This is a genomic window from Cryobacterium cryoconiti, assembly GCF_004403065.1.
GTDB classification, from domain to species: domain Bacteria; phylum Actinomycetota; class Actinomycetes; order Actinomycetales; family Microbacteriaceae; genus Cryobacterium; species Cryobacterium cryoconiti.
Genome location: NZ_SOHA01000015.1, coordinates 1 through 44,302 on the forward strand (window position 1 = coordinate 1; position 44,302 = coordinate 44,302).

The 44,302-nt window shown below is 68.7% G+C and carries 41 protein-coding genes, 1 tRNA gene and 2 pseudogenes; 9 read left to right on the top strand and 35 right to left on the bottom strand.

Annotated features, from left to right (window positions below; translation table 11 throughout):
- Together E3T49_RS06080 and E3T49_RS06085 are read right to left on the bottom strand one after the other, a co-directional pair.
- A pseudogene (locus E3T49_RS06080) lies at positions 1 to 420 on the bottom strand (hypothetical protein); the annotation flags it as partial.
- Between the two features lie 76 nt (positions 421 to 496).
- Positions 497 to 1,168 carry a GNAT family N-acetyltransferase gene (locus E3T49_RS06085; protein ID WP_134424072.1) on the bottom strand — a complete coding sequence of 224 codons (672 nt, stop codon included), beginning with the start codon at positions 1,166 to 1,168 and terminating at the stop codon, positions 497 to 499.
- 638 nt (positions 1,169 to 1,806) lie between these two features.
- Between E3T49_RS06085 and E3T49_RS06090 the strand changes: the two genes are divergently transcribed.
- Together E3T49_RS06090 and E3T49_RS06095 are read left to right on the top strand one after the other, a co-directional pair.
- Positions 1,807 to 2,010 carry a hypothetical protein gene (locus tag E3T49_RS06090; RefSeq protein WP_134424073.1) on the top strand — a complete coding sequence of 68 codons (204 nt, stop codon included), beginning with the start codon at positions 1,807 to 1,809 and terminating at the stop codon, positions 2,008 to 2,010.
- Complete coding sequence (locus tag E3T49_RS06095) at positions 2,007 to 2,585, top strand: DUF4395 domain-containing protein (RefSeq protein WP_134424074.1); 579 nt, start codon at positions 2,007 to 2,009, stop codon at positions 2,583 to 2,585. The genes E3T49_RS06090 and E3T49_RS06095 overlap by 4 nt, the downstream gene beginning before the upstream one ends.
- A 13-nt stretch (positions 2,586 to 2,598) precedes the next feature.
- On the opposite strand, the gene E3T49_RS06100 is transcribed toward E3T49_RS06095, so the two are convergent.
- From E3T49_RS06100 to E3T49_RS16325, 6 genes are all read right to left on the bottom strand, one after another.
- A complete protein-coding gene (locus E3T49_RS06100; protein WP_134424075.1) occupies positions 2,599 to 3,213 on the bottom strand; it encodes a hypothetical protein in 615 nt (204 codons plus the stop codon).
- A 122-nt stretch (positions 3,214 to 3,335) separates the two neighbouring features.
- Positions 3,336 to 3,650, bottom strand: coding sequence for a carboxymuconolactone decarboxylase (locus E3T49_RS06105; protein WP_134424076.1), 315 nt, complete (start codon positions 3,648 to 3,650; stop codon positions 3,336 to 3,338).
- A 279-nt stretch (positions 3,651 to 3,929) separates the two neighbouring features.
- Positions 3,930 to 5,999, bottom strand: coding sequence for a phenylacetic acid degradation bifunctional protein PaaZ (gene paaZ / locus E3T49_RS06110; protein WP_134424077.1), 2,070 nt, complete (start codon positions 5,997 to 5,999; stop codon positions 3,930 to 3,932).
- The gene (locus E3T49_RS06115; protein ID WP_134424078.1) at positions 5,996 to 6,910 is read right to left on the bottom strand and encodes a 3-hydroxyacyl-CoA dehydrogenase family protein; all 915 of its coding nucleotides are present in this window, start codon (positions 6,908 to 6,910) and stop codon (positions 5,996 to 5,998) included. The genes paaZ and E3T49_RS06115 overlap by 4 nt, the downstream gene beginning before the upstream one ends.
- Positions 6,907 to 7,653, bottom strand: coding sequence for an enoyl-CoA hydratase/isomerase family protein (locus E3T49_RS16320; protein ID WP_134424079.1), 747 nt, complete (start codon positions 7,651 to 7,653; stop codon positions 6,907 to 6,909). Before E3T49_RS16320 ends, E3T49_RS06115 begins: the two co-directional genes overlap by 4 nt.
- Positions 7,654 to 8,838 (bottom strand): acetyl-CoA C-acyltransferase, encoded by a 1,185-nt coding sequence (locus E3T49_RS16325; protein WP_134424080.1) that lies wholly within the window; start codon positions 8,836 to 8,838, stop codon positions 7,654 to 7,656. It abuts the gene before it with no gap.
- Positions 8,839 to 8,968: 130 nt separating this feature from the next.
- Here E3T49_RS16325 and E3T49_RS06130 point away from each other — a divergent pair, with 130 nt between their 5' ends.
- Positions 8,969 to 10,219: a low temperature requirement protein A gene (locus tag E3T49_RS06130; protein WP_198414225.1), complete on the top strand. Its 1,251-nt coding sequence runs from the start codon at positions 8,969 to 8,971 to the stop codon at positions 10,217 to 10,219.
- 99 nt (positions 10,220 to 10,318) lie between these two features.
- On the opposite strand, the gene E3T49_RS06135 is transcribed toward E3T49_RS06130, so the two are convergent.
- The 6 genes from E3T49_RS06135 to glgX form a co-directional block, all read right to left on the bottom strand.
- Positions 10,319 to 10,852 carry a hypothetical protein gene (locus tag E3T49_RS06135; protein WP_134424081.1) on the bottom strand — a complete coding sequence of 178 codons (534 nt, stop codon included), beginning with the start codon at positions 10,850 to 10,852 and terminating at the stop codon, positions 10,319 to 10,321.
- 16 nt (positions 10,853 to 10,868) lie between these two features.
- On the bottom strand, positions 10,869 to 11,420 hold the full coding sequence (locus E3T49_RS06140; RefSeq protein WP_134424082.1) for a hypothetical protein: 552 nt from the start codon (positions 11,418 to 11,420) through the stop codon (positions 10,869 to 10,871).
- 16 nt (positions 11,421 to 11,436) lie between these two features.
- The gene (locus E3T49_RS06145; RefSeq protein ID WP_134424083.1) at positions 11,437 to 12,126 is read right to left on the bottom strand and encodes a GntR family transcriptional regulator; all 690 of its coding nucleotides are present in this window, start codon (positions 12,124 to 12,126) and stop codon (positions 11,437 to 11,439) included.
- A gap of 128 nt (positions 12,127 to 12,254) precedes the next feature.
- Positions 12,255 to 14,024, bottom strand: a complete 1,770-nt coding sequence (gene treZ / locus E3T49_RS06150) for a malto-oligosyltrehalose trehalohydrolase (RefSeq protein ID WP_134424084.1) — start codon at positions 14,022 to 14,024, stop codon at positions 12,255 to 12,257.
- Positions 14,014 to 16,416: a malto-oligosyltrehalose synthase gene (gene treY / locus E3T49_RS06155; protein WP_134424085.1), complete on the bottom strand. Its 2,403-nt coding sequence runs from the start codon at positions 16,414 to 16,416 to the stop codon at positions 14,014 to 14,016. Before treY ends, treZ begins: the two co-directional genes overlap by 11 nt.
- On the bottom strand, positions 16,413 to 18,617 hold the full coding sequence (glgX, locus tag E3T49_RS06160) for a glycogen debranching protein GlgX (protein WP_134424086.1): 2,205 nt from the start codon (positions 18,615 to 18,617) through the stop codon (positions 16,413 to 16,415). Before glgX ends, treY begins: the two co-directional genes overlap by 4 nt.
- A 138-nt stretch (positions 18,618 to 18,755) precedes the next feature.
- On the opposite strand from glgX, the gene E3T49_RS06165 reads away from it, so the two are divergent.
- Together E3T49_RS06165 and surE are read left to right on the top strand one after the other, a co-directional pair.
- Positions 18,756 to 19,736: a PfkB family carbohydrate kinase gene (locus E3T49_RS06165; RefSeq protein WP_198414226.1), complete on the top strand. Its 981-nt coding sequence runs from the start codon at positions 18,756 to 18,758 to the stop codon at positions 19,734 to 19,736.
- Complete coding sequence (surE, locus tag E3T49_RS06170) at positions 19,733 to 20,494, top strand: 5'/3'-nucleotidase SurE (RefSeq protein WP_134424087.1); 762 nt, start codon at positions 19,733 to 19,735, stop codon at positions 20,492 to 20,494. Before E3T49_RS06165 ends, surE begins: the two co-directional genes overlap by 4 nt.
- Positions 20,495 to 20,619: 125 nt before the next feature.
- Here the strand turns inward: surE and E3T49_RS06175 are convergent, their stop codons facing one another.
- On the bottom strand, positions 20,620 to 21,681 hold the full coding sequence (locus E3T49_RS06175) for an LLM class flavin-dependent oxidoreductase (RefSeq protein WP_134424088.1): 1,062 nt from the start codon (positions 21,679 to 21,681) through the stop codon (positions 20,620 to 20,622).
- A gap of 279 nt (positions 21,682 to 21,960) precedes the next feature.
- Here E3T49_RS06175 and E3T49_RS06180 point away from each other — a divergent pair, with 279 nt between their 5' ends.
- Positions 21,961 to 22,341, top strand: a complete 381-nt coding sequence (locus tag E3T49_RS06180) for a hypothetical protein (RefSeq protein WP_134424089.1) — start codon at positions 21,961 to 21,963, stop codon at positions 22,339 to 22,341.
- A 27-nt stretch (positions 22,342 to 22,368) separates the two neighbouring features.
- Here E3T49_RS06180 and E3T49_RS06185 read toward each other — a convergent pair whose 3' ends face one another.
- From E3T49_RS06185 to E3T49_RS06195, 3 genes are read right to left on the bottom strand one after another with little or no spacing between them, the layout of a single operon-like run.
- Entirely contained in the window at positions 22,369 to 22,779 is a 411-nt protein-coding gene (locus tag E3T49_RS06185) for a YchJ family protein (RefSeq protein ID WP_241972682.1), read from the bottom strand.
- Positions 22,780 to 22,822: 43 nt separating this feature from the next.
- The gene (locus E3T49_RS06190) at positions 22,823 to 24,145 is read right to left on the bottom strand and encodes an erythromycin esterase family protein (RefSeq protein WP_134424090.1); all 1,323 of its coding nucleotides are present in this window, start codon (positions 24,143 to 24,145) and stop codon (positions 22,823 to 22,825) included.
- A complete protein-coding gene (locus E3T49_RS06195; RefSeq protein ID WP_134424091.1) occupies positions 24,142 to 25,578 on the bottom strand; it encodes a phosphoribosyltransferase family protein in 1,437 nt (478 codons plus the stop codon). The genes E3T49_RS06190 and E3T49_RS06195 overlap by 4 nt, the downstream gene beginning before the upstream one ends.
- Before the next feature lie 136 nt (positions 25,579 to 25,714).
- On the opposite strand from E3T49_RS06195, the gene E3T49_RS06200 reads away from it, so the two are divergent.
- On the top strand, positions 25,715 to 25,930 hold the full coding sequence (locus tag E3T49_RS06200; RefSeq protein ID WP_134424092.1) for a DUF1653 domain-containing protein: 216 nt from the start codon (positions 25,715 to 25,717) through the stop codon (positions 25,928 to 25,930).
- 98 nt (positions 25,931 to 26,028) lie between these two features.
- On the opposite strand, the gene E3T49_RS06205 is transcribed toward E3T49_RS06200, so the two are convergent.
- From E3T49_RS06205 to rplU, 11 genes are all read right to left on the bottom strand, one after another.
- A tRNA-Ala gene (locus tag E3T49_RS06205) sits at positions 26,029 to 26,104 on the bottom strand.
- Positions 26,105 to 26,176: 72 nt separating this feature from the next.
- Positions 26,177 to 26,554, bottom strand: a complete 378-nt coding sequence (gene rsfS, locus E3T49_RS06210; protein WP_134424093.1) for a ribosome silencing factor — start codon at positions 26,552 to 26,554, stop codon at positions 26,177 to 26,179.
- Positions 26,555 to 26,594: 40 nt separating this feature from the next.
- Positions 26,595 to 27,605 (bottom strand): hypothetical protein, encoded by a 1,011-nt coding sequence (locus E3T49_RS06215; protein WP_134424094.1) that lies wholly within the window; start codon positions 27,603 to 27,605, stop codon positions 26,595 to 26,597.
- On the bottom strand, positions 27,602 to 28,204 hold the full coding sequence (gene nadD / locus E3T49_RS06220) for a nicotinate-nucleotide adenylyltransferase (protein WP_277613089.1): 603 nt from the start codon (positions 28,202 to 28,204) through the stop codon (positions 27,602 to 27,604). The genes E3T49_RS06215 and nadD overlap by 4 nt, the downstream gene beginning before the upstream one ends.
- Before the next feature lie 14 nt (positions 28,205 to 28,218).
- Positions 28,219 to 28,419: a hypothetical protein gene (locus E3T49_RS06225; RefSeq protein ID WP_134424096.1), complete on the bottom strand. Its 201-nt coding sequence runs from the start codon at positions 28,417 to 28,419 to the stop codon at positions 28,219 to 28,221.
- 63 nt (positions 28,420 to 28,482) lie between these two features.
- Positions 28,483 to 29,745: a glutamate-5-semialdehyde dehydrogenase gene (locus tag E3T49_RS06230; protein WP_134424097.1), complete on the bottom strand. Its 1,263-nt coding sequence runs from the start codon at positions 29,743 to 29,745 to the stop codon at positions 28,483 to 28,485.
- A gap of 9 nt (positions 29,746 to 29,754) precedes the next feature.
- Positions 29,755 to 30,537 (bottom strand): glutamate 5-kinase, encoded by a 783-nt coding sequence (proB, locus tag E3T49_RS06235; RefSeq protein WP_134424098.1) that lies wholly within the window; start codon positions 30,535 to 30,537, stop codon positions 29,755 to 29,757.
- Positions 30,534 to 31,343 carry a glutamate 5-kinase gene (gene proB, locus E3T49_RS06240; protein ID WP_134424099.1) on the bottom strand — a complete coding sequence of 270 codons (810 nt, stop codon included), beginning with the start codon at positions 31,341 to 31,343 and terminating at the stop codon, positions 30,534 to 30,536. Before proB (E3T49_RS06240) ends, proB (E3T49_RS06235) begins: the two co-directional genes overlap by 4 nt.
- Positions 31,340 to 32,920: a GTPase ObgE gene (gene obgE / locus E3T49_RS06245; RefSeq protein ID WP_134424100.1), complete on the bottom strand. Its 1,581-nt coding sequence runs from the start codon at positions 32,918 to 32,920 to the stop codon at positions 31,340 to 31,342. Before obgE ends, proB (E3T49_RS06240) begins: the two co-directional genes overlap by 4 nt.
- A gap of 143 nt (positions 32,921 to 33,063) precedes the next feature.
- Positions 33,064 to 33,321 carry a 50S ribosomal protein L27 gene (gene rpmA / locus E3T49_RS06250; RefSeq protein ID WP_104169636.1) on the bottom strand — a complete coding sequence of 86 codons (258 nt, stop codon included), beginning with the start codon at positions 33,319 to 33,321 and terminating at the stop codon, positions 33,064 to 33,066.
- 19 nt (positions 33,322 to 33,340) lie between these two features.
- Positions 33,341 to 33,649, bottom strand: a complete 309-nt coding sequence (gene rplU / locus E3T49_RS06255) for a 50S ribosomal protein L21 (protein ID WP_104103412.1) — start codon at positions 33,647 to 33,649, stop codon at positions 33,341 to 33,343.
- Between the two features lie 191 nt (positions 33,650 to 33,840).
- Between rplU and E3T49_RS06260 the strand changes: the two genes are divergently transcribed.
- Positions 33,841 to 34,131 (top strand): DUF4031 domain-containing protein, encoded by a 291-nt coding sequence (locus E3T49_RS06260; RefSeq protein ID WP_134424101.1) that lies wholly within the window; start codon positions 33,841 to 33,843, stop codon positions 34,129 to 34,131.
- Between the two features lie 88 nt (positions 34,132 to 34,219).
- Here E3T49_RS06260 and E3T49_RS06265 read toward each other — a convergent pair whose 3' ends face one another.
- Positions 34,220 to 36,913 (bottom strand): Rne/Rng family ribonuclease, encoded by a 2,694-nt coding sequence (locus tag E3T49_RS06265; RefSeq protein ID WP_420898533.1) that lies wholly within the window; start codon positions 36,911 to 36,913, stop codon positions 34,220 to 34,222.
- 336 nt (positions 36,914 to 37,249) lie between these two features.
- On the opposite strand from E3T49_RS06265, the gene E3T49_RS06270 reads away from it, so the two are divergent.
- Positions 37,250 to 37,852 (top strand): vitamin K epoxide reductase family protein, encoded by a 603-nt coding sequence (locus E3T49_RS06270; RefSeq protein WP_134424102.1) that lies wholly within the window; start codon positions 37,250 to 37,252, stop codon positions 37,850 to 37,852.
- Between the two features lie 288 nt (positions 37,853 to 38,140).
- Here the strand turns inward: E3T49_RS06270 and ndk are convergent, their stop codons facing one another.
- From ndk to E3T49_RS16135, 5 genes and pseudogenes are all read right to left on the bottom strand, one after another.
- Positions 38,141 to 38,563, bottom strand: coding sequence for a nucleoside-diphosphate kinase (gene ndk / locus E3T49_RS06275; protein ID WP_134424103.1), 423 nt, complete (start codon positions 38,561 to 38,563; stop codon positions 38,141 to 38,143).
- Entirely contained in the window at positions 38,560 to 38,958 is a 399-nt protein-coding gene (locus E3T49_RS06280; RefSeq protein WP_166785486.1) for a DUF4233 domain-containing protein, read from the bottom strand. Before E3T49_RS06280 ends, ndk begins: the two co-directional genes overlap by 4 nt.
- Entirely contained in the window at positions 38,955 to 40,367 is a 1,413-nt protein-coding gene (locus E3T49_RS06285; RefSeq protein WP_134424105.1) for a bifunctional folylpolyglutamate synthase/dihydrofolate synthase, read from the bottom strand. Before E3T49_RS06285 ends, E3T49_RS06280 begins: the two co-directional genes overlap by 4 nt.
- Complete coding sequence (gene ileS / locus E3T49_RS06290) at positions 40,360 to 43,824, bottom strand: isoleucine--tRNA ligase (RefSeq protein WP_134424106.1); 3,465 nt, start codon at positions 43,822 to 43,824, stop codon at positions 40,360 to 40,362. The genes E3T49_RS06285 and ileS overlap by 8 nt, the downstream gene beginning before the upstream one ends.
- Positions 43,825 to 44,103: 279 nt before the next feature.
- Positions 44,104 to 44,302, bottom strand: a pseudogene (locus tag E3T49_RS16135) (hypothetical protein); the annotation flags it as partial.

Below are 44,302 nucleotides of genomic sequence, written 5' to 3' on the forward strand. Positions count from 1 at the left end.
CGCACGCAGCACCGCCGCCTCGAACGCCGGCTTCGCCTCCTCGGGCACCGACCAGGCCTGATTGATCACCGCCCGCGCATGCTGATAACTGATCTCCCCCGCCGCCAACGCGACCCGGGTCGCGGGGAGCTCGACGGCCAGGGCCCGGCTCTCCGCGATCAGGTTCTCCGCCGTGCGCCGCGGCACCCGGATCGTGCACGCCAACTCACTCACGAACTCCCGCTCCGCGACCTCCGCCGCATCCCACCGCGACCCCGGCAGCCGCACGGCCGCGTTCGCCCGCGACTGCCCGAACCGCCGGCCCGCCTCGACCAGCTCCGCCCGACGCGCAAAGGCCTGCGCGATGGCCCGCTCAGCCTCCGCGATCGCTTCGAAATGCGCCGCGAGAGCCTCCTGCTCGGCAATGAATGTGGGCTTCATGAGACACACGCTACGGGCACCCACCGACATTCCCCGCGGCATCCGCCCGACCCCGGGCGTCCTGTGGATAACCCGATCAGAGCGACATTGTGGAGGAACCCAGACCGAGGAACTGCCGCAGCTGATCCACACCCTCGACGTGCAGTTCGGTCTCGGACCGGTTCAGGGTTTCGGGATTCAGAACCAGTCTCTGGTTCAGGGCCAGTTCGTCGTTGCGCCTCTTCAACCGGCTGACTCCGTTCTCCCGATAGCCGACCTTTCTCGACACGGCGAGCGACGCCGGGTTGTCCAGAAACGCGGCGGAGGTGACCTCGGCGGCGTCCAGGTGATCGAACATGAAGGTGCAGAGCGCCTGACGCATCACGGTGCCGATCCCCCGGCCGTGGTGCTTCAGCCCGAGCCAGGAGCCCGTCTCCCCCGTTCTCGTGACGAGGTAGTCCCTGGTGGAGATGCTCTGGCAACCCACGACCTCACCGTCGACGCGCACCGTGGTCTCGAGGGTCCAGGCCGTCGGCGTCATCTCTGCTCGTTGCGCCCAGTGGTATTGCAGGAGTCGCAACCGGACCTCGTCCGGGGACCCGGCGGTCCACGGGAAGAAGAACGGCATCTCAGTCGGGGCGTGGATGCCTGCCACGGCGAGGGCTTCGAGTGCGGGCAGGTCAGCGTCTCGAACCGGAGACAAAGTCACAGATCCGCAGGTGATTTTCAACCCGAAGGGCGGCCACAGTTCATCGATCGATTTGGACATGTGACCAACCTATGTGCACCCGTTCCGTCACCGCAGACGGAGCGCTTCGCCTTCAGCTCGGTGCTGCTCCGATGGCGGGAGCCAGCAGCATCCGGCCGACGTCGTTCACCGTTTGGGACAGACCACGAAACGCAATGGTCGAGATGCCCTGGAAGCGTTCTTTGTCTCTGGCGCCGGCCCATCGTCCCGATGCCGCGAATGATTCTCAGCAATTCTTCCCCCAGAATTCGCGGCTCCCGTGACTATCCAGACGCTAGCAGGGAACCATGCAGAGACTGCAACAAAACCGAGGTCCCCCACCGTCGCGTGAATACCCCAGGGGGTATGCTACTCTCGAGGCAACCAACCAAGAAAGAGGACCACCATGTGCTACCGCATCACGTGTTCAAACTGCAAGAAGGCAACCTGGGATGGCTGCGGCCAGCACATCGAGGACGCCCTCTACGGCGTCGCCGAGTCCGATCGCTGCACCTGCAGCAATGGAAGCTAACGGGACAACCGGACCCAGCAGAGCAAACGTTCTGCTTGCCCGGGCCGAGGCCGTGCGCGAGTGGTCACTACTGCTCGGCGACACGACCTCGTGCGCCCTCGCAAAGGACGGCCGCTCACACCCCGCCGCCAAGTTCCAGGAGGGCAAAGTGGCAGCCCTCAGCGAATTGTCACGCCGCATCGACGATGACACGGATGCTGGAACCGTTACCGCCGAGGTCATCGCCGTCACGACCCGCTGGACGGAACAGACCATGCCCGGTGCCCGCCCGAACCAAGACTGGGCGGCATATCGCGCCGGTGGGATTCACGCTCTGACCGAGATCGCAACCGCGCTGGAGACGACCAGATGACCACCCAGGAACAGCCGATCATCGGCGAATTCGTCGACGGGATCGATTTTCCCGTGGTCAACGAGCGTGCGATTCGGGCATCCGCCGGCCTGCTCTTTCTCGGCGGCATCATCGCCTTCATGGTCGCTGCACTCACGGATGACTATCAACCGTTGCGCATGTTCGGCGCCATCTTCATGTTCGATATGACCTTTCGTCTCTTCGTCGGCACCAAATACACGCCGAGCCTCATCGTGGGCTCGCTGCTGGTCCGGGCGCAACGGCCGGAATGGGTAGGCGCAGCACAGAAGAAGCTGGCCTGGTCGCTCGGCCTCGGCATGGCCTTCATCTCCTGCGGGGTGATGGGTTTCCTCAATGTCAGCAACGGGATCACCCTCGCGCTCTGCAGCCTCTGCCTGTCGCTGCTGTTCGTGGAGACCGCGTTCGGCATCTGCCTCGGCTGCGAGCTGCAGCGGATCTTCGCGAAGGAGAAGCCGCAACTGTGCGCCGGGGACACCTGCGCGTATGTGCCGCCGAAGCGCGGAGAACGCCACACTGTTCAGCCGGAGTCACCGCGGTCTCTCGAAGAGCGCTGATCTGCCCCGCGCACTACCGGGTCAGGGAGGCGCACTCCGGAGCGGCATCGAATGCCTGCCCGATCGTGCTCGTTCCGTCGGCGGCGGCCGTTCCGATCGCGGACACCGTGGCTGCGAGCGCCGTCAGGGAGGCGCCGGCATCGCTGGCTACCGAACCGAGGGCGACGACGAGGTCGGTGCCCGTCGCGCCCTCCACAGAGGCCACGCTCGACTCCAGGTCGGAAATCGACGAACTGAGGTCATCCGAGGAGTCTCTGACGGCGGCTAGTTCGGGATCATCTTCACTGCCCGCCGGCACGGCCTTGATGGTGTCTGCGAGCACGGTCGCCGACTCCTTGACGGTCTGCATCTGGGTGTTCAGCCGGGCCGACACGTCGTCCCCACCTGCTGCGGCGGTCGACACCAGACCCTGGACATCCGTTTTCAGAGTGGCCGTCGACGAGCAGACGTCACCGGCCCACGCGGTCTGCTCCTCGGTGGGCGGCGTGCCGGACGGAGACTCCGTCGAGGTCGCGGCGGGCGTGGGTGACGCGGCCGGCTCCGACTGTGCGCATCCCGTCAGCAGGGAAGCCGCGGCGAGAAGACCGATCAGGGCACCTGCATGCAGTGTGCGGACCGATTTCGTCATGGAGTCCTCTCCTTCGGTGACGGACGGCATCCGGCCCGCTCCCCCCTTGAGAGACGGGCCGGACATCGTGGACCAACGCCTCTACAGCTACATCTACCGCGTCATGCCTGCTACTGCTACTGCTATTCAGTGTCTTCCGAGGTCAGCTGAATCGCCAGGCCGAGGGCTTCGGCGATCCTGCCCACGGCGGCCGCGGTGCGTGCGGTGCCGATGATCGGCGAAACGGCGACGAGCACGTCCTCGACGTCATCGACGGTCAGGCCCGCATCCTCCGCCGGCCCGATGTGCAGCAAATAGGACATCATCGGCGCCTCAACCGCGGCGAGGGCCGCGATGCGCACCAGCATCAGCGCCCGATTGTCCAGTTCGGTGCGGGACAGCGACACGGCGTTGATGTCGACCAGAGTCTCCATCACCGGGTTGTCTCCATGAGCCATGAGTCACTCCATTTCCAGGGCCGAGCCCTTGTCGGTGTCATCGGAACTCACCGGTCACGGGTGAGCCCTGCTTGCGACTACCGATAGTGGAACGAGGACCGTGCCACGACACCACCCGAATCGGGTGAACCGTTGGCGAGGCCGGGTGCCCAAGCGCGAACCAATTCGACGGAGATTTTGCCCGCAATGGGCCAGAACGGCCCGGAAACCGGTCTCTTCCTCACATTCTCCGTCGAATTGATTCGACGCCCGACGGGCACACCGGCTCACGCCCGCGGGCTACTCCTTGGCGACCAGCGTGAGAACGTCGTAGGTGGCGACGACCTCATCGTTCTGGTTGTGCAGCACGGCGTCCCAGCAGACCTCGCCGTATTCGTCGGTCTCGCGGGGGGTGATCCGCTTGGCCGTCAACGTGACCCGGATGCTGTCACCCGGCGACACCGGCGTGACGAACCGCAGCTTCTCCAGGCCGGAGTTCGCGAGCACCGGCCCGGGGGCCGCGTCCACGAACAGCCCCGCGGCCCAGGACACCAGCAAGTACCCGTGCGCGACGATTCCGGGGAAGAACGGGTTGGCCGCCGCCGCCTCCGCGTCGGTGTGGGCGTAGAACTTGTCACCGGTGGCCTCGGCGAACGCCGTGATGTCGTCGAGGGTGACCACACGCGGTCCACCCTGCGTCTGGTCTCCCACCCGCAACTCGGTCAGGGACTTGCGGAACGGGTGGATGCCCGTGCGCACCGCGGCACCGGTGTGCCACTCCCCCGTGATGGCGGTCAGCATGTCGGGCGACCCCTGGATGGCTGTGCGCTGCATGTGGTGCAGCACCGAACGGATGCCGCCGAGCTCCTCACTGCCGCCGGCCCGCCCCGGGCCGCCGTGCACGAGATGCGGAACCGGGGAACCGTGGCCCGTGCTGCTGCGCGCGTCGACCCGGTCGAGCATCAGCACCCGCCCGTGGTGCGCGGCGATGCCGAGCACGAGCGTGCGTGCGACATCGGGGTGGTGGGTGGCGACGGTGGTCACCAGTGATCCGCCGCCGCGCGCGGCCAGCGCGATGGCGTGGTCGAGGTCGGTGTACTCGATGATGGACGCCACCGGGCCGAAGGCTTCGATCTCGTGCACGGCCGGGCTCTCCGGGTCGTGGAAGGCCAGCAGGATGGGCGCCACGAACGCGCCCTCCGGGTCGGCTCCGGCCGGGGCGTCCAGCGAGCCCATCACGATGCGACCGCCGCCGTCGATCAGGCGGGCGACGCTGGCGAGCACCTCGTCGCGCTGGCCGGTGCTGGCGAGGGGCCCCATGGTGACCCCCTCAGCACGCGGGTCGCCGATGGTGACGCGGCGGGCCATCCGTTCGGACACGGCCGCGACGACCTGGTCGCGGCGACCGGCCGGCACGATCAGCCGGCGGATGCTGGTGCACTTCTGGCCGGCCTTGCTGGTCATCTCGGTCACCACGGAGGCGACGTAGGCGTCGAACTCGGCCGTGCCGGCCGTGGCGTCCGGGCCCAGGATCGCGGCGTTGAGCGAATCGGTCTCGCTGGTGAAGCGCACACCGCCCTCGACCACGTTCGGGTGGGCCTTAAGGGTGCGTGCGGTGCCGGCCGAACCGGTGAACGCGACCAGGTCGCGGTAGTCGAGGTGGTCGATCAGGTCCCGGGCGCTGCCGGAGATCAGCTGCAGGGATCCGGCGGGCAGGATGCCGGACGCGAGGATGTGCCGCACGACCGCCTCGGTCAGGTACCCGGTGGGTGTCGCCGGCTTCACGATCGTCGGCACACCGGCGATGAACGCCGGGGCCAGCTTCTCCAGCATGCCCCAGACCGGGAAGTTGAACGCGTTGATCTGGCAGGCGACACCGGGGATGCGGGTGTAGATGTGCTGTCCGCTGAAGGAGCCGTCCCGGGAGAGACCCTCCACGTCGCCGTCGATGTAGACCTGGCTGTTGGGCATTTCGCGCCGGCCCTTGGAGGACAGGGTGAACAGCACCCCGATGCCGCCGTCGATGTCGACCATCGAGTCGTAACGGGTGGCGCCGGTGCGGGCGGAGAGTTCGTAGAGCTCCTCCTTGACCCCGCCCAGGTACTGTCCCAGCTTCTTCAGCAGGATGGCGCGCTGGTGGAAGGTCAGGCGCCCGAGCGAGGCCTGGCCGACCGTGCGGGCGTGGTCGACCACGGCGGCGAGGTCGAGCCCCTCACTGCTGACCCGGGCGACCTCGGCCCCGGTGCTCGCGTCGAGGACGCGCTGGGCGGCCGCGCCGTCGCCCGGTGTCCACCAGGAGTCGAGAACGTAGCTGGGAACGACCGTGTCAGAGCTCGTGTCAGTGCTGGTGCCATTGCTGAGGAGTGTCATGATGCGTCCTTCCAATCGAAGAAGCCGCGGCCGCTCTTGCGTCCGAGGTCACCGCGCGCGACGAGGTCGCGCAGCAGTTGCGGCGGGGCGAACCGCTCGCCGAGGGTGTCGTGCAGGTGTTCGGCGATGCCGAGGCGAACGTCGAGGCCGACGATGTCGGTGGTGCGGAGGGGCCCGACCGGATGCTTGTAGCCGAGCACCATGGCCGTGTCGATGTCCTCGGCGCTGGCCACGCCCTCCTCGACCATGCGGATCGCCTCGAGCGCGATCGCGACGCCGAGACGGGAACTGGCGAAGCCGGGCGAGTCCCGCACCAGGATCGGCGTCTTGCCGAGGGCCGACACCCAGGCCTCGGCGAGCCGGGCGAGCTCCGGATCGGTGCGCTCCCCCGTGACGACCTCGATCAGGGTCGAGACCGGCACCGGGTTGAAGAAGTGCAGCCCGATGAACCGGTCCGGACGGTCCAGCGCATCGGCCAGATCGGTGATCGACAGCGAGGAGGTGTTGGACGCGAGCCAGGCGGTGGGTGCGAGGTGCGCCTCGACCAAGCGGAGCGCCTGCGTCTTCAGCGCCACGACCTCGGGGACGGCCTCGACGACCAGGCCGGAGCCGGCGAACGCGGCGGCATCCGTTGCCACGGTCAGCCGGTCGCTGAGCTCGGCACGGCTCGCGGTCACGCTGCCGCGGCCGAGAGACCGGTCGACGGCCGAGAGAACCCGGTCGCGGGCAGCGGCGGCGGCATCGTCACCCTGCTCCACGACAGTGACGTGGGCGCCGGCCATCAGGAATGCGTGAGCGATTCCGGCGCCCATGCGGCCTCCGCCGAGTACGCCGACGTGGTGCGGCACGGTCGGCTGGGCCAGGTCGGACAGGGTACTGGGCTCGCTACTGGTTGCGGTGCTGAGCGTCATCGCTTCTTCCTTTCCAGGAATGCGGTCATGCGGGCGAATTTCTCCTCGGACTCGAAGAGTCGGGCCTGGGCTTCATTGTCGGCCAGCGGATGCGCAGCCGCCGGCACATGGAAGACTTCCTTGGCCAGCTGGGTCGCCAGGGGATCCTGCTTGGCGATCCGGTCGGCCAGTGCGTGCGCGGCTTCCAGCAGGGCGTCCTGCTCGTGGACCTCGGTGACCAGATGCACGGCCAGCGCCTCGGCGGCAGTGAGGATGCGACCGGCCAGGATGATCTCCTTGGCCACGGGCTCGCCGACCAGCGCGGCCAGCCGCCAGAGTGCCCCGGCCGCCGGGATGATGCCGAGGGCGGTCTCCGGGTTGCCGAGCCGGGCCGTCGTCGAGGCGAGCCGGAAGTCGGCGGCGTAGGCCAGTTCAGCCCCGCCGCCGAGCGCCCAGCCGTCGATGGCGGCGATCACGGGCAGGGGCAGCCGGGCGATCCGGCCGAACAGTCCGGAGTTGATGCCCTTCAGGGCGTCCTCGGCCCGGCGGTCCCGCAGCTGCGCGATGTCGGCCCCGGAGGCGAAGACGCCGTTCGTGCCGGAGAGGATCAGAATGCGCGGCCCGCGCTCGAGCTCGCCGCAGACCAGGTGCAGCTCGTCGATCATGGTCTGGTCGATCGCGTTGCGCACAGCGGGACGGTTGAGCTGCACGTGCACGCGGTCCGGCCGGTAGTCGACCAGCAGGGTCCTGAACTCCCGCGACACCTAGACGCGCTCCACGAGCAGGGAGGAACCCTGGCCGACGCCCACGCACATGGTGGCCACGCCGCGGCGGGCACCCTCGCGCTCCATGCGTCCGAGCAGCGTGATCAGAATGCGGGAGCCGGACGACCCGAGCGGATGCCCGAGGGCGATCGCCCCGCCGTGCCGGTTGACGATCTCCGGGTCCAGGCCGAGCCGACGGATGCAGGCCAGAGACTGGGTCGCGAACGCCTCGTTGAGCTCGACGGCGTCGACGTCGCCGATGGTCAAGCCGAGGCGGTGCAGCAGCTTCTGCGTGGCCGGGACAGGCCCGAGGCCCATGGTCTCCGGGGCGACACCGGCGCTGGCCCCGCCCACCACCCGGGCGCGGGGGGTCAGGCCGAGGCGCTCGATGGCGGCCTCGCTCGCCACGACGATGGCGGAGGCGCCGTCGTTGAGGGAGCTGGCGTTGCCGGCCGTGACGATGCCGCCCGGCCGTACGACCGAACGCAGTCCGGCGAGGCGTTCGAGGGTCGTGTCGGCACGGGGACCCTCATCGATCTCGATCACGCCGGCCCGGGTCGGAACACCCACGATCTCGGGCGTGAAGGTGCCGTCGCGCTGCGCCTCGAGGGCCAGCCGGTGCGAACGCAGGGCGAACGCGTCGGCATCCGCCCGGCTGATGCCATCGAGGGCGGCGACCTCCTCGGCCGTCTCCGACATGGAGAAGGTCGCCTTGTCGCGTGCCTGCAGGCGCGGGTTGGCGAAGCGCCAGCCGATCGACGTGTCCACGATCTCGCCCGGCTTGGCGAAGGCCTTCTCCGGCTTGGCGAGAACCCAGGGCGCACGGGTCATCGACTCGACGCCGCCGGCGATCACGAGGTCCGCTTCGCCGGCCTTGATCATGTTGGCGGCCAGGTGCACGGCGGACAGACCGGATGCGCAGAGCCGGTTGACCGTGATGCCCGGCACACTGTCGGGGAGACCGGCCAAGAGCACGGCCATGCGGGCGACGTTGCGGTTGTCCTCGCCGGCCTGGTTCGCGGCGCCGAGGATGACCTCGTCGATCAGCGCGGGGTCCAGGCCCGCCCGGGCCACGACCGAGGCGAGCACGACGGCCGCGAGGTCGTCGGGACGGATGCCGGCCAGCACCCCGCCGTATCGTCCGATGGGAGTTCGAACACCATCAACCAGGAATGCTTCGGGCATGGCTTCATCACCTTTGATCGCCGTGTTTACTAACTGACCGTTCGTTTTGTAAAGAATGTCATAGAAGGTCCCTCCCCGGCAACCGTGCGGCGGCCGTGTCGTACGACCCGGACTGAGGCAGACTTGGTGGGTGAACGCAACGCCTGACACCGTCCCATCCGCCGCAGGCCCCGGCCCTCGCTCCAGCAGCCACTTCGGGATCCGCCATAATCTCATGCGCCCCGACGATTCCGAGCAGTCGGATCGGGTGACGTATATCGAGCTGTTCTTCGACCTCATCTTCGTGTTCGCACTGACCCAGCTGTCCCGCCATCTCTACGAGAACCAGTCCCTGCAGGGAGCCGCCGAGTCGGCCGTGCTGGTGCTCGCCCTGTGGTGGATCTGGGTGCACACCACCTGGGTGACCAATGTGCTCGATCCGGCGCGCCTGCCCGTGCGCGGGGTGGTGCTGGGGCTCTCCCTCATCGGTCTCGTGGTCAGCGTCTCGATCTATGAATCATTCGGTGACCGGGGATTCATCTTCGCCGTGGCCTATGTCGTGCTGCAGCTCGGCCGCACGGCCTTCATGGCGCTGGCCCTGGCCCGGCACGACCGCGGTCTCCACCGTTCCTTCGTTCGGATCTTCGTCTGGCTTGCCGTGGCCGGCAGTTTCTGGATCGCCGGGGGGCTGCTCCCGGCCGACTACCGGCTGCTGCTCTGGGCGATCGCCCTCGGGATCGAGTTCGTGTCCGCCAGCGCCGGTTTCCCGGTTCCGGGACTCGGCCGGGCCGCTCCCGGCGATGCCGAACTCTCCGGTCCGCACATCGCAGAGCGCAGCGCACTGTTCGTGATCATCGCGCTCGGGGAATCCTTCCTGGTGACGGGATTCGCGTTCGTCGACCAGGACGTGTCCGTTCCGGGCGTGATCGGTCTGCTGCTGGCCTTCGTGAGCGGCGCGGCCATGTGGTGGCTGTACTTCGACCATGGCGAACGGGCCGGCAGCCGGGCCCTCGCCACCAGCACCGATCCCGGCCGGATCGCCCGATTCGCCTATACCTATGTGCACGCCCTGATCATCGCCGGCGTGGTGCTGACCTCGGTCGGCGACAAGGAGGTGCTGGGGCATCCGGATTCCTCGATGATCCTGTCGACGGCCGTCGCGATCACCGGCGGCCCGCTGCTGTATCTCCTGGGCCTGACCCTGTTCCGATTCGTGGTGGCCCGGGAACTGCTGGTGTCGCACCTGGCGGGCATCGCGCTGCTGCTGCTCGCGCTTCCTGTCGCCTTCACCCTGTCGCCGCTCGCGCTGGGAGCGGTGTGCGCATCCGTGCTCACGCTCGTCGCCTGCTGGGAGACGATCGTTCGGGTGCGGAACGGCACCGCCGACGAGGAGGCAGGCTAGCGGTATCCGTGCGGCGAAACGACGGGAATGAGGGGTGTGCCCGGAGCGGCACCCCTCATTCCTGTCGGTTCAGGCCCTGTTCTTCGGTTGAGGGCGGGGCTAGAAGAAGTCGTCGGGGGTGCCGGCGGCCTTCGTGACCGAGTCGGTGCCGATGCGGGCGGCGGTGAGCTGGGCCATCGCGACACGCAGTCCGGACTCCATCTGCGACGCCCAGACCTCGGTTTCTCGGCTGGCGGCATCGGCGGCATCCGCTCGGGCGATGGCCTTCTCCTTCTCGGCGCGTTCGCTGCGGACCTGCTGGATGCTGAGCGTGATGCCGTAGTAGGCCGCCACCATGGAGGCGATGGGCGTGGCGAAGACGGCCAGCGCGTTGATGCTCTCGCTGGACACGCCCACGAGAAGCATCACGATGAAGGCCACGGCGAGTGCCGCGATGGCGACCAGCACGACCAGAGCGGTGCGCTGGGCAGCCGTGGTCGTCAACCGCGGGACCGGCCTGGGCGCCGGCTGGCCAACGGATGCCGTCTCAGGCTCCGGCGCCGGGTCCAGAGGCTGGAGCGTCTCGGTCTGATCGCTCTGATCGGACAGCGACAGGGTGCGGGTGGGCGTGCTCGTGGAGGTGAAATCAGTCATGGTGCGTGCTCCGTCATCAGTGTGCGTCAGGGGAAGAGGTGCTGGGGTCGGTGGGGTCATTGTCTGCTGCCGGTTCGACGCGGTCAAGGCGGGCATCGGGGTCGCCGTCCAGGAAGACCCGTTTATAGCTGCGCCCGTCGGCGAGTTCGATGGTGCGACCGGCGACCTTGCCGCGGCTCAGCTGCAGGTAGATCGCCTGGACCGTCACCCCCAGTTTCGCCGCTGCCTCCGACACCGACAGCCCAGGCAGGTCGGTGGGCACCGCGCTGGGCCGCGCGGCACGCTTGCGTCCGGCTGCCTGGCGGGCGGCGATCTCGGCGTCGGTCCCGCTCCAGCGCCACTTCGCCGCGGCGGCCTTCAGTTCGGCGGCGTCGGCGATCTCCTCCCAGCTCCGGCCCCCGCGCAGCGCGTCGCGCACGCCCACCAGGGTGGCCGGATCGGCATCGAGTTCCACCAGCAGAGAACGGATGGCCTCGATCCGGTCCAGCGGCGCCGAGCCGGGGCTGGCGTCGACGACAGCCAGCCGGGACAGTGCCGCGCTGGTCGAGGGTGCGAGAAAATAACCCATTATGCCTCCGGGGCGCTCAGGGGTGCAGGGTGGAGACCAGGTGGGCCTCGGGGCCGGCTTCGCCGCCGATGGCCGCCGCCAGGCGTTCACGGGCGCGGCCCAGGTGCTCGTCGAGAAGCCGGGCGGCTCCGGCGCCGTCGCCTTCGGCGATGAGTTCGAGCAGGCGCTGGTGTTCGGCCTGGATCAGTGCCGTGTCGAGCAGGTTCAGCGACTGCACCCGGGCCATGCACAGGCGCACCTCGCTGACCAGGGAGCGGTACATCTTACTGATCCGCTCGTTGCCGACGGCGTCGATCAGGCTGGTGTGGAATCGCATATCGGGTTCCACCACGGCGAGCGGGGAGTCTCCGGCCACGGCCGCGATGTCGAGGTTCGCCTGCACGGCCCCGTGCGGGACGGTGCGGGTGAGGGCGAGGCGGCGCAGTACCTCGCTTTCGAGGTAGGCGCGGGCCAGGTAGATGTCGCGCACGGAGTCCGGTCCGAGTTCGGCCACCCGGGCGCTCTTATGCGCCCCACGCACCAGCAATCCCTCGGAGACGAGCTTCTCAATGGCCGCTTTCGCCGTCGGGCGGGCGACGTCGTAGCTTGCGGCCATGTCCGTCTCGGTCAATGCCGCCTCGGAGGTGAGCTCCCCCTCGAGGATGCGGGATCGCAGGTCGTTCGCGATGGCATCCACAATCGATGTTGCCGTTACACGCGCTACCACGGAGCCCACCTTTCCCTCGTCCGGATCCCATCCTGACAGACGGCACCAACTTTCTTCTGGACCAATGTGCATACTTGCTAGACACTCGCGCGGGCGACCGCCGCCCAGCGCGGTCGCCCCTCCACCGGCTAGGGGGTGCCGAAGATTGCCACCGAGTGTGGCGCGAGGGTGACCGCGGCAGGGGTGCGCGAGTGGACCGCGTCTCCGGCGGGGGCGAAGGATGCCAGCAGGGCCGGGGCATCCGTCGGCACCTCTCGGGCCTCCGTGGACAGGTTGATCAGGATCTCGGTCTCGCCGCGGCAGAGTCGCAGCCAGCGCTCGTTCTCGTCGACCGCGACCGCGACCTGGCCGAAGCGCGGGTCGGTCACGTCCGGCCGGGAGCGGCGCAGCCAGGCCAGGGCCTGGTAGAAGCCGAGCAGGCGCGCGTGGCCCGGCTCGGACAGCTCGGCCCAGTCGAGCACCGACCGCTCGAACGTGGCCGGGTCCTGCGGGTCGGGCACCAGGGCCGGGTCCCAGCCCATGCGCCCGAATTCGCCGATCCGGCCCGTACGCACGGCCTCGCCGAGTTCGGGTTCCGGATGCGACGTGAAGAACTGCCAGGGTGTGCTCGCGCCCCATTCCTCACCCATGAACAGCATGGGCGTGAACGGTCCGAGCAGGGTCAAAGTGGCGGCGATCGCCAGCTGCCCGGCGTCGAGGGTCGCGCTGAGGCGGTCACCCGTGGCCCGGTTGCCGATCTGGTCGTGGTTCTGGTTGGCGACGACAAGCCGCCAGGCCGGCATCCGAGCCGTGTCGATCGGGCGGCCGTGGGTGCGCCCGCGGAAGCTCGAGAAGGTGCCGTCGTGGAAGAACCCGTGGGTGAGCACCTTGGCGAGGGCGCCGAGCGGCTCGAAGTCGGCGTAGTAGCCCGTGGTCTCGCCGGTGACCGCCACGTGCACCGCGTGGTGGAAGTCGTCGCTCCACTGGCCGGTGAGCCCGTAGCCGCCGGAGCCCTGCGGCGTGATCAGCCGAGGATCGTTGAGGTCGGACTCGGCGATCAGGCTGAGCGGACGCCCGGAGGTGGCGCTCAGCACGTCGACCTCGCTGGCGAGCTCCTCGAGCACGTGGATGGCTCGCTCGTCGCGCAGCGCGTGCACCGCATCCAGCCGGAGCCCGTCGACGTGGTAATCGCCGAGCCACATCAGGGCGTTGTCGAGGATGTAGCGGCGCACCGGGTCGGAGTCCGGTCCGTCGAGGTTGAGCGAGGAGCCCCAGCCGGTGTCCCCCGCCTCATTCAGGTACGGGCCGAACTGCGGCAGGTAGTTGCCGCTCGGGCCGAGGTGGTTGTAGACGACGTCCTGGATGACGCCGATGCCCGCCTGGTGGCAGGCGTCCACGAACCGCTGGTAGGCCGCAGGTCCGCCGTACCCCTCGTGCACGGCGTACCACAGCACGCCGTCGTAGCCCCAGTTGTGGGTGCCGTTGAAGGCGTTGACGGGGAGCAGCTCCACGAAGTCGACGCCGATCGAGACCAGGTGGTCCAGCCGGCCCGCCGCCGCGTCGAGGGTGCCCTCGGGGGTGAAGGTGCCCAGGTGCAGCTCATAGATGGTGCTGCCGGCCAGCTGACGGCCGGTCCAGGCGCCGTCCTGCCAGACGTGTTCGCCGGCGTCGAACGTGCGGCTCTTCGCGTGCACGCCGTTCGGCTGGTGCCGGGATCGCGGGTCAGGGTAGGGACCCTTGCCGTCGATCAGGAACCCGTAGTCCACGGGCTGCTCGGCCTGTCCGTCGGCGGGCTCGGCCGTCGGGCGGGGTGCGTGCCACCATCCGTCGCCCCGCGGGGTCATTGCCAGAGTCTGGTCTGCGAGTTCGACCGCAACGGCCTCGGCGGTCGGGGCCCAGACCTCGAATTCAGCGGGCATGGTCGGCACCTTCCTGGTCGGTTGTACGGGTCGTGCCGGCGCCGTCGGCGGGCACCAGCAGGGCCACCGGGTAGCGACGCAGCAGGGCTGCCACGCTGACGATTCCGCCGGGGTGGTGTTCGCCGGTCAGCAGGTCGACGACCGGGTGGCCGGCCAGGACCACACTCGTGTCGCCCCAGCCGCCCGCGGCCGCGAGGCCGAGCGGCATCCGGGTGGCGATGGTGACCGCGCCGCCGCGGTCGAACGCGATCACATGCTCCGCGCCCCCGCCGAACGCGGCGACCGGGCTGTGCCGGAAGAAGCGTTCGGGCTCGTCGCGGCGCAGGCGCAGGGCCCGTGTGGTGACCAGTAGTTTCGCGGCGCCGGTCTCGTCGACGGGAGGCAGCCAGCCGTCCTGCACCCGGGCCAGGTAGCCGCGCCGCAGCTCGTAATCGACCGGGCGACGGTTGTCGGGGTCGACGAGGGAGGTGTCCCACAGCTCGGTGCCCTGGTAGACGTCGGGCACGCCGGGCGCCGTCAACTGCACGAGCTTGTTCGACAGCGCGTTGCTCCAGCCTGCGACCCGCACCCGGTCGACGAATGCGGTGAGCGTCGGCGTCACGGCCGGGTCGTCGAAGGAGGCCGTCACGAGGTCACGCATGGCCGTCTCGAAGTTCTCGTTCCGGTCGGTCCAGGTGGTCGACGTTCCGGCCTCGCGGGCGGCCTTCTCGGCGTAGGCGACGAGGCGGTCGGGCGTGGCCGGCCAGGAGCCGACGATGGCCTGCCAGAGCAGGTTCTCGAACGGGGCGTCGCCGAGCGGTGCGGCCGCGCGAAGGACAGCCAGGGTGCTCTCCCATTCGGCGGGGATCTCGGCGAGCACGGAGATGCGGGCTCGCACATCCTCACTGCGCTTGGTGTCATGCGTGGACAGGGTCGTCATCGCGGCCGGGAAGGTGGCCAGGCGCGTCTGCTGGCGGCGGTGGAACTCGGCCGGGTCGACCGCGAACTCCCCCGGGTCGGCGCCGACCTCGTTGAGCGAGGTCAGCCGGCTGTACCGGTAGTAGGCGGTGTCTTCGACCCCCTTGGCCATGACCATGCCGGAGGTCTGCTGGAACCGCACGGCCAGCGGATGTGCCGGGTCGCCGAGCAGCGGAAGCAGCCCGTCGATCGCGTTCGCGAGCTCGGGCCGGTGCCGGAGTGCCTCGGCGGCCGCGCGGCGCAGCTCGTCGACGCCCACCGGGAGGTAGGAGCGGTAGACCGGGAAGCAGGCCAGGAGTTCCGCCAGCGCGTCGACCGTCGTGGCGTCCGGCGCGCCGCCGGGCGTGGCGTCGGCGCCGGGCACCAGTCGGGCCAGGCGCACGACCTCGGCCTGCAGGGTGTGGTCGGCGATGACGCGCTTCCGCGCGTGCACCAGATCGGCCCAGCTCGCCGGCGGCGCATCACCGGCCGGGCCCGCGGCCTCGGCCTGCAGCCGGGCCTCGAGCGCGTCGAGCGCGCCCTGCCCGGCCGGGTCCACGAACAGCCGGTCGAAGTCGGCGAGGGCGTCATAGCCGGTCGTGCCGGCGGTGGCCCAGCTGGTGGGAAGCTGCTCGTCGCCTTCGAGGATCTTCTCGACGAGCACGTAGGCTCCGTCGGTCGCCTCCTGCAAACGGTCGAGGTAGCCGCCCGGGTCGGCGAGGCCGTCGGGGTGGTCGACCCGCAGCCCCTGCACCAGACCGCTCTGAACCCAGCGCAGGATCTCCCGGTGGGATTCGTCGAAGACCCAGGGCACCTCGACCCGGAGGCCGGCCAGGGTGTTCACGGAGAAGAAACGCCGATAGTTCAGCTGCGCGTCCGCGCGGCGCCAGTTGACGAGTTCGTAGTTCTGGCGGGCGTGCACGGTGCGGGCGTCCGCGCCGTCCGCGGCGCTGCCGGGGGCGAGCGGGAACCGGTTGTCGTAGTAGCGCAACTCGTCGCCGACCACCTCGAGGCGATCGAGCTCACTCTGCCCGTCCGCGTCGTCGCCGAGCACGGGCAGCAGGATCCGATCGCCGTTCGCGGCCCAGTCCACATCGAAGGCCTCCGCGTAGCGGGACGCGGTTCCGTGCTGGAGCAGGTCCCACCACCAGAGGTTCCGGTGCGGGGTCGCGACGCCCATGTGATTGGGGACCACGTCCACCAGGATGCCGCGCCCGGCATCCGTCGCCGCCGCCGCCAGGCGGGTGAGCGCCTCGGCGCCGCCCCGGACCGGGTCGATCCGGGAGTGGTCGACCACGTCGTAACCGTGGTCGGAGCCCTCCTCGGCGGCGAGGAGCGGAGACAGGTAGAGCCAGTCGGCACCCAGCTCGGTCAGGTAACCAAGCACTCCCTCCGCGGCGGCCAGGTCGAAACCGGCCGTGATCTGCAGGCGGTAGGTGTTCAGCGGGACTCTCACGGCTGGACCAGGTGCGCCGGGTCGACGATGGAGATGGTCCCCGTCATCAGACCGGCCAGGGAAGCCGCGACGGAGTGGTCCGGCGCGGTTTCCGGCGCGTGATAGGCGCGCAGCACCACCAGCGACCGCGACGTGACCGTGTGCAGGGAGCCGGCGGGCCGGGGAATCGCGTCGGCGCCCTCCCCCGCGGTGTCGACGACGATCTCCCACTCGGGGGCGTATTCGGCCGAGGGCAGCGTGAATTCGACATCCTCGGCGTCCGCGTTGAAGCAGACCAGGAAGTTCACGTCGGTCACCGCCTGTCCGCGGGCGTCGCGCTCCCGGATGCCGTCCCCGCTGAGGAACATGGCGACCGTGCGGGTGAGGTGCTCGTCCCAGTCCTGGGGTTGCATCTCCTGCCCGTCGGGGGTCAGCCAGACGAGGTCGCTCATCGGGTCACCCACGGTGCGGTTGCCCGGGTGGCCGTTGAAGAAGCTGCTGCGGCGGAAGGTCGGGTGTTCGCGGCGCAACCGCGACACGGCGGCCGTGAACTCGATCAGCGGGTGGTCCGCATCCGACCAGTGGATCCAGCTCAGTTCGTTGTCCTGGGCGTAGGTGTTGTTGTTGCCCTGCTGCGTGCGGCCGAGCTCGTCGCCGTGCAGGATCATCGGCACACCCTGGGAGAGCAGCAGGGTCGCAACGTAGTTGCGCTGCTGCCGGGCCCGCAGGGCCAGGACCTCCGGGTCATCCGTCGGCCCCTCGACGCCGGAATTCCAGGAGCGGTTGTGCGATTCGCCGTCCTGGCCGTCTTCGCCGTTGGCGTCGTTGTGCTTCTCGTTGTAGGAGACCAGGTCGGAGAGGGTGAACCCGTCGTGGGCGGTGACGAAGTTGATCGACGCGACGGGGCGGCGGCCGGAGTGCTCGTAGAGGTCGGCGGAGCCGGTGATCCGGGACGCGAACTCGCCCAGCGTCGACGGTTCGCCCCGCCAGAAGTCACGCACGGTGTCGCGGTACTTGCCGTTCCACTCCGTCCACTGGGCGGGGAAGTTGCCGACCTGGTAGCCGCCGGGGCCGACGTCCCACGGCTCGGCGATGAGCTTGACCTGGGACACCACCGGGTCCTGCTGTACGAGTTCGAAGAAGGTGGAGAGCTTGTCGACGTCGTACAGGTCGCGAGCCAGCGCCGAGGCCAGGTCGAAGCGGAATCCGTCGACGTGCATCTCGAGCACCCAGTAACGCAGCGAGTCCATGATCAGCTGCAGCGAGTGCGGGTGGCGCACGTTCAGGGTGTTGCCCGTGCCGGTGTAGTCCATGTAGTAGCGCTTGTCGTCGTCCATGAGCCGGTAGTACGCCTCATTGTCGATTCCCTTGAAGGAGATCGTCGGGCCGAGGTGGTTGCCCTCCGCGGTGTGGTTGTAGACCACGTCGAGGATGACCTCGATGCCCGCGTCGTGCAGGCTGCGCACCATGCCCTTGAACTCCTGCACCTGGTTTCCGAGGTCGCCGGTGGAGGAATAGGCGTTGTGCGGGGCGAAGAACCCGATGGTGTTGTAGCCCCAGTAGTTGTTCAGGCCCTTTTCCTCGAGGGTGCCGTCGTTGACGAACTGGTGCACGGGCATCAGCTCGATCGCGGTCACGCCGAGTTTCTGGAGGTGGTCGATGACCGACGGATGCGCGACGCCGGCGTACGTGCCGCGCTGGGCCTCCGGCACGAGCTCCTGCAGTTCGGTGAGGCCTTTGACATGGGCCTCGTAGATCAGGGAGGCGCTGTAGGGCGTGCGCAGGGGCCGGTCGCCGACCCAGTCGAAGAACGGGTTGACGACGACGCCGAGCATCATGTGCGGGGCGGAGTCTTCGTCGTTGCGCGAATCGGGGTCGCCGAAGTTGTATGAGAACAGCGACTGGTCCCAGTCGATGGTGCCGCAGGTGGCCTTGGCGTAGGGGTCGAGCAGGAGCTTGTTCGGGTTGGCCCGGCTGCCGGCGGCGGGGTTGTAGTCCCCGTGCACGCGGTAACCGTAGCGCTGGCCCGGCTGAATCAGAGGCAGGTAGCAGTGCCAGATGAACGCGCTCGACTCGACAACCTCGACACGGGTTTCCTCGCCGTTGTCGTCGAAGAGGCAGAGCTCCACTCGGTGTGCGGCTTCGCTGAACAGTGCGAAGTTCGTGCCGCTGCCGTCATAGGTCGCCCCAAGCGGGTAGGCGGTACCGGGCCAGGTTTCCAAAGAGTGCTCCTCGTGGTTCGAGTCTGGTGCTGCCGGCTAGCCGACCGGGCCGATGGGCCCCTAAGTACGCTACAGTCTGCTGCGGCCGGCCGATGCCCGTTTGCTGGTGCGGCCGCCGGATCTGGGTATCATGCCGCTGTGAATGCCGTCGTGATCTTCGCTCCGTCGCCCGTCCTCACGGTCACCGTGGAGGGCCGCGAGGGCGCCGCCGACGTGCATATGCATGCCGGCGGCCAGGGCGTGTGGCAGGCCCGGATGGTCCAGGCCCTCGGCGCCTCCGTGACGATGTGCTGCGTGCTGACCGGTGAGACCGGGCAGGTGCTGGGCCACCTCGTCGGTGACGAGGGCATCGAGGTGCTGGCGGTGCGCCGCTCAGGCCGAGGGGCTGCCTACCTGCACGACCGGCGCGGTGGCGAACGCATCCACCTCGCCGAGGCCCAGGGCGATCCACTCTCCCGGCACGACCTCGACGAGCTCTACGATCTCACCCTCCGGGCGGGCCTGGGTGCGAACGTCATCATCCTCAGCGGGCCGGCCGGCGATCACGTGGTGCCGGCGGATGTCTACCGTCGCCTCGCCGCCGATCTGCGCGCCACGGGCCGGCTCGTGATCGCCGATCTGTCCGGGGAACGTCTCACGGCCGCCCTCCGAGGCCGGGTCAACGTGGTCAAAGTCAGCGACGAGGAGCTCCTGGCCGACGCACGCATCACGGAGAACAGCATCGAGCAGATCGTGCACGCCATGTACGTCCTCCGGGAGGAGGGGGCCGGCACGGTGATCATCAGCCGTGCGGAGCGGCCGATGTTGATGCTCTCCAACGGCACCCTCAGCGAGGTTCACGTACCGACCATGCAGATCGCCGATCCGCACGGCGCCGGCGACTCGCTCACGGCCGGAGTCGCGGCCACACTCGCCTCCGGTGGCACGATCGAGGAGGCCGTGGCACTCGGCGCTGCGGCCGGAGCGCTCAACGTCACCCGGCACGGCCTCGGCACCGGCCGGGCCGAAACCGTGCGAACGCTCCGCGACCTGGTCAGCATCTACCCGATGACCGATTTCCCCGCCATCACACAGAGCCTGACCCCGGACCAACTCGCGCAGAGGGTGAAAGACCGGTGACCCAGACATTCACCACCCTCATCACGAACGACGACGGAATCGGTTCCCCCGGGCTGCTGAGGCTCGCGCTTGCCGCCCACGACGCGGGGCTGGACGTCGTCGTCGCGGCACCCGCCGAGGAGTCCAGCGGCAGCGGCGCGGCCATCACCGCCACCGAGAGCGACGGGCGCATTCTCGTCGACCGACGGCGCCTGGAGGGGCTGGACGGCATCCCCTGCTACGCCGTGCACGCGGCTCCGGCATTGATCACCCTGATCGCCAGCCATGGGGCGTTCGGGCGGGCGCCCGAGCTGGTGCTCTCCGGGGTCAACCCGGGTGCCAACCTGGGCCGGGCCATCCTGCACTCCGGCACGGTGGGGGCAGCACTGACCTCGGGCGTGAACGGCGGCCGCGGGCTGGCCGTGTCCCTCGATGTCACCGTCAACCCGACGACACTGCGCTGGGGGGTCGCGGCACGCCTCGCCGCCCAGCTGATCCCGTTCCTGCTCGATCAGGAGGCGGGAACCGTGCTCAACCTCAACGTGCCCAATGTCGCCGGAGACGAGATGCCCGAGTTCCGCACGGCGAAGCTGGCCCGCTTCGGCATCGTGCAGACCACGATGACGCAGCAGGACCGGCATCAGATCAGGCTCGCCGTGGCCGACACCGCCGCACATGCGGAACCGGGCAGCGACGCCGATCTCCTGTACCAGGGTTTCGCGACCGTGACCAGCATCCGGTCGGTCGACGAACGGCCGCTCGCCGACCTGGTGCTCTAGCCCGAACCGGTCAGGCGGCACCCGGCCGAACCAATTCGACGGAGATTCTCCCGCACAACACCGATTCCGGGCGATTCCGGTCCGCTTCGGCCAAAATCTCCGTCGAATTCGTTCGGGCCGCGGAGCTACCTCGTCACGTCGTCGGCGCGGTCGGCGGCCACCAGCTCGCGCACGAGCGGGGCCACCTCGGTGCCGTAGAGCTCGATGCTGGTCATCAGCTTCTCGTGGGCGAGCGTGCCGAGGCTGTACTTCAGGTCGAAGCGTGACAGCCCCAGGCCGATCGCGGTGGCGGCGATCTTCGTGGCCACGGTCTGCGGTGAGCCCACGAACAGGGCGCCGTCCGGGCCGGCGTCGTGTTCGAAGCGTTCCCGGGTCACCGGGCCCCAACCGCGCTCGCGGCCGATCCGGTCCTGCATGGCGGCGTAGTGCGGCCACATCTCCTCGCGGGCCTGGGCATCCGTCGCGGCGACGTAGCCCGGCGAGTGCTCGCCGATCGGGCGGGTCGGCTTTTCGAACTGGGCCAGGGCGCGGTGGTAGAGCTCGACCAGCGGCACGAAGGCCAGCGGAGAACCGCCGATGATGGCGAGCATGAGCGGGAGTCCGTAGTGCGCGGCGCGCACGACCGACTGCGGGCTGCCGCCCACGCCGATCCACGTGGTCAGGGAACCCGAGTCGGTGGGCGGGAACACCCGCTGGTTGCGGAGCCCGGCCCGGGTCTCGCCCGACCAGGTGATCGGCTCCTCCCTGAGGAGTTCGGTGAACAGGTTGAGCTTCTCCTCGAACAGGAGCTCGTACTGTTCGAGTTCGAGGCCGAAGAGCGGAAACGACTCGGTGAAGGAGCCGCGGCCCAGGATGACCTCGGCCCGCCCGTTGGAGACCGCGTCGAGGGTGGAGAAGCGTTGGAAGACGCGGACCGGGTCGTCGGAGCTGAGCACGGTCACGGCTGACCCGAGACGGATGCCGGTGGTCTGCCCGGCGATCGCGGCCAGCACCACCTCGGGGGCGGAGACGGCGAAATCTTCCCGGTGGTGTTCACCGATCCCGAAGAAGTCCAGACCCACCTGATCGGCCAGCACGCCCTCGGCCACCACGTTGCGCAGCGTCTTCGCCTGGGACAACCGGGCCCCGGACGCGTCGAAGGTGACGTCGCCGAAGGTGTCCAGCCCGAGTTCGAACTTCGTATTCATCTGGTGCGTGCTCCTCGCCGTCGTCGATACATCCGCCTGAAAGTCTATGCAAATGCATTCAATAGCGAAACCAGGGGCCCCCGCCGAATATTCCGGGCCGGGCGGGCCGGGCCGGCCGGTCCCGCCCGGAGGCTCACGGCGCACGGTGTGGAGGCTGGCGCACGATAGAACGTGCGCCTGCTTCCAGAGGGTGCGCCGCGACGGAGTCGTGACCGGGGATTACCGGGCAGAATGGGGTCAGGTGCCACCATCCGGTCGCCCCGGCGACAGGAGATCCCCATGACCGAACACGAACTCATTTCGCTCTGGACCAGGGCCCGCTGGCACATCATCGTGTCTCAGCTCGCACCCACCTTCCTGCTCACGGCGCTCGTGGCCTTCCTGTCCCTCGGCCTCGCGGAAGCCGCGCTGAGCGTGCGGATCGCGGCAGCGGGCATCCTGCTGGCCTCCGGCATTCTCGGCGCCATCGCGCAGATCGCCGCAGCGAACGAGGGGCTCGCCATCATCGCGGACCTCCGCGGGCTGCCGGCGGCGAGTGCGGTCGGCCGCGGCGTGATCGCCTCCGCGCCCTGGGTCAACGTGGTGCGCTTCGTCACGCCGGCCGTGTTCGTCGTGGTGTACCTCGCACTCCTGGTCGCCCTGTTTCTGCCGAGCGCATAGCCGGGGCAGAGGGCCGCCCGGCACGAATCAGCCCGGCTGTACCGCCTCCAGGTACACCCAGCGGCGGTCCAGGCGCACGAACCGGCTGACCTCGTGCTGCTGCGCGGCCACACCCCCGGACCGGCTGTAGGCCGTGAATTCCACCACACCCTCACTGTCGAACAGGCCGCCCTGCACGGTCCGTTCGATGTCGAGGCGCAGCCACCGCACGTCGGCGTCGAGCTCCAGGCTCTCCGGGCGGGTGAGCGGATGCCACGTCGCGAGCAGGTAACCTGCCTCCCCCCGGGCGAAGGCCGCGTACCGGGAGCGCATCAGCGCCTCGGCCGTGGGCGCGAACGCCTCGCCGCTGTGGAACCGGCCGCAGCACTCGGCATAGGGGTTGCCGCTCAGGCAGGGGCAGTGCGGCGGCCGCGGCGTGGGGATCGAAGTCTCTGACACCCTTCCAGTATCGGGGAACGACGGATCGGGGTGGGCACCTGCTCTAGAACCCGGTGGGCTCCGTCTCATACTCCTGATCCGCCGGCCGGACCTCATGGTGCAGGGGGCCGAGTGCCTCGGTCTCCTCGAACCAGAGCAGCGCGTCGTAACGGCCGCCCATCCGGGTGGGAACGTAGATGCCGTGTTCCTGCCGGGGCAGGTAGAGCACGCCGATGGCGCGGTGGCCCCGCCAGCCGGACAGCCACGGGCCGGTGCGGTCGTCGCCGAACACCAACAGTGCAGGCCGGCCGAGGGCACGGTGCAGGAGATCTTCGTGACTCCCGCCGGCGGCGCCCGGAACCACCATCACCTGTTCGGGCACACCCCACTCGGCTGCCGCCAGCACCGTTCCTCGGTGGCCCGCGAAGCCCACGAGGGCCACTCCTTCGTCGGAGTGACGTTCGCGCAGCAGCTGCCCGAGGTTGATCATCCCGCTGTGAGCCATATCGGTGGCTCGCGCATCGCCGATGTGGGTGTTGTGCGCCCAGATCAGGCCCTTCGAGGCCGAGCCGAGGTGGGCGGCGACCCGATCGACGGTCGCCATCATATGCTCGTCCCGGATGTTCCAGGACGACTGGTCGCCGCGCACCATGATGCGGTAGTAGTGCTCGGCTTCGGTGGCCACCGAGGCGTTCTGCACGGCGTCGAAGGCGTCTTCGTCGGTAATGGTGCGTTTGGCGACCTGACGGCGTACCTCCATCAGGAGCGCGACGACATCCGTCTCGCAGGTTTCCGGGACCAGCCGAGTGTTCCAGGCGTAGCGCTGGGGATCCTCACCGTAGGGAACGAAACAGCGCCAGGCCCGCAGGGCGTCGGGCAGAGCGTCAGGGGCGTTAGCCTCGAGCCAGACGACGATGCGACGCAGGGAGTCCCAGAGCGAATACACGTCGAGGCCGTAGAACCCCACCCGTGAATCCTCGGGGCAGGCCAGGTTGTGCTCGCGCAGCCAATCGAGGAAGGCCGCCACGTCCTGGTTGGCCCACATCCACGTGGGCCAGCGCTCGAACCGCTCCAGCAGGCCGCGGGCGTCGAGATGCTGCTCGGTGTGGCCGCGCACCCACCGGTTGATCCGCCAGCAGTCCGGCCAGTCGCCCTCCACCCCGATCCAGGTGAAACCGTGCTCCTCGATCAGGCGCCGACTGAGCTCGCCCCGCCAGTGATAGAACTCATGGGTGCCGTGAGAGGCCTCGCCGATACCGACGAAGCGGGCACCACCGACCTGGTCGACAACAGCATCGAGATCGTCTCGGCCGGACAGGGGCAGCGCGAGTGCCTGGATCTGCGCCAGCACCTCCGGCACGCTCACCTCGCGGCGTGCCGGATTCATTCGGAGGCTCCCGTGGCTCGATTCTCCGCCTGTTTCTGCCGGGCGGCGCCGGGCACCATGCCCGCAGCACCCAGGTGGTCGACGAACCAGTCCCGAGCCAGGCCGGCGGCCTCGGCCAGGGTTCCCGGCTCCTCGAAGAGATGGGTGGCCCCGGGCACCACGACGAGCCGGCTGGGGCCGCCCAGCGCGGCCTGCGCCTGCCGGTTCAGCTCCAGTACGATCGTGTCGGACCCACCCACGATCAGCAGTGTCGGCGCCTGCACCTGCCCCAGGCGGCGGCCGGCCAGATCCGGTCGGCCGCCGCGGGAGACGACCGCCGCGATCCTCCCGCCGGATTCCGCTGCGGCCCACAGGGCTGCCCCCGCGCCGGTGCTGGCGCCGAAATAGCCCACCGGCAGCGACCGGGTCTCGGGCCGGGAGCCCAACCAGCCGGTCACCGCGGCCAACCGGTGCGCGAGCAGGCCGATGTCGAAGACGTGGGCACGGTCGGGTTCCTCCTCACCGGCGAGCAGGTCGAGCAGCAGCGTGCCGAGACCGCCCTGGTTCAGCACCTCGGCCACGAACCGGTTGCGTGGGCTGTAGCGGCCGCTGCCGCTCCCGTGCGCGAACACCACGACCCCGATGGCAGCCGGAGGCACCCGCAGGTGACCATCCAGCACGACGTCCCCCACCGGTATCTCGACCTCGACGTCGACCTCCCCGGCTGTGGCTGCGGTGCGGGCCGCGGAGACTTCCGCGTCGGCGCCGGTCGCGTCCGCCGGGTCGGATACGGCCGGGGGCATCCGTTGTCTTGTCCTGCGGCGGTCGGCCGCCTCGAGGAGCGCGCTGACCTCGTCATCGGTGGTGGGCGTGAAATCGTAGTAGTGGTAGCCGACCGCGATCAGCTGGGGCGGCACCGACAGGCACACCACCTCGTCGGCGCCGGGCAGGTCACGGATGCTGTCGGCAGCCCCGACCGGGACCGCGAAGACCACCCGGGCCGCTCCCAGACCGCGGGCCACCTCGCAGGCCACCCGGGCGGTCGAGCCGGTGGCGATGCCGTCATCGATCACGAGCGCAATGCGGCCGGTGAGGTCCTGACGTTCCCGGCCGCGCCGGAAGCGGATCACCCGGGATTCCAGTTCGGCCCGCTCATGCGCCTCGACGGCGAACAGCTCGTCCTCGGCGATCTGGGCCAGACCGAGCACCTCGCTGTTGAGCACGCGCACCCCACCCTCGCCGATGGCGCCCATGGCCAATTCGGGTTGAGCGGGCACACCGAGCTTCCGCACCACGATCACATCCAGAGGCAGGTCCAATTCCTCGGCCACGACGGCGGCCACCGGGACGCCACCCCGTGGCAGACCGAGCACTACCGCATCCCGCCCGCGCAGAAATTCCAGTTGCTCCGCCAGCTGCCTTCCGGCATCGACTCGATCCGTGAAAACGACCATCGCTTCTCCTCCTCTGGCCTCCATAGTCGACCCAGACCCGGCGCAGCAACAGGCCGATCGGCTCGGCCCGTCGAATGCGGTCCCGGTGCGAACGTTGTTCAGGAATGTCGAACAAAGGCGTTAGAGTCAGCGCACCATGGATGAGATCACGATCGGCCGATACCGGCACTACAAGGGCAACCAGTACGAGGTGCTCGGCGTCGCTTCGCATTCGGAGACCGAGGAGAAATTAGTGGTCTACACCGCGCTGTACGGAGAGCGGGGGCTGTGGGTGCGGCCCCTGGCCATGTTCCTGGAGACCGTCAGGGTCGATGGGCAGGATGTGCCCCGGTTCGCCCCCGTCGACGACTGAACGTCGCGGCAGCCTGCACGAAGAACACGCAGTTAAACGAAGAAAGGCCCCGACACCGTCGGGGCCTTTCTGTTCGTGACTTTTCACTGCGAACTACTTGGTGGATCCGAGGGGATTCGAACCCCTGACCCCCTGCATGCCATGCAGGTGCGCTACCAGCTGCGCCACGGACCCAGATTGTGCTTCGGTACTTCCCCGAAACAACTTCTCTAGGCTACTACATGTTTCGCCTGCTGTTGACCACCGCTACTCAGCGGCCTCGTGGGCCGGCAGCACGATGGGGATGACCGGGCAGTCTTTCCAGAGACGCTCGAGGGAGTAGTACACGCGCTCTTCCTCGTGGAAGATGTGCACGACGAGGTCGCCGAAGTCGACCAGGACCCAACGCCCCTCGGCGCGACCCTCGCGACGAAGCGGCTTGTGGCCGGCTTCGGTCATCTTGTCCTCGATCTCGCCGGCGATGGCCACCACGTTGCGCTCGGAGCGGCCGGTGACGATCAGGAAGATGTCGGTGAGGGGAAGGGGACTGGACACGTCGATCGCGACGAGGTCCTCCCCCGCTTTCGAGTCTGCGGCGGCGGCGGCCACCTGGAGGAGCTCGAGAGCATGGGCAGAAGCGGTCATCGAATGAATCCCTGAGTTAGTGAAAGCGAAATGGATGGCATTAGAAAATGTTGAGGACGTAACCGGCCACGAACAGTGCGGCGACGCCGAAGGCGAGCACGCCCGCCGTGACGGTCAGGACGGCCGGTACGGTGACGCCGCGCTTGACCGGCGGAGCCATGACGCCCCGGGTCGAGGCGTGGGTGCTGACGGCTCGGCTGGCGCTGACCGGGGCGACATCGCTGTGATGGCCGCCCTCGTCGAGCTGCTCGAGCATCTGGTCCATGTCGGACGAGTCGAACAGGTGGGGCAGCGCGCCGGTGGAGCCGAGGCTGCGAGGCAGGTCGATGGAACCGGTGACCATGATCTCGCCGGTGCTCGAGAGCGGGCCCGACGTGGACCCCTGGTGCGGAATCGAGGGAAGGATGAGCGCATTCGTCGTTGTGGGAATGCCACCGGCGCTGATGCCGCGGGCCACGATCTGATCAAAAGGCTCGAGCTGGGTCACGCCGGGACGATGCTCGTCGACCTCGTCGCGGGCCAGCGACCAGTGGCCGACCGGCGGATGCAGTACGCCGGGACGTGCCTTGACCCTGGTGCGCGGGGTGGCCTCGATCATGAACTCGACCGGAGGGGCCGCCTTGGCCGGCGCCGCGGGAACGTGCAGGGCGTCGATGGCGAACGGGTGCACGCTCGGGGCCGGATCGAATGCGGGTGGGGTGTAGGCAGCGGGCGCGGGCGCAGAGCCCGCCACTGCCGACGTCTCTGCCGGGGCGTCCTGTCGCGGCACGTATTCGTCGGTCTCGACGGTCTGCGCGGCATGCAGGGCGCGCAACTCCCGGCGGGTCAGGGTGTGCTCCAGGGAGGTGGCGTCACTGGGCGGCACGTCGACCGGGCGCGGAGCGAAGGCGGAGACGGAGGCGGCCGGAGTGGAACCCGCGGGGAGGAGATCAGCGGCCGGAGCGAGGGGCGCGGGCGGGACGGCCGAATCGGTGGCAGCGTGATCGTGCCCATTTGCCAACTCGCGCGCTTGCCGCCGCGTCAGTGGCTGCGGGTTGTTACCCAACGTCATGCCACACTCCGATACAGATGATGCTTTGAGATGTACTGGACAACCCCGTCGGGGACCAGATACCAGACCGGGAAACCCCGATTCACACGTTCCCGGCAGTCCGTGGACGAAATGGCCAGAGCCGGAACCTCCAACAAGCTTACGTCCTGGTTGGGTAAACCCGAAATACTGAGCTCATGTCCCGGGCGACTCACAGCCACGAAATGAGCCAGGTCCCAGAGTTCCTGTACGTCTTTCCAGCCCAGGATCTGCCCCATGGCGTCGGCGCCGGTGATGAAGAACAGCTCGGCCTCGGGCCGCTCGGCATGCAGATCCCGGAGAGTGTCGATTGTGTAGGTGGGACCGGTGCGATCGATGTCGACGCGGCTCACGGTGAATCGGGGATTGGACGCCGTTGCGATGACCGTCATGAGATAGCGGTGTTCGCTTTCGGTCACATCCGCCTTCTGCCACGGCTGCCCGGTCGGCACGAAGATGACCTCGTCGAGGTCGAAGCTCTGTGCAACCTCGCTGGCAGCCACCAGGTGCCCATGGTGGATGGGGTCGAAAGTTCCGCCCATCACGCCGATGCGTGGTGGGCGGGCCCAGGGAGTATCGATGGTGGGACCGTTGTTTAGTGGTCGCTGCGTGCGCCGCCGTGGGCGTCGGCGTAGGCCTTCGCCTTGGACTGGTGGCGGTTGGCGACGTCCCGGTAGGACCAGACGACAAAGCCCAGCGCCGCGAAGACGACAAGCCCGACGAGGCCGTAGAGGAACGTCGGCATGGGCAGGGCGACGTGTGCGGTCTCAGCCAGCACAACGTTGAGGAACGACATGAGGTTCTCCATTCAGGGACACAGAACAAAAGCGTGCGCCACGGTAGACCATCCTAGCGGGGCCTACCCGCGCACCTGTCCGGAGCCGCGCACGATCCACTTCGTGCTGGTCAGCTCGGGCAGGCCCATCGGTCCGCGTGCGTGCAGCTTCTGGGTGGAGATGCCCACCTCGGCGCCGAAGCCGAACTCCCCGCCGTCGGTGAACCGGGTCGAGGCGTTGACCACCACGGCGGCACTATCGACTTCGCTGAGGAATCGGTCGGCGTTGACGATGTCGTTGGTGATGATCGACTCGGTGTGCCCGGTCGAGTAGCGACGGATGTGCGCGATCGCCTCGTCGAGGGAGTCGACGACTGCCACGGCCAGCTCGAGGCCCATGTACTCGGTCGTCCAGTCCTCCTCGGTGGCCGGGACGGCGGCCGGATAGAGCTCGCGGACCCGTTCGTCGCCGTGCAGGACGACCCCGGATTCGGCCAGCTTCCCCAGGACCACTGGCAGGAGGCGCTCGGCCGCGGACCGGTGCACGAGGAGGGTCTCGAGGGCGTTGCAGACGCTGGGACGCTGCACCTTCGAGTTGTGCACGATGTCGACCGCCCACTGTTCGTCGGCCGACTCGTCGAGGAAGATGTGCACCACGCCGGCGCCGGTCTCGATCACCGGAACGGTGGACTGGGTGACGACGGCCTGAATCAGGCCGGCGCTCCCCCGGGGGATCAGCACGTCGACATAGCCGCGCGCCTGCATGAGGGCGGTGGCACCCGCACGGCCGAAGGGGTCGATGGTCTGAACGGATGCCGCCGGCAGGCCGGCCCGCTCGATGGCGGCCTGGAGCAATCCCACGAGCACCCGGTTGGTGTTCTCCGCGGCCGATCCGCCGCGGAGTACGACGGCGTTGCCGCTCTTGAGCGCGATGGCGGCGATATCGACAGTGACGTTCGGGCGGGCCTCGTAGATCACACCGACCACGCCGAAGGGCACCCGGACCTGGCTGATCCGCACACCGTTGGGCAGGCTGGACCCGCGCACGACCTCACCGACGGGATCGGTGAGCAGGCTGATCTCCAGCACGGCGTCCGCGAGGGCGTTGATGCGCGCATCGTCGAGGCTGAGCCGGTCGAGCATGCCCGTGGACAGGCCGTTGGCGGCGCCCGCGGCAAGGTCCAGGGCGTTGGCGGACAGGATGTCGTCGACGCCGGCGCGCAGGGCACCCGCGATGCCGTGCAACGCCTGGTTCTTCAGCCCGGTCGGTGTCGTGGCCAGGGTGCGGGCGGCGGTCCGGGCGGCTTCGAGGATCGGGGTGATCTGAGGTGAGTCGGTCTGCAGCATCCCGGTAGTTTACGGCAGGGCGGGCTCGAACCAGGTTCCGACTTTGTCCCCGCGCAGCGCCTCGGCCACCAGGCCGGTCGAGGTGACCAGCACCGCGGTTCCGGCCTCGGCAGCGATGCGGGCGGCGGACACCTTGGTGCCGGCACCCCCGGTGCCCACTCCCGAGCGGCTCGCACCGAACTCCACGCCCTGCAACCGGTCGCCGGAGGCGACGTGGTCGATGCGTTCGGCGCCCGGCAGGTGCGGCGCGCGCGTGTAGAGGGCGTCGACGTCGCTGAGCAGCACGAGCAGGTCGGCGTGGATCAGCGTGGCGACCAGGGCCGCGAGCCGGTCGTTGTCGCCGAAGCGGATCTCATGGGTCGCCACGGTGTCGTTCTCGTTGACGATCGGCAGGATGCGCAGGCCGAGCAGCCGGTCCATCGCCCGGTGGGCGTTGCCGCGGTGAGCGGGGTTCTCGAGGTCGCCGGCCGTGAGCAACACCTGGCCGGCGACGATGTCGTACCGGTCGAGGCTGTCCTGGTAGCGGAAGATGAGCAGGTTCTGGCCCACGGATGCCGCGGCCTGCTGGGTGGCCAGGTCGGTGGGTCGTTCGTCGAGCTGCAGGTAGGGCATGCCCGTGGCGATGGCGCCGGAGGAGACCAGCACGATCTCCGCGCCGCGGCCGTGCGCTGCCGCCAGTGCGTCGACGAGCGGCGCGATCTGCCCGATGTTCGCACCGCTGATCGACGACGAGCCGACCTTGACGACGATGCGGCCCGCTGTTGCGACCTGGTGTCGACTCAGCACGCTCACAGCAGAGCTCGGCCGGGAGCGGTCGGCATGGGCTCGAACCAGGTGCCGCAGGAGCCGCCGGCCAGGGCCTCCGCGGCGAGGCGCGTCTCGGTGACGAGAACGGCCGTTCCGGCGGACGCGGCGAGCCGGGCTGCCTTCACCTTGGTGTTCGCTCCGCCGGTGCCGACGACGCCTGCACCCTTGTTGGCCGTGAATTCCATGCCCTCGAGCTCCTGGTCGAAGCCGATGAAGTCGATGGGTTCCGCGCCCGGCAGATGTGGGGGCCGGGTGTACAGGGCGTCCACGTCGCTGAGCAGCAGCAGCAGGTCGGCTCGGATCAGCACCGACAGCATCGCCGCGAGCCGGTCGTTGTCACCGAAGCGCAGCCCGTAGGTCGCGACGGTGTCGTTCTCGTTCACGATCGGCAGGATGCGCAGGTCGAGCAGCCGGTTCACCGCGCGCCGGGTGTTGCTCCGATGCGGTTCGTTGAGGAGGTCACCCTCGGTCAGGAGAACCTGCCCAGCGGCGATGCCGTAGCGGTCGAGGGTCTCCTGGTACCGGGCCGTGAGCACGTTCTGGCCGACGGACGCGGCCGCCTGCTGCGTGGCCAGGTCGCCCGGCCGCTCATCCAGGTTCAGGTAGTCCATGCCGCTCGCCACAGCGCCGCTCGACACCAGGACAACCTCCACCCCGCGCCCGTGGGCCTCGGCCAGAGCCTCGATCAGGGGCGCGATCTGGTCGGAGTTGTCGCCGCTGATCGAGGAGGAACCGACCTTGACCACGATGCGCCGGGCGGAGGAAACCTGGGCGCGGGAGCGGTTGCTCATTCCGTAGTGCTCTCCTTGCGGGGCGACACCGGGACGGATCCATCGCCCGTGAGGGTGTCTCCGTTGTATTCCTCCTCGCCGGTGGACCACATGCCGGCCTCACGCTCGCGGATGAGTTCGGCGCGTGCGGCCGCCTTGGCGTCCATCCGGCCGAAGTACTCCTCGCGGCGCTCGTTGCTGGTGCGTCGCTTGGAGTCGTCCAGCCGGGTGTCGGTGCCTCGCGGAGCGGTGATCAGTTCGGCCGTGGAGGTCAGGGTCGGCTCCCAGTCGAACACCACACCGTTGCCCGGGCCGATGATGACCGTGGACCCGGCGATCGCTCCGGCCTTGAACAGTTCGTTCTCAATGCCGAGCTTGGCGAGCCGGTCGGCCAGGAAGCCGACGGCCTCGTCGTTCTTGAAGTCGGTCTGCTGCACCCAGCGCTCCGGCTTGGTGCCGATGATCCGGTAGATGTTGCCGAACGAGCCACCCTCGACCTTGACCACGAAACCGCTGTCGTCGACGGGCTTCGGGCGGATCACGATGCGGGGCTTGACGGCCTGCGCCGCGGCGGCTTCGACGCGGCCTGCTTCGACGGTCTCGGCCAGCGCGTAGTTGAGCTGCTTGAGACCCTCGTGGCTGACGGTCGAGATCTCGAACACGCGGTATCCGCGGGCCTCGAGGTCGGGCTTGACGAACTCGGCGAGCTCGCGGCCCTCCGGAACGTCGATCTTGTTCAGGGCGACCAGCTGCGGACGCTCGAGGAGCGGCTTCTGGCCATCCGGCACCGGGTACGCGGCGAGCTCCCCGAGGATGACGTCGAGGTCGCTGAGCGGGTCACGGTCGGGGTCGAGCGTGGCGCAGTCGAGAATGTGCAGCAGGGCCGTGCACCGCTCCACATGGCGCAGGAATTCAAGGCCGAGCCCCTTGCCCTGGCTCGCGCCCTCGATCAGGCCGGGCACGTCGGCGACGGTGTAACGCACCTCTCCGGCATCCACGACGCCGAGGTTGGGGTGCAGGGTCGTGAACGGGTAGTCCGCGATCTTGGGGCGGGCGGCCGACATGGCCGCGATCAGGCTGGACTTGCCGGCCGACGGGTAGCCGACGAGCGCGACATCCGCCACGGTCTTGAGTTCGAGCTGGATATCGCCTTCCCAGCCGTAGGTGCCGAGCAGGGCGAAACCGGGGGCTTTGCGCTTGAGCGAGGCGAGGGCGGCGTTGCCGAGCCCACCCTGGCCGCCGGGCGCCACGACGATGCGGAAGCCCGGTTCGGTCATGTCGGCGAGCTCGTTGCCCTCGGCGTCCTTCACCACCGTGCCGAGCGGCACGGCCAGTTCCATCAGCTCGCTGCCGAAGCCGGCGCGGTGGTCACCCATGCCGGGGCCGCCGTTGGCGGAACTGCGGTGCGGGGACCGGTGGTAGCCGAGGAGAGTGGTCACGTTGGGGTCGGCCACGAGCACGATGTCGCCGCCGCTTCCGCCGTTGCCGCCGTCAGGGCCGGCGAGAGGCTTGAACTTCTCACGCTTGACGGAGACACATCCGTTCCCTCCGTTGCCTGCTCGCAGGTGAAGAGTGACGTGGTCAACAAACGTGGCCATGGGGGTGCCCCTTTCAGGTGGCAAACAAACTCAGTGGTGCCAAATCGGTGGTGCTGTGAAGACGTCGTGCTGTGAAGATGCAGTGCCGTAAAACACGCAAAGGGCGAGCCGAAGCCCGCCCTCACGCTTACCGATGTGGATGCCTACGCGGCAGCCACCACGATGTTGACGACCTTGCGGCCGCCCTTGGCGCCGAACTCAACCGAGCCGGGCTCGAGAGCGAAGAGCGTGTCGTCGCCACCACGGCCGACGTTGACGCCGGGGTGGAAGTGCGTGCCGCGCTGACGGACGATGATCTCGCCCGCGCTGACAACCTGACCGCCGAAACGCTTCACGCCGAGGCGCTGGGCGTTGGAGTCGCGACCGTTGCGAGTGGAACTCGCGCCTTTTTTATGTGCCATCTGTTCTGCTCCTCAGGGCCTAGGCGATGCCGGTAACCTGAACGCGAGTGAGCTCCTGACGGTGCCCCTGACGCTTCTTGTACCCGGTCTTGTTCTTGAACTTCTGGATGACGATCTTCGGACCACGGAGGTCGTTCAAGACCTCGGCGGTAACCGTGATCTTGGCCAGTGACTGCGAGTCAGAGGTGATCGTGTCGCCGTCGACGAGAAGCACAGCGGCCAGCTCGACGTTGCCGTCCTTGTTGGCTTTGATTCGGTCCATCGTGACGATGGTTCCGACCTCTACCTTTTCCTGCCGCCCACCGGCGCGCACAACTGCGTAAACCACGTTACGTACCTATCTCTGGGGAGCCGTGAGGCCCCGTGATGGAAAGTTACTGCTTTGAACAGACCAAGTCGGCCCGTCGCTTTCAGAAAACCTCGGTGATCGCGGGGGCAAAGGCCCATCGCACACCAAAAGTCAACGTTAGCCGATCATCCTGCAACGGTCAAACCGAGGGCGGATCATAGACTCGGACGATGACCGTGTTGATCGACCAGCCCGTGTGGCCCGCGCATGGCACCGTCTGGTCCCATCTTGTCAGTGATTCGTCCCTGGCCGAACTGCACGCGTTCGCGGAGGCCAACGGCATCCCCCGCCGCGGCTTCGATCTGGATCACTACGACGTGCCCCAACGCCTGCACGACGCCCTGGTGGCCGCGGGGGCGCATCCGGTGGGCAATCGGGAACTGGTGCTCCGATTGCGTGCCAGCGGCCTGCGGGTGAGCGCGCGCGAGCGCGCTGCCCGCACTCACCCCCCGGCGTCCTGACGGCGCAGCGGCGTCAACGACGGCGGGCGACCGGCGGTCGAGTGGCCCGGGGGCCCTCACACCATCGGTCGCCCGGTCGGGTGGGTCGTTACTGCTGCGGCTCCGAGGTGGGTGCCACGATCGGCTGCGCCGACCCGGTGGATCCACCGGCCGTCGTCACCCGGCGGCTGCGCGAACGCCCCTGGCCGGGCTGCTTGGGCTCGGGCAGGGAGTCCAGCACCGAATCCAGCAGCTGGTCGGTGACCTGCTTGCTGACCGTCCGGCGGCTGCGCGAGGACTTCTTCACCGGGATGTCCAGGATGGCGACCGGCTCGTCGTCGTCGGCCGTCGCGGCCTCGGTCACGGCTGGTGCCGCGTTCGGGGCCTGCGGTGCCTGCTCCACCGGGGTCTGGTCGAGCACGACGGGCGCTGCGGCCCGCTGGCGGGGCGTGGAGGACGCCCGGCGGCTGCGGCGTGCCGGCGGAGTGGACGTCTCCGCGGCAGCGGCCTCGTTCACAGCCGCCTCGATCGGATCGACCTCGGCAGCCGGGGCTGCGGGTGCGACGGATGGCGCCTCGACGGTGACCGCAGGAGCGGCCGCCTTCTCCGCGGGAGTCGAGTCCGGCGTCGCCTCGGGCAGGGCGATGATCGGAATGGAACCGGTCAGTGCGCGGGGGATGGTGCGCGCGGCGATCAGGGCGAGGGCGTGCTTGGCGTCCTCGGTGATGCCGTGCGTGCCGTGGCCCGCCTTGACGGCATCGACCTGCGGCGCGTTCGCGGTGCCACCGGTCTGGCCGTTGCCACCGCCACGGTGCCCGTTGTCGCCGCCGGAGTTGCTGCTCGCCTTGCTGCGCGGGCGACGCTCCATCGCCGGCTGGGCGGTCTGGCGGTGCTTGAGCACCGGATCGTGGTGGATGACGATGCCACGGCCGGCGCAGGCCTCGCAGTTCTCGCTGAACGATTCCAGCAGGCCGAGTCCGAGTTTCTTGCGGGTCATCTGCACGAGTCCGAGCGAGGTGACCTCGGCGACCTGGTGCTTGGTGCGGTCGCGGCTCAGGCATTCGAGCATGCGGCGCAGTACGAGGTCGCGGTTGGTTTCGAGAACCATGTCGATGAAGTCGACCACGATGATGCCGCCGATGTCGCGCAGGCGCAGCTGGCGAACGATTTCTTCGGCAGCCTCGAGGTTGTTCTTCGTGACCGTCTCTTCGAGGTTGCCACCGGAGCCGACGAATTTGCCGGTGTTGACGTCGACGACGGTCATGGCCTCGGTGCGGTCGATCACGAGGGATCCGCCCGACGGCAGCCAGACCTTGCGGTCGAGGGCCTTCTCGATCTGCTCCGAGATGCGGTACTCGTCGAAGGCGTCGTTCTCACCCTCGTAGCGTTCGACGCGCTCGACCAGGTCAGGGGCGACCTGGCGCAGGTACGCCTCGATGACCTCACGCGATTCCTCGCCGGAGATGACCATCTTCTGGAAGTCCTCGTTGAAGACATCCCGCACGATCTTGATCAGCAAGTCGGGCTCGCTGTGCAGCAGGGCCGGCGCCTGCACCGTGTCCACCTGCCTGGCGATGGACGCCCACTGCGAGGTGAGCCGGTTGACGTCGAGCGTGAGCTGCTCGTCGGTGGCGCCCTCGGCCGCGGTGCGCACGATGACGCCCACGTTCTCGGGCAGGACCTCCTTGAGGATCTTCTTCAGGCGGGCCCGCTCGGTGTCGGGCAGCTTGCGGCTGATGCCGTTCATCGAGCCGTTCGGCACGTAGACGAGGTAGCGGCCGGGCAGCGAGACCTGGCTGGTGAGGCGGGCACCCTTGTGGCCGATCGGGTCCTTGGTGACCTGCACGAGCACCTTGTCGCCCGGCTTGAGCGCGAGCTCGATGCGACGCGCCTGGCTGCTGTTGCCGGAGTTGACTGCGGCGGCGTCCCAATCGACCTCACCGGAGTAGAGCACGGCGTTGCGGCCGCGTCCGATGTCGACGAAGGCGGCTTCCATGCTCGGGAGCACGTTCTGCACCTTGCCGAGGTAGACGTTGCCGATCAGCGAGGCGTCCTGGTTCTTGGCGACGTAGTGCTCGACCAGCACACCGTCTTCCAGCACGCCGATCTGGATCTTGTTGTGCTTGGCCCGCACGACCATGACCCGGTCGACGGATTCACGGCGGGCGAGGAACTCGGCCTCCGTGATCACCGGACGGCGACGGCCGGCATCGCGGCCGTCGCGGCGACGCTGCTTCTTGGCCTCGAGCCGGGTGGAGCCCTTGATGCGCTGGGGCTCGGTGATCAGCTCGGGTTCCCGGGGGGTGCGCACGCGCACGACGGTGTTCGCCGGGTCGTCGGATCCGGACCGGTTCTCGTCGCCGGTGCGGCGGCGGGCGCGACGGCGGACGGTCGACGTTTCGTCACCCTCGTCATCATGGTCCTGCCGCTGGTCGGGGCGGGTGTCCTGACGGTTGTCCTGGCGCGGATCCTGGCGCGCGGCGTCCCGACGGACGCCGGTGCGGGCCGGCAGCGGCACGATGACCGGGGCCTGGAATACGAGCGACGTCGACGGGCGACGAACCACGTCGGTGGGCGGGGTGGGCGGCGGCGTCGTTTCCACGGCTGCGTCCTGTTCTTGGTCGGGGGCTCCGCCGAACGGAGCGGCCGCAGCCGGCTCGGTCACGGCGTCATCGGTGTGGGCGGGGGCCGGCGTCGTCGCTGTGACCGGCTCGGTGGTTGCCGGGGCAGCGAACGAATCGGCTGACTCCGGGGCGGCGGGCGCGGCATCCGGAGCGGTCATGGGCGCGGCGGCACGCCTCATGGTGCGTCGCGTGCCGAACAAACCCTTGCGTTTTTTATTGTTTTCGTTGTCTTCCACCATCACTGGTGCGCTCCTTGACCGGTGTGGGCGACCGCGCCACCCATCCGGCTACTCTCTCGTGGGAGGATCACGCTTGCGCGAAACCCTCGGGAATCCTCTTCGTTCGCAACCGGCTCTTGGCTCTGGTTGCTAATACCTTTGGTCGTGGGACCAATGAATCTGGGCATTTACGGCCCATTAAGCCTTCTCTGGCGTCAGCTTGAGCGCGGCTCAAGCGACTGTTCCGATTATCGCATGCATTCTCAGGAACACGTGCGAGGCACATGACATAATCCGATGGTGCACCTCACCGAGCCTGTCAAGCGCCCCATCGGGCTCGCCGTCTTCTTCATCATCGGTGGTGCGATCGCCCTCACTGCGGCGTTCCTGCTCACCCTGGACAAGTTCGCCATTCTGGAGGATCCGCAGGCCCAGCTGTCCTGCAACTTCAGCGTGCTGGTGGGGTGCAGCACCAACCTGGGCTCCTGGCAGGGCGCCATCCTGGGCTTCCCCAATCCGGTCATCGGGCTGATGGCCTGGACGGTCGTGATCACGATCGGCGCCGCAATCCTGGCCGGTGCGCAGTTCGCCCGTTGGTTCTGGGTCGCGCTGAACGTGGGTCTGACCGGCGCTCTCGCCTTCGTGATCTGGCTGATGGCTCAGAGCTACTTCGTGCTGGACGTGCTCTGCCCCTGGTGCATGGTGACGTGGTCGATCACCATCCCGATGTTCCTGGCCGTGACCCTGCACAACCTCACGGCAGGCAACCTGCCGGCCTCCCCCTTCGTGCGTCGCATCGCGGCGGGCGCCTACTCGTGGATCGTGGTGATCACGATCGGCTGCTATCTGGTGGCCGCCGTCATCGCCCAGCTGCACATGGACTTCCTGAACCGCCTCTAGGCCGACCACGTGCCCCGCGCGGTCCACCCCGTCGGTGGTCGAGCCTGTCGAGACCCGGTGCGCGATCCCCCAGAGTCACCTACCCACATCCGTCGCGGCGCACCGTGCGGAAGCAGGCGCACGCTCTACCCTGCGCCGGCTTCCACACCCTGAGCCGCGAGCCCCGGCGGGCCCGCTCGAGCGTCGTCACCCCGGTGACGGATGCCGGTAGCCGGGCGATCGCCCGGTTGAAAAAGAACAGCCGCTCCCCCGAGATTCGGGAAGCGGCTGTTCGATGCACAGTCTGGGTCAGGAGAACCAGAGGGCGAGTTCGCGGTCGGCGGACTCGGGCGAGTCGGAGCCGTGCACGAGGTTCTGCTGCACCTTGGTGCCCCAGTCGCGGCCGAAGTCGCCGCGGATTGTGCCGGGAGCGGCTGTAGTGGGATCGGTCGTGCCGGCCAGGGAGCGGAAACCCTCGATCACACGTTCGCCGGCGATGCGCAGCACGAGGATCGGGCCGCTTTCCATGAACTCGACGAGCGGTTCGAAGAACGGCTTGCCCTGGTGCTCGGCGTAGTGCTCGGCCAGCAGGGACCGGTCGGCCTGCACGAGCTTCGCGTCGACGAGGGAATACCCCTTCTGCTCGATGCGGCGCAGGATCTCCCCGGAGAGGTTGCGGGCAACGCCATCCGGTTTGACCAATACGAGAGTTTCCTGGACCTGAGTGCTCATGAGTTCTCTTTCTCGTTGTTCTCGTTGTTCTCGTTGTTCGAGTTGAACTGGTTGAACTGCTGGTTCTGGTTGTCGATTCGGGAGCCGGAGATCATGCAGTAGGCCCACATGGCCGCGAACATGCCGCCGACGAAGAACATGGCCGGGTTGAGGAAGCCGGCGGCCACCATGATCAGCTGCAGGATCCAGCCGGCGACATAGGCCCACTCATACCGCAGCAGGGCGAGGACGGCCACCATGAGCAGAGCCAGCAGGGCTCCCCCGCCCAGGGCGAGCAGGGGCGGCAGCGCCCCCAGGCCGAAGATCACGAGGGCGGCCAAGGCCACCACGATCACCTCGAAGCCGAGCACGATCGTCGCGAGGGTGCGCTTGACCGACCGCGGTGCGGGGGTCATTTCGCCAGCCATTCCCGGGCGTCGGCCAGAGTGATCGCTTCCCCGACCAGGGTGATCGATCCGGTCACGATCACGGCACGCTTGGGGGCCTCGAGGGCCCAGTCCCGCGCGGAGTCGAGTGCCTGGCTGAGTTCGTCGAATCGGATGGTGCTCTCCTCGCTGCCGACGCCGGCCACCAGATCGGCCAGGTCGTCGACGCCGATGGCGCGCTCCGACTGGGACTGCGTGACGTGGAACCGGGTCACCGTGGGCGTGAGGGCGGCGATGATGCCGGTCGCGTCCTTATCGGCAAGGATGCCCACCACGGCCACGATCTCGTCGAAGTCGAAGTAGTCGGCCAGCGCCGCGCTGAGGGCCGCGGCGCCGTGCGGGTTGTGCGCGGCATCCACCAGCACGGTCGGTTCGATGCCGACCAGCTGCAGGCGTCCGGGCGAGGTGACCTGGGCGAGCCCCTCCTCGACCAGTTCACCGGAGAGTGCGGTGGCCCCCGCGCCGAGGAACGATTCCACGGCGGCGATCGCCACCGCCGCGTTCTGGGCCTGATGGGTGCCGTACAGCGGAAGGAACAGGTCGGAGTAGGTGCCGGCCAGGCCACGCACGGAGATGAGCTGCCCGCCGACGGCGACCTGGCTGCTGAGACAGGCGAACCCCTCGCCCTCGGCGGCCAGGGTCGACTCGGTCAGCTCTGCAGCGCGCTCGAGTTCCGCCTGTGCGGCCGGGGTCTGCCGGGCGGAGACCACGGCGGCGGACGGTTTGATGATGCCCGCCTTGGTTCTGGCGATCTCGGCGATGGTGTCGCCCAGGCGCAGGGTGTGGTCGAGGGCGATGGGTGTGAACACGGCCACCTGCCCGTCGGCGACATTGGTGGAATCCCACTCGCCGCCCATGCCGACCTCGACGACGGCGACGTCGACGGGGGCGTCGGCGAAGCAGGCGAAGGCCAGCACGGTGAGCGCCTCGAAGAAGGTGAGCGCGTCGTCGCCGGCGGCGACGAGCTCGGCGTCGACCATCTGCAGGAACGGCTCGATGTCGGCCCAGTTCGCCGCCAGGGCCTCGTCGGTGATGGACTCCCCGTCGATCACGATGCGCTCGTTGAGGCGCACCAGGTGCGGGCTCGTCATCAGCCCGGTGCGGAGTCCGTAGGCGCGCACGATGCTCTCGGTGATGCGGCTCGTGCTGGTCTTGCCGTTCGTGCCGGTGATGTGGATGATCGGGTACACGGTCTGCGGGTCGCCCAGCAGCTCGAGCGCCCGGCGGGTCGGGGCCAGGCGCGGCTTGGGCGATCCCTCTCCCACGCGGGTGAGGAGGGCGGCGAAGACGGCGTCACCGGCCTCGCGCGCGGCGTCGACCGGTGGGCGCGACGCCTTCGATCCGGGCTTCTTCGAGCCGGGCTTCTTCGATTCAGACATGGACGAGTCCGTTCTCTCGGGCGACGGCGACCAGGACGGTCCCCCGGTTGGCGTACTGGCCGGCCTCGAACAGCACATAGTGCTCCACGGGGAAACCGGCGAGGCTCTGCAGCCATTCGGACGGCAGGCCGTGCAGGAGGCTGTCCTCGGGCACCTCAGCTGCCACATGCGTCGCGAACCGGAGGGTCAGGGTCTCTGCGGCGACGTCGACACCCGGTGCGAGGGCGAAGGTCTCGGCGTCCTCGGCGGAGTAGAAGACGAGATCGAGACGGATGCGGTCGCTCACCTCGAATCCGGCCGACTTGCGGGTGTCCTGCACGGCGCGGATCAGGTCTCGGGCGAAGCCCTCCGCCTCGAGTTCGGGCGTGGTCTGCGTCTCGAGCAGCACGAAACCGCCGCCCGCCAGGAGGGCCAGGGCCGGGGCATCCGTTGCCGCGTCGGCGTCGACGGGGGAACCGTCGGCCGGACCGGTCTGCAGCACGAGCTCATACTCCCCCGCGACCAGGTCGATGCCACCGGCGGTGACGACGCCGTCGGTTTCGCTCCAGTCGCCCGCCCGGGCGGCCTTGATGACCTGCTGCACCGCCTTGCCGAGGCGGGGGCCGGCGACCCGGGCGTTCACGGTGAGCCGGGAGGTCACGCCGTAGGCGCTCGCGCTGTCGTCGGCCAGCTCGACCAGGCGCACGCTCTTGACGTTGAGCTCGTCGCGCAGGATGCCCTCGAACGGGGCCAGGGCCGCGGTGTCGGCGGTGACCACCGTGAGGGTGGCCAGCGGCAGGCGCACGCGGAGCCCGGCCTGCTTGCGCAGCGACAGCACGGTGGAACTGATGGTGCGCACCTGGTCCATGGCGGTGACGAGCGGGGCATCCGCCGGGAACAGGTCGGCGTCGGGCCAGTCGGTCAGGTGCACGCTGCGACCGCCGGTGAGCCCCTGCCAGATGCGCTCGGTGACGAGCGGGAGCATCGGCGCGGCCACCCGGGTGACCGTTTCGAGCACGGTATAGAGCGTGTCGAAGGCCTCGTTCGCGGTGGTCGCGGTGGTCGAGCCTGTCGAGACCGGGACCTCGACCGCGGCGCCGGCCCAGAACCGGTCGCGCGAACGGCGAACGTACCAGTTGGTGAGCACGTCGGCGAAGTCCCGCAGCCGGGCGGTCGCCTGGGTGCTGTCGAGGGCCTCCAGATCGGCCGTGACCTCCACGATCAGGTCGCGGGTCTTGGCCAGCAGGTACCGGTCGAGCACGTCGGTGGAATCGGTGCGCCAGCTGGCGTCGTAGCCGTTCTCGCCGGACGCGTTGGCGTAGAGGGAGAAGAAGTACCAGGTGCTCCAGAGCGGCAGCATGACCTGGCGGGCACCCTCGCGGATGCCCTCCTCGGTGACGATCAGGTTGCCACCGCGCAACACGGAGGAACTCATCAGGAACCAGCGCATGGCATCTGAGCCGTCACGGTCGAAGACCTCGTTGACGTCGGGGTAGTTGCGCAGCGACTTGGACATCTTCTGCCCGTCGTTGCCGAGCACGATGCCGTGGCTGACCACGTTCTTGAACGCCGGGCGGTCGAACAGGGCGGTGGAGAGCGTGTGCAGCATGTAGAACCAGCCGCGGGTCTGCCCGATGTACTCCACGATGAAGTCGGCCGGGTTGTGGCTGTCGAACCAGTCGGCGTTCTCGAACGGGTAGTGCACCTGGGCGAACGGCATCGAGCCGGAGTCGAACCAGACGTCGAGCACATCCGTGATGCGCCGCATGGTGGACTGCCCGGTGGGGTCGTCGGGGTTCGGGCGCGTGAGCTCGTCGATGTAGGGCCGGTGCAAGTCGGTGGGGCGCACGCCGAAGTCGGCCTCGAGCTCGTCGAGCGAGCCGTAGACGTCGATGCGCGGGTAGTCGGGGTTGTCGCTCTTCCACACCGGGATGGGCGAACCCCAGTACCGGTTGCGGCTGATCGACCAGTCGCGGGCGTTGCCGATCCACTTGCCGAACTGGCCGTCCTTGACGTTCTCCGGCACCCAGTTGATGTCCTGGTTGAGGTCGACCATGCGGTCCCGGAAATCCGTGACGCGAACGAACCAGCTCGACACGGCCTTGTAGATCAACGGGTTGCGGCACCGCCAGCAGTGCGGGTACGAGTGCTCGTAGCTGGCCTGGCGGAGCAGGCGGCCCTCGTTCCTGATCAGCTGCGTGAGGGGCTTGTTGGCGTCGCTCCAGAGCTGGCCGGCGACCTCGGGCACGTCGGCGAGGAACTTGCCGCCCGCGTCGAGGGAGATGATCACCGGGATGCCGGCGGCCTCGCAGATCTTCTGGTCCTCCTCGCCATAGGCAGGGGCCTGGTGCACGATGCCGGTGCCGTCCGCAGTGGTGACGTAGTCGGCCACGACAATGGTCCACGCGTTCTGGGTGCCCCAGAGGGCGGTGTCGGCGTAGTAGTCGAACAGACGGTCGTAGGAGACGCCTTCGAGATCGGCACCGATGACGGTGCGCGACACGGCGGCGACGGCGTCGGCCGCCGACTCGTATCCGAGGTCCTTGGCGTAATTGCCGACCAGGTCGATCGCGATCAGGTATTCGGCGCCGAGAACCTCGGTGGCGGCGGACGCCGCGGCGCCCTCCCGCAGCACGGTCGCATCCGGGGTGCCGTTCGGGCCGGCCGGCACGACGGCGTAGACGATCTCCGGCCCCACGGCGAGCGCCAGGTTCGTCGGGAGCGTCCACGGAGTGGTCGTCCAGGCGAGGGCGCGCACGGCGGTCAGCCCGAGTGCCTCGGCCTTGGCACCCACGAGCGGGAAGGTGACCGTGACGGTCTGGTCCTGACGCATCTTGTAGACGTCGTCGTCCATGCGCAGTTCGTGGTTGGACAGCGGCGTCTGGTCGCGCCAGCAGTACGGCAGGACCCGGTAGCCCTCGTAGGCCAGGCCCTTGTCGTGCAGCCTCTTGAACGCCCAGATCACGGACTCCATGAAGGTCACGTCGAGGGTCTTGTAGTCGTTCTCGAAGTCGACCCAGCGCGCCTGACGGGTGACGTATTCTTCCCACACCCTGGTGTACTTGAGCACGGAGCTGCGGGCGACGGCGTTGAACGCGCCGATGCCCATCTTCTCGATCTCGCTCTTGTCGGTGATGCCGAGTTCGCGTTCGGCTTCGAGCTCGGCCGGCAGGCCGTGCGTGTCCCAGCCGAAGCGGCGGTGCACGAGCTTGCCGCGCATGGTCTGGAAGCGCGGGAAGAGGTCCTTCGCGTACCCGGTGAGCAGGTGGCCGTAGTGGGGCAGCCCGTTGGCGAAGGGCGGGCCGTCGTAGAAGACCCACTCGGGGGCATCCGCCCGGTTGTCGATCGACGCCTGGAAGGTGCCGTCGTTCTTCCAGAACGCGAGCACGTCGGTTTCGATCTGGGGGAAGTTCGGCGAGGGCACGATGCCGCCGGGCTGGTCGGTGGAACCGGACTGCTGGCCTTGGGGGTACGTCATGAATCTCCTGGACGAGTCGGGCAGGCTGTGCTCCTCCGGTGCTGGAAGAGCCAGTTCTGCCCCTGTTCCACGAGGACGCCGACTCCGAACGGGATTCGCCGCGGTACCACCTCGCTTGCCGCCCGAGGCCGAAACTCCGGGAAACCGCTTGTTCTGAGGCTGTGACGGGCCCGACCCGTTCGGTTCTACTGGGAACCACCGCGAGGATGATTGCCGTTCTTCCGAAGACTCACCGGTGATGGCCGGATCACAGTCATGTTGTTCGATTCTACCCTGCGTCTACCCCCGGGTGTGCAGTGCGCGGTACCCCGCGCAGACGGGCGCGATGGCAGCGCTCACGTAAACGGCGAGTGCCCCGCGGGTGACCCCGGCGCGGGCCCAGACCCCGGCGGCGGCTGCCGCGGCGGCGAGCACCGCCATCGCAAAGGCCCGGGCGGCGAGTTCGCGACCGTCGGCCGTGCCGGCAGCCGTGCCCGGG

What these genes read in the sequence shown, in the direction of transcription:
- E3T49_RS06085 (WP_134424072.1), bottom strand. Translation starts at nt 1,168, where the DNA reads ATGTCCAAATCGATCGATGAACTGTGGCCGCCCTTCGGGTTGAAAATC.
- E3T49_RS06095 (WP_134424074.1), top strand. Translation starts at nt 2,007, where the DNA reads ATGACCACCCAGGAACAGCCGATCATCGGCGAATTCGTCGACGGGATC.
- E3T49_RS06100 (WP_134424075.1), bottom strand. Translation starts at nt 3,213, where the DNA reads ATGACGAAATCGGTCCGCACACTGCATGCAGGTGCCCTGATCGGTCTT.
- E3T49_RS06105 (WP_134424076.1), bottom strand. Translation starts at nt 3,650, where the DNA reads ATGGCTCATGGAGACAACCCGGTGATGGAGACTCTGGTCGACATCAAC.
- paaZ (WP_134424077.1), bottom strand. Translation starts at nt 5,999, where the DNA reads ATGACACTCCTCAGCAATGGCACCAGCACTGACACGAGCTCTGACACG.
- E3T49_RS06115 (WP_134424078.1), bottom strand. Translation starts at nt 6,910, where the DNA reads ATGACGCTCAGCACCGCAACCAGTAGCGAGCCCAGTACCCTGTCCGAC.
- E3T49_RS16325 (WP_134424080.1), bottom strand. Translation starts at nt 8,838, where the DNA reads ATGCCCGAAGCATTCCTGGTTGATGGTGTTCGAACTCCCATCGGACGA.
- E3T49_RS06135 (WP_134424081.1), bottom strand. Translation starts at nt 10,852, where the DNA reads ATGACTGATTTCACCTCCACGAGCACGCCCACCCGCACCCTGTCGCTG.
- E3T49_RS06140 (WP_134424082.1), bottom strand. Translation starts at nt 11,420, where the DNA reads ATGGGTTATTTTCTCGCACCCTCGACCAGCGCGGCACTGTCCCGGCTG.
- treZ (WP_134424084.1), bottom strand. Translation starts at nt 14,024, where the DNA reads ATGCCCGCTGAATTCGAGGTCTGGGCCCCGACCGCCGAGGCCGTTGCG.
- E3T49_RS06175 (WP_134424088.1), bottom strand. Translation starts at nt 21,681, where the DNA reads ATGAATACGAAGTTCGAACTCGGGCTGGACACCTTCGGCGACGTCACC.
- E3T49_RS06180 (WP_134424089.1), top strand. Translation starts at nt 21,961, where the DNA reads ATGACCGAACACGAACTCATTTCGCTCTGGACCAGGGCCCGCTGGCAC.
- E3T49_RS06190 (WP_134424090.1), bottom strand. Translation starts at nt 24,145, where the DNA reads ATGAATCCGGCACGCCGCGAGGTGAGCGTGCCGGAGGTGCTGGCGCAG.
- E3T49_RS06195 (WP_134424091.1), bottom strand. Translation starts at nt 25,578, where the DNA reads ATGGTCGTTTTCACGGATCGAGTCGATGCCGGAAGGCAGCTGGCGGAG.
- E3T49_RS06200 (WP_134424092.1), top strand. Translation starts at nt 25,715, where the DNA reads ATGGATGAGATCACGATCGGCCGATACCGGCACTACAAGGGCAACCAG.
- rsfS (WP_134424093.1), bottom strand. Translation starts at nt 26,554, where the DNA reads ATGACCGCTTCTGCCCATGCTCTCGAGCTCCTCCAGGTGGCCGCCGCC.
- E3T49_RS06215 (WP_134424094.1), bottom strand. Translation starts at nt 27,605, where the DNA reads ATGACGTTGGGTAACAACCCGCAGCCACTGACGCGGCGGCAAGCGCGC.
- E3T49_RS06225 (WP_134424096.1), bottom strand. Translation starts at nt 28,419, where the DNA reads ATGTCGTTCCTCAACGTTGTGCTGGCTGAGACCGCACACGTCGCCCTG.
- E3T49_RS06230 (WP_134424097.1), bottom strand. Translation starts at nt 29,745, where the DNA reads ATGCTGCAGACCGACTCACCTCAGATCACCCCGATCCTCGAAGCCGCC.
- proB (WP_134424099.1), bottom strand. Translation starts at nt 31,343, where the DNA reads ATGAGCAACCGCTCCCGCGCCCAGGTTTCCTCCGCCCGGCGCATCGTG.
- obgE (WP_134424100.1), bottom strand. Translation starts at nt 32,920, where the DNA reads ATGGCCACGTTTGTTGACCACGTCACTCTTCACCTGCGAGCAGGCAAC.
- rpmA (WP_104169636.1), bottom strand. Translation starts at nt 33,321, where the DNA reads ATGGCACATAAAAAAGGCGCGAGTTCCACTCGCAACGGTCGCGACTCC.
- E3T49_RS06260 (WP_134424101.1), top strand. Translation starts at nt 33,841, where the DNA reads ATGACCGTGTTGATCGACCAGCCCGTGTGGCCCGCGCATGGCACCGTC.
- E3T49_RS06265 (WP_420898533.1), bottom strand. Translation starts at nt 36,913, where the DNA reads ATGAGGCGTGCCGCCGCGCCCATGACCGCTCCGGATGCCGCGCCCGCC.
- E3T49_RS06270 (WP_134424102.1), top strand. Translation starts at nt 37,250, where the DNA reads ATGGTGCACCTCACCGAGCCTGTCAAGCGCCCCATCGGGCTCGCCGTC.
- ndk (WP_134424103.1), bottom strand. Translation starts at nt 38,563, where the DNA reads ATGAGCACTCAGGTCCAGGAAACTCTCGTATTGGTCAAACCGGATGGC.
- E3T49_RS06280 (WP_166785486.1), bottom strand. Translation starts at nt 38,958, where the DNA reads ATGACCCCCGCACCGCGGTCGGTCAAGCGCACCCTCGCGACGATCGTG.
- E3T49_RS06285 (WP_134424105.1), bottom strand. Translation starts at nt 40,367, where the DNA reads ATGTCTGAATCGAAGAAGCCCGGCTCGAAGAAGCCCGGATCGAAGGCG.
- ileS (WP_134424106.1), bottom strand. Translation starts at nt 43,824, where the DNA reads ATGACGTACCCCCAAGGCCAGCAGTCCGGTTCCACCGACCAGCCCGGC.